This is a genomic window from Mycobacterium sp. 852002-51152_SCH6134967 (assembly GCF_001667105.1).
GTDB lineage: Bacteria > Actinomycetota > Actinomycetes > Mycobacteriales > Mycobacteriaceae > Mycobacterium > Mycobacterium neumannii_A.
In genome coordinates this window covers 1-50989 of sequence record NZ_LZIK01000023.1, presented here as the reverse complement: position 1 = coordinate 50989, position 50989 = coordinate 1, and the positions used below count along the sequence as shown (strand labels likewise).

General features: G+C 65.0%; 50 protein-coding genes and 1 pseudogene. 15 read left to right on the top strand and 36 right to left on the bottom strand.

Annotated features, from left to right (window positions below; all coding sequences use genetic code 11):
• Positions 1-183: 183 nt before the first annotated feature.
• The 6 genes from A5790_RS07695 to A5790_RS07675 all read right to left on the bottom strand — a co-directional run bounded on the left by A5790_RS07695 (position 184) and on the right by A5790_RS07675 (position 4024).
• A complete protein-coding gene (locus A5790_RS07695; RefSeq protein ID WP_066842434.1) occupies positions 184-558 on the bottom strand; it encodes a DUF732 domain-containing protein in 375 nt (124 codons plus the stop codon).
• Positions 559-570: 12 nt separating this feature from the next.
• Positions 571-849 carry a DUF3761 domain-containing protein gene (locus tag A5790_RS25375; protein ID WP_082961624.1) on the bottom strand — a complete coding sequence of 93 codons (279 nt, stop codon included), beginning with the start codon at positions 847-849 and terminating at the stop codon, positions 571-573.
• Positions 850-1176: 327 nt separating this feature from the next.
• Positions 1177-1872 (bottom strand): hypothetical protein, encoded by a 696-nt coding sequence (locus A5790_RS07690; RefSeq protein ID WP_066842432.1) that lies wholly within the window; start codon positions 1870-1872, stop codon positions 1177-1179.
• Between the two features lie 508 nt (positions 1873-2380).
• Positions 2381-2845, bottom strand: coding sequence for a hypothetical protein (locus tag A5790_RS07685; protein WP_066842430.1), 465 nt, complete (start codon positions 2843-2845; stop codon positions 2381-2383).
• Between the two features lie 285 nt (positions 2846-3130).
• Positions 3131-3355 carry a DUF2188 domain-containing protein gene (locus A5790_RS07680; protein ID WP_066842428.1) on the bottom strand — a complete coding sequence of 75 codons (225 nt, stop codon included), beginning with the start codon at positions 3353-3355 and terminating at the stop codon, positions 3131-3133.
• Between the two features lie 219 nt (positions 3356-3574).
• Positions 3575-4024 (bottom strand): hypothetical protein, encoded by a 450-nt coding sequence (locus tag A5790_RS07675; RefSeq protein WP_156656330.1) that lies wholly within the window; start codon positions 4022-4024, stop codon positions 3575-3577.
• 689 nt (positions 4025-4713) lie between these two features.
• Between A5790_RS07675 and A5790_RS25370 the strand changes: the two are divergent.
• Positions 4714-5792, top strand: a pseudogene (locus A5790_RS25370) (IS110 family transposase); the annotation flags it as partial.
• Positions 5793-6052: 260 nt separating this feature from the next.
• Here A5790_RS25370 and A5790_RS07665 read toward each other — a convergent pair.
• Entirely contained in the window at positions 6053-6544 is a 492-nt protein-coding gene (locus A5790_RS07665) for an endonuclease NucS domain-containing protein (RefSeq protein WP_156656329.1), read from the bottom strand.
• A gap of 349 nt (positions 6545-6893) precedes the next feature.
• Between A5790_RS07665 and A5790_RS25735 the strand changes: the two genes are divergently transcribed.
• Positions 6894-7280, top strand: a complete 387-nt coding sequence (locus A5790_RS25735; RefSeq protein WP_156656328.1) for a hypothetical protein — start codon at positions 6894-6896, stop codon at positions 7278-7280.
• A gap of 437 nt (positions 7281-7717) precedes the next feature.
• Here the strand turns inward: A5790_RS25735 and A5790_RS07660 are convergent, their stop codons facing one another.
• Positions 7718-8848, bottom strand: a complete 1131-nt coding sequence (locus A5790_RS07660) for a hypothetical protein (protein WP_066842424.1) — start codon at positions 8846-8848, stop codon at positions 7718-7720.
• A 79-nt stretch (positions 8849-8927) separates the two neighbouring features.
• Here A5790_RS07660 and A5790_RS07655 point away from each other — a divergent pair, with 79 nt between their 5' ends.
• Positions 8928-9245 carry a type I restriction-modification enzyme R subunit C-terminal domain-containing protein gene (locus tag A5790_RS07655; protein ID WP_066842422.1) on the top strand — a complete coding sequence of 106 codons (318 nt, stop codon included), beginning with the start codon at positions 8928-8930 and terminating at the stop codon, positions 9243-9245.
• Between the two features lie 165 nt (positions 9246-9410).
• Here A5790_RS07655 and A5790_RS07650 read toward each other — a convergent pair whose 3' ends face one another.
• The 10 genes from A5790_RS07650 to A5790_RS07605 all read right to left on the bottom strand — a co-directional run bounded on the left by A5790_RS07650 (position 9411) and on the right by A5790_RS07605 (position 20920).
• On the bottom strand, positions 9411-10487 hold the full coding sequence (locus tag A5790_RS07650) for a hypothetical protein (protein WP_156656327.1): 1077 nt from the start codon (positions 10485-10487) through the stop codon (positions 9411-9413).
• Positions 10488-10539: 52 nt separating this feature from the next.
• Complete coding sequence (locus tag A5790_RS07645) at positions 10540-11244, bottom strand: hypothetical protein (RefSeq protein ID WP_156656326.1); 705 nt, start codon at positions 11242-11244, stop codon at positions 10540-10542.
• 708 nt (positions 11245-11952) lie between these two features.
• Positions 11953-13539, bottom strand: coding sequence for a hypothetical protein (locus A5790_RS07640; RefSeq protein WP_066842416.1), 1587 nt, complete (start codon positions 13537-13539; stop codon positions 11953-11955).
• Positions 13532-15304 (bottom strand): DUF3631 domain-containing protein, encoded by a 1773-nt coding sequence (locus A5790_RS07635; protein ID WP_231987637.1) that lies wholly within the window; start codon positions 15302-15304, stop codon positions 13532-13534. The genes A5790_RS07640 and A5790_RS07635 overlap by 8 nt, the downstream gene beginning before the upstream one ends.
• The gene (locus A5790_RS26155; protein ID WP_066842412.1) at positions 15301-15495 is read right to left on the bottom strand and encodes an AlpA family transcriptional regulator; all 195 of its coding nucleotides are present in this window, start codon (positions 15493-15495) and stop codon (positions 15301-15303) included. Before A5790_RS26155 ends, A5790_RS07635 begins: the two co-directional genes overlap by 4 nt.
• A complete protein-coding gene (locus A5790_RS07625; protein WP_066842410.1) occupies positions 15492-15722 on the bottom strand; it encodes a hypothetical protein in 231 nt (76 codons plus the stop codon). Before A5790_RS07625 ends, A5790_RS26155 begins: the two co-directional genes overlap by 4 nt.
• Positions 15723-16060: 338 nt before the next feature.
• A complete protein-coding gene (locus A5790_RS07620) occupies positions 16061-17230 on the bottom strand; it encodes a tyrosine-type recombinase/integrase (protein WP_066842408.1) in 1170 nt (389 codons plus the stop codon).
• Between the two features lie 127 nt (positions 17231-17357).
• Complete coding sequence (gene nrdF, locus A5790_RS07615; RefSeq protein WP_064398421.1) at positions 17358-18320, bottom strand: class 1b ribonucleoside-diphosphate reductase subunit beta; 963 nt, start codon at positions 18318-18320, stop codon at positions 17358-17360.
• A gap of 215 nt (positions 18321-18535) precedes the next feature.
• Positions 18536-20062, bottom strand: a complete 1527-nt coding sequence (locus A5790_RS07610) for an NAD(P)/FAD-dependent oxidoreductase (RefSeq protein ID WP_066842406.1) — start codon at positions 20060-20062, stop codon at positions 18536-18538.
• 117 nt (positions 20063-20179) lie between these two features.
• Entirely contained in the window at positions 20180-20920 is a 741-nt protein-coding gene (locus A5790_RS07605) for a TetR/AcrR family transcriptional regulator (protein ID WP_066842404.1), read from the bottom strand.
• Between the two features lie 150 nt (positions 20921-21070).
• Between A5790_RS07605 and A5790_RS07600 the strand changes: the two genes are divergently transcribed.
• Positions 21071-22252, top strand: coding sequence for an NAD(P)/FAD-dependent oxidoreductase (locus A5790_RS07600; protein WP_066842399.1), 1182 nt, complete (start codon positions 21071-21073; stop codon positions 22250-22252).
• Between the two features lie 15 nt (positions 22253-22267).
• Here A5790_RS07600 and A5790_RS07595 read toward each other — a convergent pair whose 3' ends face one another.
• The 6 genes from A5790_RS07595 to A5790_RS07570 are packed head-to-tail and all read right to left on the bottom strand — an operon-like array spanning position 22268 to position 26062.
• Positions 22268-22609 carry a cupin gene (locus tag A5790_RS07595; protein ID WP_066842393.1) on the bottom strand — a complete coding sequence of 114 codons (342 nt, stop codon included), beginning with the start codon at positions 22607-22609 and terminating at the stop codon, positions 22268-22270.
• A 25-nt stretch (positions 22610-22634) separates the two neighbouring features.
• Positions 22635-23309, bottom strand: coding sequence for a metalloregulator ArsR/SmtB family transcription factor (locus tag A5790_RS07590; RefSeq protein WP_066842391.1), 675 nt, complete (start codon positions 23307-23309; stop codon positions 22635-22637).
• A gap of 12 nt (positions 23310-23321) precedes the next feature.
• Positions 23322-24125 carry a class I SAM-dependent methyltransferase gene (locus tag A5790_RS07585; RefSeq protein ID WP_066842389.1) on the bottom strand — a complete coding sequence of 268 codons (804 nt, stop codon included), beginning with the start codon at positions 24123-24125 and terminating at the stop codon, positions 23322-23324.
• Positions 24122-24931 (bottom strand): ABC transporter, encoded by an 810-nt coding sequence (locus A5790_RS07580; RefSeq protein WP_066842387.1) that lies wholly within the window; start codon positions 24929-24931, stop codon positions 24122-24124. The genes A5790_RS07585 and A5790_RS07580 overlap by 4 nt, the downstream gene beginning before the upstream one ends.
• Complete coding sequence (locus A5790_RS07575) at positions 24898-25590, bottom strand: ABC transporter ATP-binding protein (RefSeq protein ID WP_066842385.1); 693 nt, start codon at positions 25588-25590, stop codon at positions 24898-24900. The genes A5790_RS07580 and A5790_RS07575 overlap by 34 nt, the downstream gene beginning before the upstream one ends.
• Before the next feature lie 7 nt (positions 25591-25597).
• Entirely contained in the window at positions 25598-26062 is a 465-nt protein-coding gene (locus A5790_RS07570) for a hypothetical protein (RefSeq protein WP_066842384.1), read from the bottom strand.
• Between the two features lie 252 nt (positions 26063-26314).
• Between A5790_RS07570 and A5790_RS07565 the strand changes: the two genes are divergently transcribed.
• A complete protein-coding gene (locus tag A5790_RS07565; RefSeq protein WP_066842383.1) occupies positions 26315-26617 on the top strand; it encodes a hypothetical protein in 303 nt (100 codons plus the stop codon).
• A gap of 78 nt (positions 26618-26695) precedes the next feature.
• Here the strand turns inward: A5790_RS07565 and nrdE are convergent, their stop codons facing one another.
• From nrdE to A5790_RS07545, 4 genes are all read right to left on the bottom strand, one after another.
• Positions 26696-28813, bottom strand: a complete 2118-nt coding sequence (gene nrdE, locus A5790_RS07560; RefSeq protein WP_197696734.1) for a class 1b ribonucleoside-diphosphate reductase subunit alpha — start codon at positions 28811-28813, stop codon at positions 26696-26698.
• Between the two features lie 17 nt (positions 28814-28830).
• The gene (gene nrdI / locus A5790_RS07555) at positions 28831-29274 is read right to left on the bottom strand and encodes a class Ib ribonucleoside-diphosphate reductase assembly flavoprotein NrdI (protein WP_066842381.1); all 444 of its coding nucleotides are present in this window, start codon (positions 29272-29274) and stop codon (positions 28831-28833) included.
• 50 nt (positions 29275-29324) lie between these two features.
• A complete protein-coding gene (locus A5790_RS07550; protein WP_064348903.1) occupies positions 29325-29573 on the bottom strand; it encodes a redoxin NrdH in 249 nt (82 codons plus the stop codon).
• Positions 29574-30068: 495 nt separating this feature from the next.
• Positions 30069-30632 carry an NAD(P)H-dependent oxidoreductase gene (locus A5790_RS07545; protein ID WP_066842380.1) on the bottom strand — a complete coding sequence of 188 codons (564 nt, stop codon included), beginning with the start codon at positions 30630-30632 and terminating at the stop codon, positions 30069-30071.
• 86 nt (positions 30633-30718) lie between these two features.
• On the opposite strand from A5790_RS07545, the gene A5790_RS07540 reads away from it, so the two are divergent.
• The 3 genes from A5790_RS07540 to A5790_RS07530 all read left to right on the top strand — a co-directional run bounded on the left by A5790_RS07540 (position 30719) and on the right by A5790_RS07530 (position 33682).
• The gene (locus A5790_RS07540; RefSeq protein ID WP_066842379.1) at positions 30719-31327 is read left to right on the top strand and encodes a TetR/AcrR family transcriptional regulator; all 609 of its coding nucleotides are present in this window, start codon (positions 30719-30721) and stop codon (positions 31325-31327) included.
• A gap of 92 nt (positions 31328-31419) precedes the next feature.
• Positions 31420-32490 carry a DNA polymerase IV gene (locus A5790_RS07535; protein WP_066842378.1) on the top strand — a complete coding sequence of 357 codons (1071 nt, stop codon included), beginning with the start codon at positions 31420-31422 and terminating at the stop codon, positions 32488-32490.
• A gap of 1 nt (position 32491) precedes the next feature.
• Entirely contained in the window at positions 32492-33682 is a 1191-nt protein-coding gene (locus tag A5790_RS07530; protein ID WP_066842437.1) for an AAA family ATPase, read from the top strand.
• Here the strand turns inward: A5790_RS07530 and A5790_RS07525 are convergent.
• Positions 33679-34539, bottom strand: coding sequence for an SDR family oxidoreductase (locus A5790_RS07525; protein ID WP_066842375.1), 861 nt, complete (start codon positions 34537-34539; stop codon positions 33679-33681). The genes A5790_RS07530 and A5790_RS07525 overlap by 4 nt on opposite strands.
• 25 nt (positions 34540-34564) lie before the next feature.
• The gene (locus tag A5790_RS07520) at positions 34565-35200 is read right to left on the bottom strand and encodes a TetR/AcrR family transcriptional regulator (RefSeq protein ID WP_066842373.1); all 636 of its coding nucleotides are present in this window, start codon (positions 35198-35200) and stop codon (positions 34565-34567) included.
• A gap of 117 nt (positions 35201-35317) precedes the next feature.
• On the opposite strand from A5790_RS07520, the gene A5790_RS07515 reads away from it, so the two are divergent.
• Positions 35318-36802: a cytochrome P450 gene (locus A5790_RS07515; RefSeq protein ID WP_066842371.1), complete on the top strand. Its 1485-nt coding sequence runs from the start codon at positions 35318-35320 to the stop codon at positions 36800-36802.
• Positions 36803-36889: 87 nt separating this feature from the next.
• On the opposite strand, the gene A5790_RS07510 is transcribed toward A5790_RS07515, so the two are convergent.
• Positions 36890-37384, bottom strand: a complete 495-nt coding sequence (locus A5790_RS07510; protein WP_066842369.1) for a homocitrate synthase — start codon at positions 37382-37384, stop codon at positions 36890-36892.
• A gap of 269 nt (positions 37385-37653) precedes the next feature.
• Between A5790_RS07510 and A5790_RS07505 the strand changes: the two genes are divergently transcribed.
• A complete protein-coding gene (locus A5790_RS07505) occupies positions 37654-38403 on the top strand; it encodes a sulfite exporter TauE/SafE family protein (RefSeq protein WP_197696732.1) in 750 nt (249 codons plus the stop codon).
• Here the strand turns inward: A5790_RS07505 and A5790_RS07500 are convergent.
• Both A5790_RS07500 and A5790_RS07495 read right to left on the bottom strand, forming a co-directional pair.
• Entirely contained in the window at positions 38400-39464 is a 1065-nt protein-coding gene (locus tag A5790_RS07500; protein WP_066842367.1) for a phosphotransferase family protein, read from the bottom strand. The two genes, A5790_RS07505 and A5790_RS07500, sit on opposite strands and share 4 nt — an antisense overlap.
• A 118-nt stretch (positions 39465-39582) precedes the next feature.
• On the bottom strand, positions 39583-40350 hold the full coding sequence (locus A5790_RS07495) for an SDR family NAD(P)-dependent oxidoreductase (RefSeq protein ID WP_064401607.1): 768 nt from the start codon (positions 40348-40350) through the stop codon (positions 39583-39585).
• A gap of 103 nt (positions 40351-40453) precedes the next feature.
• Between A5790_RS07495 and A5790_RS07490 the strand changes: the two genes are divergently transcribed.
• From A5790_RS07490 to A5790_RS25365, 4 genes are all read left to right on the top strand, one after another.
• Positions 40454-41995, top strand: a complete 1542-nt coding sequence (locus A5790_RS07490; protein WP_066842365.1) for a molybdopterin-dependent oxidoreductase — start codon at positions 40454-40456, stop codon at positions 41993-41995.
• Between the two features lie 130 nt (positions 41996-42125).
• Positions 42126-43700, top strand: coding sequence for an ATP-dependent DNA ligase (locus A5790_RS07485; RefSeq protein ID WP_066842362.1), 1575 nt, complete (start codon positions 42126-42128; stop codon positions 43698-43700).
• A gap of 50 nt (positions 43701-43750) precedes the next feature.
• The gene (locus A5790_RS07480) at positions 43751-46045 is read left to right on the top strand and encodes a carbon starvation CstA family protein (protein ID WP_066842360.1); all 2295 of its coding nucleotides are present in this window, start codon (positions 43751-43753) and stop codon (positions 46043-46045) included.
• Positions 45988-46191 (top strand): YbdD/YjiX family protein, encoded by a 204-nt coding sequence (locus tag A5790_RS25365; RefSeq protein WP_082961622.1) that lies wholly within the window; start codon positions 45988-45990, stop codon positions 46189-46191. The genes A5790_RS07480 and A5790_RS25365 overlap by 58 nt, the downstream gene beginning before the upstream one ends.
• A gap of 21 nt (positions 46192-46212) precedes the next feature.
• On the opposite strand, the gene A5790_RS07475 is transcribed toward A5790_RS25365, so the two are convergent.
• The 3 genes from A5790_RS07475 to A5790_RS07465 all read right to left on the bottom strand — a co-directional run bounded on the left by A5790_RS07475 (position 46213) and on the right by A5790_RS07465 (position 49199).
• On the bottom strand, positions 46213-46794 hold the full coding sequence (locus tag A5790_RS07475; RefSeq protein ID WP_066842358.1) for a carboxymuconolactone decarboxylase family protein: 582 nt from the start codon (positions 46792-46794) through the stop codon (positions 46213-46215).
• Between the two features lie 116 nt (positions 46795-46910).
• Complete coding sequence (locus A5790_RS07470) at positions 46911-48134, bottom strand: cytochrome P450 (RefSeq protein WP_066842356.1); 1224 nt, start codon at positions 48132-48134, stop codon at positions 46911-46913.
• 36 nt (positions 48135-48170) lie between these two features.
• A complete protein-coding gene (locus tag A5790_RS07465) occupies positions 48171-49199 on the bottom strand; it encodes an LLM class F420-dependent oxidoreductase (RefSeq protein WP_066842354.1) in 1029 nt (342 codons plus the stop codon).
• Positions 49200-49285: 86 nt separating this feature from the next.
• Here A5790_RS07465 and A5790_RS07460 point away from each other — a divergent pair, with 86 nt between their 5' ends.
• The gene (locus A5790_RS07460) at positions 49286-50782 is read left to right on the top strand and encodes an acyl-CoA carboxylase subunit beta (protein ID WP_066842352.1); all 1497 of its coding nucleotides are present in this window, start codon (positions 49286-49288) and stop codon (positions 50780-50782) included.
• Positions 50783-50989 lie beyond the last annotated feature (207 nt).

The window sequence follows — 50989 nt, the reverse complement described above, 5'->3', positions numbered from 1 at the left end:
CGTCCGCCCTGACAGTCGGGGAAGTCAGTGACATAGCGCCTAGGGGCGCTGTCAGCGCGACTAGAGCTGCCAGAAAAATCTTCGAACGCTTCATCTAGGTTTCCATGTCGCCCGACTGCGGCCGACCTCGGCACTTTTCATAGGTGGCGGCAGCCTGTCGTGATGATTTTGGTGATCATGGGGCTACACCGGCCCGACTTTGCCGGTGTGTACAGGACACAGGTGATGGATGGCATATCCAGCGAAGATGGCCGCGTGGTAATCGGGGTATGGGGAGTTTCCCGCAGCCCTGAGGACTGGCGTGAGCGGGTCATCGCCACGGTCTAGTGCTGAGCAGACTTGGTGGCCCACGGTCACCGGTTCCATGCCGCTTAGAAAGTGTGGCCAGCTTGCGTAGCTGCTACCCAGAGAGCCGATGGCCTGAAGGAACTGGTATTCGTCCTCGGGCGCGGCCGACGCCGGAGTAGCGCCGACGAGGCTGATGGCGATGGTTGCGACGCCGCCTCCCAGAATCACACGGGCCAGCGAGAGCTTCCCGATCGCCGAACCCTTGCGCATTAAGCATTCCTCTCAGAGTGCATGGTCGATGCCTCCATGACGTGAGCAAGCACCTCGCGACGTGACGCTCGACGAGTACGTACCGTCCTCGCATACGAAGGTCGCGCCCTCGGGGGGCTGCGCTGAGTCCGTAGGCCGAATGATGCAGTCGCCCTGTGAGTTCTCGTACTCGTCGCTTGCGCAGCTGGCTGTGATCACGATCGAGGCAGTGTCGGGGTCGGCTACCGTCGCGGCTGCAAAACCCCCTAGCGCAGCAGCGGTGAGGGCAGCCGCTATAAACCTCTTGCCCATCAAAGTGTCTCCCCAAGATCGTTCTGGTGGTTCGGCGCACCAGCCCCGTCTGGATTCGCGCTCCGATAGGAACGGTAGGGCGTTCACCGACGTTAGGAATCAGGGGTTTCCCTATGACTTGTTTGCTGGCCCCGGACGTCACCTGTCAGCGGCGCGAGGGTCGTGGTGTTCGGATGTGCCTGCGAATCGGTGTCTCACTGTCGGCTCACTGAGTACCGTCCAGCTATGGGAACCGGGCGGACGGCGTGAGGACTTCCGCAATTTTCAAGACCATGGTTGCGCACGACCATATGGCCACTCCTAATTCTCCATTGCAGTGCCGAACCCTCAATTCAGCGTGCGAAGGCAACTGACGTCGCTGCCGTCGCCTGCGTCAGCCCTATCTGAGAACTCCAGCTGACCGTTGATGTAGAGCTGGCAGGCGATCCAGTCAGCGTCACCCATGATGGGGTCGCCCCCGATAAGGTGGCCGGAGGTAGCTTGCTCTGAATAGCGCCAGGTGCCAGAGTCGGCGCAGATGCGATCTTCACCCGTCCGGGTTCTGTCGTCCTGCCGAGCCGAGAGGATGCTGATACATCGCGACCCCGCCCACTGGAGACGAGTGGTGGCGGTGACGACCTTGTTCCCTCGGGCGGGAGGGCTGAAGGGAGTGTCGGGAGTCAGCGACGCCCGGGGTGACGTCGGCGGACTCGCAGCTGAGGAGGAAGCCCTCACCGAACGGTCCCAGTTGCAATGTTGCGCACTGAGAACAATGGGCATCGTCGGCGGCGTCTGACTCACAGTCATGATGATGTGCACGTCGGCTCTGAACTCTCCTGAGCCGAGGGCACCCGCGTGATTACGAAGATCGACCACCAGTGTGCGGGTCGTGCCACTGACCGTTGCGGATTGCAGCGCGTTGGCTTCGGTGTCACCCGACACCACCTCCGCGCTCCAGCCCCTTCCGGTGGTGGGCTGCGGTGACGTAATGACTAGGTACGGGTCCTCGTCTTGAGAACCGGTAGGGAGCACGAGAATGCTCATGCTGACGCTTCCGGGCGCACTGCGGACGCCGTACGGACCGTTCGCCGCCGTGGGGTCCGGAGGTACGCCGCCGGGAAATTCGAGCGCTATGGCGAGTCGTTGGGCACCCTCGTCTCGAAGCGTCACCTGGCCGACCTGTAGTGATGGGGGTACGTCCTGCACTGTCCCGCCCGCTGGCTCGACGGTACAGGTCATGGAGCGGGGCAGCGCAGCCCATCTCACCGCACCGCCCGAACCTCCTCCGCTGCATGAGACCACTATGAGGGCGAGCGCCGATAGCAGGGCCATTAACACCGTCGATCTGCGCTGCGTTCGACCACCTGTCATCGACCGGTTCCTCCCTGAGCAGGCCTTGGTAGCCAAAGTCGAGCTTGAGGAAACGTGATCCAGCGGTTCTGGAGAGCAGCGGCTGCAGCCCCACGAGCGGGCCTTGGGCGGCCAGGGCGGTAAACCGCGTCGGTGTGATCTCGGGCCAGCTCTATCGCCATTAAGGCTACTGGTCCGCAATCTAGTTGGGCACCCAGCCACTACTGACATCGCATACCAGGGGCGCGCCGTCGGGAGACTGTGCGCCGTACTGCTGTTCGCTGGCGCAAGGGCTGCCGATCTGCCGCACCCCGATAATTGGGATAGCCCGCACCCATATGCCCGTGCCGTCTCCCTGGCCCGCGCATATCATCTGGGAGCCGTTCGATGTCTGCCCGAAGGGAAACCGCTGCCAGTTGTAGCAAGCAGCACCTTCCACAGCCCCGTCCACCAGTCCTGGCAAGCCGTACTGCTGCGACATCGGTGTAGGGCACTGACCGGTGCTCGCGCCAATGCTGTTGATTTCTGCGTTGGATCTCGGATCACCCGCGTAGTCGATCTGGTCGGTGCATTTCGTGAAGGCGGTTGCTATAGGCGATACCGCGAACGCGATGGCTGCTACAGACAGGGCGATACCTAACGCAGCAATGAAAACTTTCCTCCCCATGGCACCATTCTGGCAGCCAACTGCCTCGGTGGCTGCGCAAACTAGCAAACCACTCTGTCCCGATTGGACGAAAGGGCCTGGCGTCGCCAGGGGAAACTGGCAGTCAGATTCGCGGGCTACTCGTAGAGGTTGGCGACGGCAGCCTCACCCCTCAGTGCGGCGTTTCTGCTCGCGAAAGAGCGCGTGCACCCACGGCATCGCGGCACATTAAGGCGTGATCGCGACGGTGGACCAGGGAGGCTCAGCTAGACGTTAGGTGGGGGCAGAGTGGTTCGACCCCTACGCTCATCCCTTCGGAGGGTGCGGATCGTTACCGTACGAGTTCTTCTCGCCAATCGTCCCGTCCTGGTTACGGATCGTGTGCTCCACCCGGCGGGCTTTGGCCATCTCGCGACCGACTGCTGCTTGCTCTGCTTTGGTTCCCCCCGCATGGGCTGCTCTGCTGCTGCCCTCGACCTTTGACTTCCAGACACCGCCTTCGTGGTACGTGGAGATGTCACCTTTGGCCATGGCTGCCTCCTCGGTTCGAATGCTTCCTCCTGTCAGCAGCCCTTCCCACTTTCGGTCGACCTATAACGAGAGGTCGACCGCCTAACGTGTGACACGAGGATGTCTTGCGGTTGCGTGGATCATTCGTGGAGATCCGCGACGGTGTCGCGTGCGAGAGCTGAAGACGCGCGGGCCGCTGCTGACTGCGTTGTGATCCGTTGATCGGAAGGGGTTACCCCTCTAGCCGCCGGTGGGCGGGTTGTTGGGGCCTTCGCCCTCGCCGTCCCCGGGCGGGTTGTTGGGGCCGCGCTTGATGTCGCGGATATCGTTGCGGAAGTCCTTCTTCAGGTCGCGCAACTGCTCTTTGACCGATTTGACGGCTTCCTTCCCCACCTGTTTCGCTTCGCGCCGTTCAGCCTTCAGCTCGCCCAACCCGGCCTTGAGGGTTGTGCGCGCGGTATTGATCTGGTCGCGTACCGTGTTGTCGCCGGGACCGGGTATGTTGCTGCCGCCACCTTGGGAGCCGCCGGGACCGCCACCGCCACCGCCGACGCCGCCGGTACCCTCATCGTCGCCAGTTGTCAATGGCGCGTTGGCGACCGGTTGAGCCGCAGCTAATGGAGCGAACGGAACCGCCCCCACCCCAGCAATCGAAATCGCCGCCAACACAGCAGCTGCCGTCTTCTTCACCAAACCCCCTGACCGTGCGAATTACCGAACATTTGCGCCCAGCCGCAGTATGCAGCCGCGCGCTAAGAGCAAAACTTACGCCCCAGATAAGATCATGTGTAGGAACTGCACAGGGAACGCACAGCAACTAATTGCGAACACAGAAACTTCCATGGCGTGGCCTGCACGAACGCGCTGCTTGGCCGGGATAAATCAACAGTCGCATTACACGTGCTGTCAGCACTAACCAGGGTGGATCTGACAAGGCTGCGGGGATTTGCGGCTTGGTGGTTTCTTCTGTCCCGCCGAATCCTGACGGGGTGGCTCTCCCCCCTGAACGACACCGCGTTTGTAGCCGGTTTTGCCTTTCCGGACTGGCCCGCCCGCCACGAGTGCACACCCGCATGTACGGCCTGGAGGCCGCTCGCGGGTCCCTGGATTCGTCGTCTCGGGATGAGCGGGCCGAACGCGTTGGTCCTCTATCCCAGACATGCGGTTCGGCGGTACGGTCAAAGGACTTCGCGCTGATCGACTCATGATGAAAACTTGTCGCCACTGTGCAGGCTGATTACGGCAGCTGTCGACAGGGCGGAGTACAGGACCCGCTAGGGGTCCATGATGTGGTCGACCGGGGAATCGTCGAGCGTCCGCATCACCGAGCGCCTGACTTTTGGAGAAAGCTGTCACCAGCAGGTGGCTATATATGACCGGTGTCGGGCGCTCGGTCCGCGCGGAAGGACGCGATCGCTTTGGCCATCGTGGGGATCGATGCACACAAGCGCAGCCACACCTTCGTGGCGATAAACAACTCAGGCCGCAAGATCGGCCAGAAGGTCTCGGACACGAACAGCCTGGGACATCTGGCGGCGATTCGCTGGGCACGCAGCAGGTTCGGTCCCGACATACGCTGGGCCGTCGAAGACTGCCGTCACGTGTCGAGGCTCCTCGAACAAGATCTCTTGGCCGCCGGGTACACAGTCATCAGGGTCCCCACCCGGTTGATGGCTCGTACCCGTGCTTCTGCACGCACCGTCGGCAAGTCCGATCCCATTGATGCATTGGCAGTAGCACGAGCCGCGCAGCGCGAGCCGAACTTACCGACCGCCTACACCGATCAAACCTCCCGAAACCTGAAGCTGCTCGTTGACCGCCGCGAAAATCTCATGGGCCAACGCACCGCCACGATCTGCCGCCTGCTGTGGCGACTGCACGAGCTAGACCCCGATCGCATCATTAAACCCAAGGCTTTGTCTTCAAAGGTCCACCGCGACGACACCGCCTCGTGGCTGAATGACCGCCAAGGTCTGGTCGCTGAGATAGCCCGGGACGAACTGGCCGACATTGACCGACAGTCCCAAGGCGCGCTGCTGCTTGAGAAAAGAATCCGCGAACTTGTCGAGCAGGCCGCCCCGCATCTCCTAGCCGTTCCAGGTTGCGGCCCGCTGTCGGCTGCCAAGATTGTCGCTGAAACCGCAGGGGTGCGCCGGTTCCCAACGGAGGCCGCCTTCGCTCGGTTCGCAGGCGTAGCACCGTCACCGGCGTGGTCAGGCTCGACCCGAGGACGGTGGCGTTACATCAAGACGGGCAACCGCCAAGTCAACGCGGCACTGCACCGAATCGTCCTCACACAGATACGAAGAGATGGAGCAGCCCGCGAGTACTACCGCGAACGAGTCGAGCTGGCGAGCCGCCCGTGCCTGCCTTGCGCCGCTTGAAACGCCGCCTAGCACGGGTGGTCCACAGCAGCCTGAGAGCTGACGACACAGATTCCGCCGCCCTCATGAACCCGTTTACGTCTACATCTTGGCGGGGACTGCATGCGACCAGCCGTCATTCTTTTACCGTGAGGGGTCCTGCGAATACCTCTCGCACTCCTGCGGGTAGGCCTGGCATGCCTTCAGCGCGTCGCGCACATCGCAGAGTCCGGCGATGTCGAAGAAGTCGCAGTACGGCCACCTATGCACCAGGCACAGACAGGGAGCGCAGAGTCGACACCAATCCACTGACCTCTGCACACTCGAACGAACTCAAGCCCGTCGAGCGGTGCCACTAAGGGTGACTGCTCAGCTCCATGTGCACTCTGTAGAGGAGAAAGGTGACCTCGTGGCCCTGCCTGGCTGCGTACTGCTCGACGCGGTTGCGCACCGACGTGTCCGGTTGACCGGTGATGACGATGAGGTGCGCTGAGTCGTAGCCGTTGGTTTGGGCGTGGTCGGCGAGATCGTCGAGGTATTGCTGGAGTTGGCCCACAGCTCGGTCGTCGGGTTCGCGGACCTTCAACTCGATCCCCACCAATTGCTTGGAGCCTCGTCGCTTGCAGAGTAGATCGACGCGGCGACCGCTCCCCAGCGCGGCTTGCTGCTGAAAATTGTGCAGACCGAGTCTTCGTAGGTCGGGAAACCAGTCGTGGTGCTTCCAGATGAACTCCTGAAGGGTCGTCTCGTCACGGAAGAGTTCCCGCATCGGTGCCAAACCCTTGATCGGCTTCGCCGCGTCGAGGATGTACACCCGGTCGTGTGACTTCAGATCGGGGTCGGTCAACCGAGGATAGGTTGCGATCCCTTCCTTCTCGAAGGCCTCGTCGAGTCGAGCCAGCAAGGTATCCGAGCGCCGTTTCGCTCCGGCCCGTTTGACGATGACGTGGAGTTGCTATCCGGTGCCTGCGATAGCGACTCGGCCGCGGAAAAGATTGGAGCAGTTTCTTGTAATGTCCGACGCACTCGGCGATCTTGTCTGTTGCGGCCATCATCTGATCGTGCCTGCCGGTGCCCCCGTCTGTTTGGACTTCGTGGTATTCGGCGTCCGACAGGTATGTCGCATAGCCTCGGCAGGGTCGTAGCGTCAATGCGAGCACGCAAGATATGTCGGTAGTCATCGATAAAGTGTTGGTATGCCCAGGGTTCCGCCACATCCTCCGGATGAGTGTGTGTTGGTTGATGCCTTCGGTAAGCCGCACAACAATGGTGTCGGGCACCCAAAATTGCACACGAGGGTGCCGATCGAAGGCGCGGGTGTTGTCCACGTAGTTACCGATCTCCACACCGCTGAAAGTGAAGTGGTGTTGTGGCGATATCTGGGTGAAACGGCCACACAATGTGCGCACCTATCGAGCTGCTCCAGCGATCCGGAATCGGCGCATGACATGCATATGTACTTCAGTGACCTGGAGACGCTGAGCCTTCTGGTGAGGGGGCTGCTCTACGTCGTCTACCTTACGGACGATGAATACATGGTGCGCAAGCACCACGAATTGTTCGGAACCGCAATGTCATGGTGAGGTCGCCGACAATAGCCGCCATGTACCGCACCGCGCGGGCTGGTCACGCCGTAGTCACCGCGGGCCGCTGCCTTTGGCAAGGTCCGCAGGGCTTTCGAGTCGCTGTTGACGAGTCGCGTTCTCATCGACCCAGTCACATCGGGTCGTCTGTACCAAGCGTAGAACCGCTCGGCGACGACTAGCAGGCAACAGATGCGGAGCACGTCGATGACACCCAGCACCCGGTACACCACGGACCATCCCCCCGCCCCTTGACCCTTGATGAGCGGTGCGTTCAGCCCTCCATCAGCTCTCATTGGGAACAGTGCCGCCGAGCGGTATGGTCCGCGAGGTCGACTACCTCCGGTTCCTCGAACTAGCCGAAGAGTGGGCTCGGGGAGGTCGACCGAACTGAGCTGCGGCGTGGCTGCGGGGGAGTTGTGCCGGAAGATCGATGCTCAGGGCACGGATGGGTTGTACGGACCCTGACCCTGAACAGGGCGGACGTTCAAGGAGCCTTCTGCGATCCGACGATGAAACGAGGCGGCGCGCGGGTTCTTCGGCACCGCGTAGTTTTCTTCGGGCGGCACGTTCGATACGACGTTGATGATCGGGTGGCCGATTTCGGGCCACGCGAACGCGACCATCTTATAGCTGCTCGGCGGGAATCCACGGCGGCTAAACGTGATTCCGCACGGGCGGTAGATCCGCCGCACGGGTGGTGTCTCGAAGCTGAGCAGGAACTCAAACCCCGCGATCTGGATGTAGCCGCCGAGAATCTCGCTACCCATGCTGGCCGGGCGCAGCCGTATCGCTCTTGGGATCGCTGGTTGGTCTGGGTCGTGGTCGAGCAGAACGTACAAGCCCCATGATGCGGGCCACGGCTGTCCGCGCCAGAGGATCTCGGCGAGCTGCTCAGTGGTCACACCCAGCCGGAAGCGGTATGCGGCGTGGCCGTCGACCTCCATCGCGCCAGCTTCGATTGCGCCCCAGATGACTTTGAGCATCCACAGCTCGAAATAGGGGCCGCTGATCATCGTGAACCCGCGTGGGAAGCTGTCGCGGTCGTCGTTGCCGAGGTATTTGAAGATGTCGATGTGGTCATCCAATGAATACCTGAAGAACTCGGCAGCCATCTTGTCGAGCGGCGACAACGCGTTGTTGTGGCGGCGGCAGAGCATCCGCGACGACAGCGAGTTGCGACCGATCGTCTTCTGCCGCTGCGTTTTGTCCTGCCATGCGGCTCCCTCGACGACGACGACCTTGCCGTCCCACGAGATCGAACCCAGCACGTCGTCGCTGATGAAATGCTCGCGGGTCAGTTCCTCATCGCAGTCGTTGCTGGCACGGGCGTAGCAGCCCGGATTGCAGTAGCCCGTTCGCGGACCGGTCAGCAGCGGCGGCGGCGGTTCAGCGACCCACGATCCGTCCTTCGCGCGGTGACAGCGTGCGGCTTGGCGTCGCGATCCACAAGGGCAGTCGTCCTCGGGCGGCGGTCCGTACCAGCGGTCGCTGCTGAGGCGCACATCGCCGTCTCGGACGACCCGTTCATCGAGTCGCGTGACCGGCTGCTCCAGTCCTTCACTCACCGTTCCGACGATAGCGCCGGGTATAGACACAAAACCTCAGGCGGTTGGATCGACCCGCGCCCGGTCTGCTTCAGCGGCGATGTCGAACAACGGTTTGAGACATGTCGAGAGGGTCTCCCGAGCAGGCCCCGGTCCAGGCTACTTTAGAGGCCTTCGCCCGCTACCTCGAGGCATAAAGTTCAACGCCAACCAGCTGCACTTCATCGGCCTGCTCGTCGAGGAGCTGACCGCCAACGGCGTCATGGAAGCCGCCCGGCTCTACGAGTCGCCCTTCAGCGACTACGCGAGCACTGGACCGGAGTCGATGTTTTCCGAGGCCGATGTAGACAACATCGTCGGCATTCTGAATACGGTGCGGGCCAACGCCCTCCCTGGACGGACAGGCAATTTGAGATGAAGAAGCACTCTGGTCCTGAGCATTCGACGTCATGATGCCGACGATCCATGCGGAGGCCCGGCTGACCGAATTGCTCAAGCAGTGAAAGAGACTTGGCTGGTATGTAGCAGAGACCCAGGGCACAAAGCGCCGTCGGCTTCCGGGTAGGAACGCTGTTCAGGTGCGTCAAGAGTCCTTGGTTGTGAGGTGACGCCCTATATATCCGATGTACACGATGCCGGTGTTGTTGGTGTCGTCGTAGTAGTGCATCCGGGGGGCGAACGTGTCTCGCCACGTTGGTTTGAAGTGAGCACCCATCGTTATCTCCCCTGAGGGATGCACGTCGACCGGAACGGGGAATATGCGTTCCTTCCCCCAGCGGTTCATCGTGGTGTCACTCTCCCGGGGTGCGTGCCTGTCTGGCGGGCATTTGTGTCCGCTGAGATTGTCAGAGGTCAGGTACATGTGTACCCCTACCGCAATGCGGCCTTCGGCCCGTCCTTCGGCGTAGTCGTAGAGGACGTGAATGTAGTCCCAGAAGGCGTGGGCATAGCGCGGCGTCGGTTCTCGAACATCGACTTCGAGGGCCTTGCTTATGTCACCGGTGAACTTGACTCTGTCGAATGCCAGATGCGTGTCGCCGTCAGGTGTGATGCGATCCAGCAGGCTGAGAACGTCATCGGGTGGACTCCATAGTTCCGACTCAGGCTCGACGTATGTCAGCTCTGGCTTTCCGTATTCCACCAGCCGATAGCGGAGAGTTGTTACTTCGCGGTCCTGTTTACGTTGGGTTTCTTCTGCAACCGCGAGGTCGAGGGAGAGGTCGTCGAGCTTGGATTTCGACTCCCGTAGTGAAGCTTCTAAACGCTCTTGTATTTCGGTGGCCTTGCTTAAGTCCTCCTCGCGACGGGATGCCTCCAGTGTCTTTCGCTCCAGCAGTCGGTCTAACTCGGCGAAGGTGGCGTCGGAGAGTTCCAGATCCGGCCCGAGCCATCTGGAGACAAGTTGGCGCAGCCGCGCTAGCGGCACCACTGCTGTGGCAACGTCCTCGACTATGTCAGCCGGTTCGGACTGAGCGAGGCTTTCGACCCGGCGCTCAACGTCTCTTGTTCGCGTCGCTGCCGCTTCAGCACGCAGCAATATGTCAAGCCCTCGCCGGACATCGCTTGGCAGTTCGCGCTCAATAAACCTCAGCCGAGTGGAACGTGCGTGCAATTTAGTGAGGGCAGGCCGGACCCTTCCGCCTTCGACGTACTTCAGCATGGTCCTGGGGTACAGCTTGGGATGGCGCAGAGCGTCCTCACGAGATTCAGGATCAACTTGTGGTGCGAAGGTGCGAACGACGCCCTTCTGAATCCCATGTGACAGCGGCAGTCCGCTGGAAACTAGCTCCGTGGCCGTCCAGGATGAACGTCGCGGCCACTCCAACGCTCTGTGTCGTCAAACTGCGAATTGCCCTGCGCCACTCGTCCTCCCCATCCACCCACGGCAACGGAGCGACTATCACAGAGGCGGTGCGGTTTGGGTCGAGGATGGAAACGAGCACCTTGCTCGCCTCGGCCCCCCGAACGAACTGAGGCTCGCCCGTCAACGGAGTCTCAGAGTCCATCGCCTGATGCGCTTCGAGAATCTTGCGCATCAGGCGCGGCGGGGCCACCCTCGCGACAGCTTCGTCGGTGTTCTCGACGTCGACATCGACGTCAACCACCAGTGTCTGCTGGAAGGTTTTTGCCTGGGGTGTGACAAGCGCGGAGAGCGAGACGATCCACACCCCAGCGCTGTTCGTCTCTCGAAAGCGGTAGAGCCGTCGGCGAGAGCCGTCCTGCCTGTCAGGGTCATGCACGACGGTCAGCTCGGCGCTAGGCCCTAGCTCGTAATCGCCGTCGCCGTCCCAGTCTGCAACTGCCAGAGTTCCCTGCTGCTTCTTCTCCCTGAACCAAGAGGTCAGCTGCGACTCCGCGACCGAGATCGCGTCCTGCGTATCTTCAAGACGAGCTATCGCCCTGTAGCCCACCGCCATACAGCTCCCCTCGCTCCCCGCCATATAGCCGCCGCAGGTTGACCTTCGCCGCTAGGACATAGCTGCGTGAACCGCAACGACGCGCAGCGGATTCATCGCGCATGACAACGTTCTCACAACGTCAAGCCGTCTAGCGGGCTGTTGGTGGTACAGAGGTCTGTTCAGGCGTGAATCGTTGGCATTTACCATTGGCCGAACTCGGGTACTTCCGGCTCAACGATTGTCACTGTCCTACAGGCTGAGGTCCGCTCAATGTCGCCACATTCACGCTGATGGGCCGCCCTGAGGTAGGTCTCACCCGGCGGGCCAAATCACACCGTGCAGACACGGTTTCGGTGTCACGATCGCGGACAAGGTCACCTTGTATGTTCCAGAGAGGACGGAGGTCGACATGCCGCAGCTCTTCCGGTTGTGGACCCAAGCGCGGTCATTGTAGGCAAAACACAGCCTCTCGAAATTGAGGTTCACTCCTCTGCAGCGCGGAGCAACACATGGGTGATCCGCAACTGACAGCTATACAACCTGGATGCAGTCTGGTTTCGCGCACCGGTCGCAAACCGAGTCCGTCCGAGCCGGAAGACTTGCAGCGGATGCTGCGGGGTCGGTTGCAGAGCTGGTGGCAAGCAGAGCTGAGCTGAGCAGTTCTTAGTCGGTTAGTTTGTCAGCCGTGGTTGCTCCAGCGCTTGGACAGCTCGGCGACCTCAACCATCACGTTGATGAAGACTGCGCGGCGGATCTGCTGGCGGAGGAGGTCGGCCTCCGCCATCTCGTGGGCAAGGCGCTGTGCTTCTTCAGCACGCTGGGTGCACGGGATCTTCTTGTTCCAAGGTCTGGGCATGGTTCAGCTCCGCAAGTGAGTGATGAGTCTGCGATTTGGGTCCGTGAGGAGGACTGAGGGTCCTGCGGAGGCGGACCAAGTGCAGGGTCGAGATGACGGCGGCGCAGAGTGGCCCCAATAGGCTCTTCAAGGCTTTTCGAGTGAGCACATACTCCCAGGTCAAGAGGGGTGTTTCCCCAGTGGAGAGAGGAAGGGAGGGAGAGTGTGCTCTGGAGCTTGTCCTGGAGTGTCCTGGCCTGGGCAGAAGAGTGGGGAGAGAGGAAGGTGAGAGCCTCTGCTAGGGCCTGCTCCATCTCTTCGACGAGGATCTGCTCATCGCACGCGGCGACGATCATGCTGTCGTGGATCAGCAACGGGGGCCGTCCGGTGCGCCGGAGCACCGCCATCGCGATGGACATCGCCATGTCGGAGTCGAGGCGCTGGAAGTTTGCACCCGCATCCGAGCAGAACAGCGGAGCCAGCGCGGGGTGCTTGGCCTTGAGGGCGGCGATCAGACCACGGCCACGGTCCCAGTCGCCACCGAGCAGACTACCGCCGATGACGCCGAGAGCCTGCTTCTCTGTGGCGGCATTGAGAAGGGTGTTGAGTGCAGGCTTGACCTCGCGGTTGCGGTGGAAGCCGTCGATGACGTAAGCGTCGTCGCCGTCGGCGTACTCGGGCATCGGGACGCCCGCCTTGGCGTACGCAAACCTGATGTGAAGCGTGGCAGCATCGCGCTCGACCGTCGGCCACATCACGCCGTTGATGTCGATGGTGATCAGCTCCCGCTCCTCATGTGACAGCTGCTGGTAGCTCGGGCCGTGGTGGTAACCGCGACCGCCCCTGGTGATGTCCTGGTTGAAGATCCTGCGCATCACCGGCATGTCCAGTTGGCGGCCCCGGATGAACCAGCTGCGGGCCTCGTAGGCGGTGTTGAGGATCTTCAGGTCCCTGCGCCAACTGCGGGTCAGTTCGGTGTCGGGGAACGGCATCGGACTACCGTCCGCGTCACGCAGGACCAGGACGTCGTCCTCGTCGGGATGGTCGCGGCGGGCCATGTCGAGGATCGGGGTCACCCGCTGAATGAGTTCAGAAGTGGGCCACGCGATCGACTGACGGCCCTTGTGCGCGGCCAGCCAGATGCCCTTGATGCCGTCGGCGAGGCCGAGGTTCATTAGTTGGTCCATTGCGGGGACGACCTGGCGGTAGCCCATGAGCGGGCTGGCGATGCGATCGGCGTTGCGGGCGTACCAGCGTTGAGATCGCGAGTACCGCAACGGGTTCCCGGTGACTTGGTGCTCGGCGACCAGGCTGCAGGCGACCGCAGCAAGGACACGCCAGTCGGACTGTTCGCGCCAGCCCATCTCAACCGATACCTTCTCCAGCTGTTGGTCAGCCCAGCCGAACCACAGCGGGTTGTGTCTGACCTCTTGAAGGGTGCGGATCTGGGCGAAGAGGTCGCGAGATCTTCTAGGCATTGGCTTGCCTCTTCGCAGCCCACCGGGTCTTCGCTGGCACTGACGCTCCGTCATCAGCATGCTCGCGTTCAACGATTTGAGATGCCCGTGCACGCTCCAGCGCCTTCAAGACTCGGTCCGTCATGCCGGGACTGTCGTCAGCGAGTCCACCTGGAAGCAAGTTCCCAACTCCATCAACGATTTCGAGCGAAGGTTCCGATGACGATGAACGGGTCCCCGAGTAAATGCTGGCATCGGGATCGCCTGGAGTGTATGCAGCGCCCGGGTGTCCGGCACCGTCCAATCCGTCCGCAACCCGTCCTGAGCAGCGCATTTCGCCCGGACGGCCCGGAAGTGCTGGACGGCCCTGCCCGTCCAGCGGACGGGCCTCGGTGCCCGCGAGAAGCCCCCCGTCCCGCCATCGGGCCTGTTCAAGGCCATGGTCGGACGGGTTGGACGCTTGCGGACGGGTGTAGCGCTCGAAGGCATCGTGAAAGCTCTCCAGCCGGTACCCGCGCCTGCTTTTCTCGGTGTTGTGACTCGGCTTCACCCCGAATGGTTCCAGGTAGTGAGCCAGCTTGTTCGCGTTGAACCCCAAGTCTTTCCACGGCGAGTCGGTCAGATCGGTCAGCGCGCCAACCAGCTCGACGGAAGGCAGGAACGGCACGTCCTTGCCCGCGAAGATGCGACGGATGTCGGTGAGCAGTCGGATGTCCAGAGACCGGCTCTCGTCGGCGTCGCGGGCACCCTCCACCAACGCCATACATGCCCTGCGGGCGGCATCGGGCCACCGCCCCCCAGCGGCATCCGCGACAGCGATCAGCGGCTCCCAGGTGTCGGCGGCGCGATCCTCGACAGGCATGTCGGGCACCGCATCCGTCAGTTCCTCGATATTGGCTTGCGCCCATGCAGCCAACCGGTCGCGGACACGATGCAGGATGGGTTCGTCACGGCGACAACGAAACTGCGACACCTGTTCGGCGGCAGCACGCCGACGCATAGTGATATTGATGGCGCGGTCGGTGATGGTGTCGGGCATGGCACCGATCCCTGCGAGGGCCACCATGGCAAACGTGGGGAACTCGGTCGGCACCAACTGGTTTCCCACACACCTCAACGCAGGGCGGTTGCGTTGATACCCGGCGTTGAGCAGCGACCTGAGGTCCTCGTGCTGTTCAGCGGCGCGCTTGGTGCCGAAGATGGCGTCAGCCTCGTCGATGACGAGCGTGGGCGGACGCTCTCCGCCGAGCGATCGGAAGATGGCCGACGCCGAGGCGTTGACGGTGACCAGGGGTGCGTGGCACATGCCGGTGATCACGTCGAGAGCGCGAGTCTTGCCGCACCTCTTCTGCGGGCTGCTCAGCACCAACCTGGGCGCGGCGTTCCAGGCCTCGATCGCGTGGGTAGCGGCCACCCACAGCGCGACGGCGACGGCGGAATGTACATCGGGGAAGCGCACGTACCGGCACAGGGTGTCCAGCAGATTCGTCAGCACATCCGCACCATCGACCGCAGGCACGATTGGCGGTTCATGCACCAACGGCGGAGCCTCTACGCCCACCTCTTCGGCGCAGGCAGCCGAAGAGATCATCGACTCGATGTCGCCGTCATCCAGTCCTGCAGTAACGACGGCGTCGGCCAGTTTCTCTGCCTGATCGGTGTCGAGGTCGCCCTGGCGAGCGGCATCCCTGGCCGCAATCGTCGTGGCATGACAGGCCGGGCACAACCCAGGCTCAGTACCCGTATAGGGGCAGTGCCGGTGCCTGGGGCACGAGAGCGCGGTCATGCGGCACCTCCGGCGCTGGTGGTCCGGACGTTTGCGTCTACCCAGGCGAAAACGTCCTCCCACCGGTACCGCACCGAGCGACCCAGCTTGATGTACTGAGGTCCAGTGCCCTCGTAACGCAAGCGGTTCAATTGATTTGGCGTGGTGTGCAGGTAGTCGGCGACCTCGCGCGCCGTAGCAAGGCCGGTCACTGGGCACCCCCACCAGCGATCAGCAGTTCGGCGATGCGGAAGCGCTGCTCCTCGCTGAGGGGCGGTTGACCCGCCAGCACCTTCAGAACATCGGCCTCCAGTTTGAGGGCGCGCATGTTGCGACGGGCCTCGACGAGATCGGGATCATCGGGCGGGCGATTGGGACGCGAAGACATGCCCGCGATGCGGGCGCGTTCGGTCTGCCATGTGGTGGTCTTGTTGGGCATTGAGGGCCTCCGGGGACAAAGCACCGGCGTCATACCGTGTGCGATGCCGTGCGCAGCGCCATAACTACGGCGCTCCACGTCCCTGGTTGGCCTTGACTCAGCCCCAGCTGCCGACCCCTGGGCGTCATCGGCGAGTTGGTGTCGTTTGGCCGCCTGAACCGCCAGCGCACTCCCCGGACCGAAGCCCTTCGGCGCTGCACTACCACTACGGGGTCGTAGGCGTCACCACCAACACATCGGGTGTTGGACGGCTAGCCCACCTGTGACACTACCCGGGCCGAGAAACTTCTGACAAGCATTGTTGTCACAGCGTGTCGCCCCGCACGGTTTCGCGCTGACTACGTGTCGACGACGCTCAGCATGTCCTGACGCGCCTTGTCCAGGGCGACGGCCACGGCTTCCAGGTCGTCGTCGAACAGGTCCGCGTATAAGTCCAGCGTCATAGCTGCCGACGCGTGGCCCAGCATCCGCTGTACTGCTTTGACGTTGGCTCCGGCAGACACGGCTAGCGACGCGGCGGTGTGTCTTAAGTCGTGTGGAGTCACGCGGGGAAACTCTTGCGTGGCGGGTTCGCTGCTGGTGTCTTCCCGCTCCTGGGCGCGCTGAATAAGGCTGGCCTCTCGGCACGACTCGACCGCCTTGGCGAACCACCCGGACACAGGGTGCGGGCGGCGCAAGTGGTTGCCGTCACCAAACAGCAGATCTCCCCTGCCCTTGTTCTCGCAGTGGCGCGCCAGCGGCGGCACCAGGAACTCGGGCAGCGGGATCGAACGCTGCTTGTGCGCCTTCGGTGTGCCAACGTAAATGCTGGTCCCCGACTGCACCGCGTTCTCGTGGATCAGGGCGCGCTTACGTAACAGGTCCAAGTCGCCCACCCGCAGGCTGATTGCCTCACCCCAGCGCATACCGGTGTAGGCCAGCATCAGCACCAGAGTCCCGTAGTCCCCCGCCGCATTGGCTAGGTCGTCGACGTGCTGATGGGTCAGATACACCGGCCTCTTGCGTGAGGTCTTAGGCAGCTTCAGACCGGCTGCCGGGTTCTTCGGGATGAGGTTGTCAGTGACGGCATCTGCCAGGATCTGCGCCAGCACGTACTGAGCACGCTTGATCGAAGCCGCACCGATAGCCTTCGTGTCCTCAGTGCCCTGTCCCAACTCGGCCATCCACGCCTGCACGGCGGTGGGTTTGATGTCCCCGAGGGCCACCTTGCCCCAGCGCGGTTTGACGCGCACGCGCCAAGCAGTCTCCATCACTGCGTAACCCGAGGGCTTGAGGTGGCCTTTCTGGCGGTCTAGCCAGGCCTGCCCGAGGTCATCGAGCGTCCTACGGGCATCGGCGGGGTTGACGTACTCACCCTTCAGCTTGGCCACTTCGACGGTGTTGGCGAACCGCTCGGCTTCACGCTTGGTCCGGAATCCTCGTTTGTCGGTCTGCCGGTTGTCCGGGGTGCGGTAACGAACGCGGTAACGCTTGCCCCGCTTGGTCTCGTACGCCGCCACGACTGCCACGCCACCCACCGTAAATGAATGTGGGCAAAATGTGGGCAAAGAGCCTGTTGAATGAGTCCTCGGAGGATGTCTTCAGGTACCGCCGTTTGGTGGTTAGGCAGCGAGTAGAAGGCTTTGAACTGCGCTGCTAGAAGTCCCAGTCCTCGTCTTCGGTGACCACGGCCTTGCCGATCACGTAGCTCGACCCCGAACCCGAGAAGAAGTCGTGGTTCTCGTCGGCGTTAGGCGACAGCGCCGACAGGATCGCCGGGTTGACGTCGGTCTCGTCGCGCGGGAACAACGCCTCATAGCCGAGGTTCATCAGCGCCTTGTTGGCGTTGTAGCGCAAGAACTTCTTGACGTCCTCGGTCAGACCGACTCCGTCGTAGAGGTCCTGGGTGTACTCGACCTCGTTGTCGTAAAGCTCGAACAGCAGCTCGTACGTGTAGTCCTTCAGTTCGGCCTGCGTGGCCGCGTCCTCGAGCGCCAGACCGCGCTGGAACTTGTAGCCGATGTAGTAGCCGTGCACAGCCTCGTCGCGAATGATCAACCGGATCATGTCGGCGGTGTTGGTCAGCTTGGCCCGACTGCTCCAGTACATCGGCAGGTAGAACCCGGAATAGAACAGGAAGCTCTCCAGTAGCGTCGAGGCCACCTTGCGCTTGAGCGGCTCGTCACCCTTGTAGTACTGCATGACGATCTCGGCTTTGCGTTGCAGGTTCGGGTTCTCCTCCGACCAGCGGAACGCGTCGTCGATCTCGGCCGTCGAGCACAACGTGGAGAAGATGTTGCTGTAGCTGCGCGCGTGCACCGACTCCATGAACGCGATGTTGGTGTAGACGGCTTCCTCGTGCGGGGTCAGCGCGTCGGGGATCAGGCTGACCGCCCCGACCGTGCCCTGAATTGTGTCGAGCAACGTCAGGCCGGTGAACACCCGCATCGTCAGCTGCTTCTCGTGGTCGTTGAGCGTGTTCCACGACGGAATGTCATTGGAGACCGGCACCTTCTCCGGCAACCAGAAGTTGCCCGTCAGCCGGTCCCAGACCTCGGCATCCTTCTCGTCCTGGAGACGGTTCCAGTTGATCGCCGAGACACGGTCAATCAGCTTCATGCCATCACTCACGAGAACCCCATTTCACCTGGTCTTTGGTCCGCTTGACGCGGTTCTGTCGCCCGACATCGACACTACCCCTGGGGGACGACATCCACGGCTAACACAACATCGTGTGTTGGCGTGTCGTTCCCGCCGACGAGTTACCGCTGCGGCGAGTGGGCATTCTGATCGACTCTGCGCACCGACAACGCCGAAATCGCGATCTCAGCACACTAGGCAGCCAGCGACGCGCGCTGCCCGCCGAAGAACCGATACTCCGACTTGTCGAACTTGCGGGTGGCCAACCAGTACTGCCATGTCATGCCGCTCCACAGCGTCCGGTTCACGCCGTGCTCGTCGAGATACCAGCTCTGACAGCCGCCGGTGCTCCACACGGTCCCGGACAGTTCGTCCTGCAGCTGCTCGTTGTAGCTGTCCTGCGCCTCGCGCGTCGGCGCCAACGCCTGCGCGCCGGCCCGGTCCACGGCCGCGATCGCCTGCGCGGCGTAGCGGATCTGCGATTCGATCATGAACACCACCGAGTTGTGCCCCAGCGCGGTGTTGGGCCCGAGCAGGAAGAACAGGTTCGGCATGTCGGCGACCGTGATGCCGCGCAGCGCCGCGATGCCCTCGCGGTTCCAGCGGTCCACCAGGTCCTCGCCACGCGGGCCCTTGATGTGGACGTACGTATAGGAGTCGGTGACGTGGAATCCGGTGGCGAACACGACGACGTCGGTTTCCCTTTCGACGCCGTCGGCAGTGACGATGCCCGTCGGCGTGAACCGCGCGATGGCGTCGGTGACGACGTCGGTCTTCGGATCGGCGATGCCGCGATAGTACGTGTCGGAGTTCAGGATTCGCTTACACCCGGCCCGGTAGTTCGGCGTCAGCTTGCGGCGCAACTCGCGGTCCTTGATCGACTTGTTGATGTTCCACTTACCCAGCAGCTCACCGATTTTCAGCAGCCGCGGCTCGCGCGTCATCGCGAAACCGACGCCCTCGTGGATCCAGTAGATGGCCGCCCGCATCAGTTGCCGGGTGCCGGGCACGTTGGTGAACAGGTCGCGCGCCCATCGCGGAATCGGGTTGTTGGGCCGCGGCATCACCCATGCCGGCGTGCGCTGATACAGGTGCAGCGCGCCGACGTCCTTGACAATCTCCGGCACGATCTGAATCGCACTCGCACCGGTGCCGATCACCGCCACCCGTTTGCCGGTCAGATCGACATCATGGTCCCACTCGGCGGAATGAAAAGTGGCACCGGCGAATTCGTCGAGCCCGGGAAATTCCGGGACGAACGGGATGTGCAGGCCGCCCGCCCCGGAGACGACGAACTGCGCGACGAACTCGCGCCCGTCCTTGGTGAAGACGTGCCAGCGCAGTTCGTTGTCGTCCCAATGGGCACGGTCGACGTGGGCACCGAAGCGGATGTAGCGACGCAGCCCGTACTTTTCGGTCACGCCCTTGAGGTAGTCGAAGATCTCCGGCTGGAACGACCACATGTGACGCCAGTCGGCCTTGGGCTCGAACGAGAACGAGTACATGTGTGACGGGATGTCGCAGGCGCACCCGGGGTAGGTGTTGTCGCGCCAGGTGCCACCGATCTCGTCGGCCTTCTCCAGCATCAGGAAGTCGACGTTCTGGCGTTGCAGCGCAATGGCCATTCCGAGACCGGAGAAGCCGGTGCCGATGATCAGTGCGCGGGTGTGCACCGGTTGTTGGGCAGTGGTGTCCTCGGCCGTCTGCTCGGCAACCGTCATGGTCTCCCCTATTACCCCAGTTGGCGCGTGCACCCTACGTGGTGGGCACATCCTGGGAACGCCGGTACTGGGTACTTTCCAGTCTCCGGTCCGCGCGAAGTGGTGTCAACGCCGAAGTCAGGCGACGGGCTGCTGCTTGCGAACAGCGGTGTTAATCGGCTGGTCAGGGTCAATCTGGATGCCGAGCAGCTCGGCGGTGCCGTTGATCGCGCCCACCATGATCGTGGTCATGTGCGCGACGAACTGATCGGCGGGCATGCGGCGGGTGCCGTCGTCATCGTCGCCCAGCCACCAGTCCGTCGCCGATGCCGCGGTACCGAAGATTGCGTACGCCGCGAGCTCGAAGGCTGCCGGATCCGGCGCCAGATCCTTGAGTTCCTCGCTGATCATGTCGGCGACGGCGAGCGTGATCTCGCTGCCCCGGTTGACGGTCGTCATCGCGGCTGCTGACTTGTCGGCGAACCGACCCTGCAACAGGAACCGCACCACGTTGGGATGCTGCTCGACCAGCTCGACGTAATGTCCGACGCCACGCCCGACGATCTGGCGCGCGGAGTCATGCTCCACATCGATCGACGGGATGATCGCCGCCCACAACATGTCTCGCATGCGCTGGCCGATCTCGCCGAACATGTCGGACTTGTCGGTGAAGTGGCGGTAGATCTTGGGTTTGGCGGTGCCGGCCTCTTCGGCGACCTCGCGCACGCTGACGTTGGGACCCAGCCGGTCGATGGCGCGGAAGGCGGCGTCGACGATCTCGGCGCGCACCTTTTTGCGGTGTTCGCGCCAGCGCTCGCTGCGGGCGTCCACCTTGACGCCCGGCTCGCCACTCGACCGTGGCCTGCCCGCTCGTCGCACCCGGTCACTCTACCGCTCAAGCACTGCTGACCAGCTCAGACCACGTCGCATGCGTTTCCGGACGCCACGTCTGGGCAACTCCGTCCGACAAGAGAGGCCAACGCAGCACGGGTAATATCGCTGCGACAGCCGATCGACGAGACGAGTTTCATGACGCAGCAATACGACCTGGTCATCGCAGGTGGCGGGCCCTCCGGCTCGGCGGCCGCATGGCAGGCCGCTCAGACCGGCGCGAAGGTCGCGGTTCTGGACAAGGCCGAGTTCCCGCGGGCCAAGCCCTGCGGGGACGGGCTTACCGCCCGCGCGGTGAGTTATCTGCAGAAAATGGGACTGGCCGACGAGGTGGCCACGTATCACCGGGTGAATCGCGTGACGGTCTTCAGCCCGAGCGAGTGGGAACTGTCGTTTCCGAAGCGGCCCGGTATGCCCGACCACGGCCACACCGTGAGCCGCGAGCGCCTCGACACCACGCTGCTCAAGCACGCCGAGTCCGCGGGTGCCGAGGTGCGCCAGGGCGCTGAAGTGTCCGGGCCGATCCTGGAGAAGGGTCGCGTCGTGGGGGTGACGCTCAAGAGCGGCGAAAAGGTTTATGGCGACGCGGTGATCGCCGCCGACGGCGCCTACTCCCCGATCAAGCGGGCCCTCAAGATCGACTCCGAGTACAACGGCTACTCGGCGATCGCGATCCGCTCCGAGATGCACGCCAACCGGCCCGACTCCGACAGCCTCGACATCTATCTCAAGCTCGTCTTCGAGGGCGACCAGCTACCCGGGTACGGCTGGGTGTTCCCGATGGGCAACGGCATCTTCAACATCGGGCTGGGCTACGTCAACAGCTATAAGAATTGGCAGTCGATCAATGCCACGCAGTTCCTCGGCGAGTTCCTCCGCACTCTGCCTACGGACTGGGAGTTGCCGCCGATCGAGGAGCTGAAGAAAAACAAGAGTGTCCGGGCCTGGCGACTGCCGATGGGGTTCACCGCGTGGCCGCCATGGCGCCCAGGCGTGCTGTTCACCGGCGACTCGCTGGGTGCGGGCAAACCGGCCTCAGGCGCGGGCATCTCCAAGGCGCTCGAATCCGGCTTGGCCGCAGGCGAATGCGCGATCGCGGCCCTGCAGAACGGCGGGCCCGACGACTTCACGAACTACGCGCAGCGCATGGAGGCCGCGTGGGGCCGCGAATATCGCCGCGGCCGCTACATGCACAAGTTGATCGGACAACCCAAGCTGGCCAACGCCGGGGTGAAGCTCATCGACAACGCGATGTTCCGCGACCGGATGCTCAAGGCTCTCTACAAGAAGGCCCAAGGCCCGCAGCACACCATCAAGTGAGACCGCAGGCCTAGCTCACTTCTTGGCGACGACCGTCAACAACACCGCCGAATCCTCGAGGGCGGCAAGGCTGTGACGTTCGTGCGGTATCGGGAGGTAGTCTCCTGTGCTGCCCTCCACCGAGGAGCTCACCGAACGCAGCTGCACCCGGCCTCGCAACACCAACAGCGTTGCCTCGCCGGGGCTTTCGTGGTCGTCCAGGCCGTGGTCGGCGGTCAGTGCCAGCACGGTCTGACGTAGCGTGCGCCCGCTGCCGCCGTACACGGTCTGCGCGGAACGGCCCGACGAAGCGGCCTTCGCGGCGGCGAGTTGCTCGTCGGCGAGCTGTTGTAACGACAGCGCGGTTGTCGCGGTCATGAGTCTTCCCTTCTCGCCCCGATATTCACCGTTCGGGACGCAATACCAAACTGACTTCGCACGAGCCACCGTGCGGGTCGGGCGTGACCGACGCCTGATAGCGGGCGCCGACGGCGTCGGCGTTCAGGTTGATCACCTCTTGGATGAGGCCCTGCTGGATGCCGCGCACGACTTCCGGCGCCGACGCGGCCACCTCGGCCAGTGGGCACGTGCAGATCTGCACCGTCACTTCGCCGAACGAGGTCAGCAACGAACGAACCTGGAAGCCGAGTTCGTTGAGGGTGGCGACCACCATGTCGGCGATTGTGACCTCGGGTCGCCTGCGGGCCAACCGGACCCGATGGGCCAGGTCCGCACCGATCTGCAGAGCACGTTGTTCGCGCTCCCGCACCGTTCCGCCCAGGTGGGTAGCGAACAGCGAGACGATGTCGGCGTAGTCGAACCGGGGCGCCGGCTCGTACGTGAGCCGCGGTCGCCCCGCTCGACCGGCCTTGGTCGCATTGCCCCGCCGGATGAAGCCCTGTTCCTCAAGCGTCGTCAGGTGGAAGCGGGCCGTGGTGATGTGGATCTGCAGCGCGTCGGCGACTTGTTGGGCGTCGACCGGGTTCGCGGCGTTCTTCAGCAGGCTCAGCACTTTCTGGCGCTGTTGGCCTGCCGCCCGTTCCGGCTGCGCATCGAGGTCGTGGCGCGACACTGGCATGGTTCGAGTCTGTCACGACGTCGGCACGACACCGACGACCGCAACCGCGGTCAGTGCGCGCCGATAGCGGTGGAACGTCTTGCGCATACCGATGACCCGCTTGCGTGCCGCGGGCCTGGCGATCAGGCTGCCGACGATCCGCAGCGCACCGGTGAACCCCTCGTCGGCCAGAACCCGCGCCGGATTGAGCAGCGCCATCTTCGCGTGGTCGACGGTCACCACCTCGAAGCCGGCCTCGGTCAGCAGCGCCACCCATTCCGACGTCGTCAGCGGCCGCGCGTTGACCTTGATCGCGCGCGCCATGTCGCGGCGGATCACGTCCTTGGTGTCCTGCGGGAGGTCATCGGGCTGTAGACCCAGTTCGTGGATCGCGTAGCGGCCGCCCGGCCGCAGCACCCGGAAAGCCTCGGCGACGATCGCACGCTTGTCGCGGTCGCCCTGCATCGTCAGCATCGCTTCGCCGATCACCACATCGGCGCTGCCCGAAGGCAATCCGGTCTCGGCGGCGTTGGCCACCACGACCTTGCCGTCGACAGGGGCGACAACCGCGCGCACCGTCTCACTGGTGGCGGCGGTGTCGTCGACCCCGACGTAGGAGCGCGGCTGTTGGGCGACGATGTCGGTGGCGGTGCGGCCCAGACCCGGGCCGAGTTCGACGACGTCGGCGCCGCCGATCTTGGCGGCCGCGAGCAGCCGGCTGGTCAGCTCGAGTCCGCCCGGCCGCAGCACCCGCTTGCCCAGCCGGGCCAGCAGCCAGTGGCCCGGCAGGTCCGCATCGGACCGCTGCGCGAGCGGAAGTGATTCTTTGCCTGTCATCTTCGGATTGTCCTTCCAACGGCGGCGATCCCGAAGATCGCCGTGAAAACTGAGCATGCGTAGAGCAGAGCGCCGGTCTGGCCCCACGGCGGCGTGAGTACGGTGTCCTGCCCGGTGGCGTACACCGCGTTCAACAGGGGCATGAAACGCTGGAGCGTCGCTCCGCTGGGCAGATAACCGGCCGCGGTTTCGGCCACGAACGCCCACAGCAGGATGCCGCCCACCGCGGCGAGCGGCGAGCGGGTGAGGGCCCCGACTCCCACACCCGCCCCCGCCGCGAACAGCGCCAGCACCGGCACCGTCCACAACAGTCGCAGCCCGACATCGTCGGTCAGCGACACCGGTCCGTAAACGATCGGCGCGACCGCAGGCAGGCCCGCGAGCACCACGACGAGAGTCGCGATGGCCACCAGCGCGCCCAGAGCACCGTAGAACACCCACCGGCCGAGCAACACCGGCCAGGCCTGCGGAATGGCGAGGCGTACGTGTTCGCCTGCGCCGTAGCGGCTTTCAGCGGCCTGCCCGTCGGCTCCCGCAACGGCCACCAGCGCGACGGTGATCGTGATGACCCAGTAGGCCGCGTTCGAGGTCGTCACCTGCAGCACCGAGATCTGGCCGGGGATCCGCGCGAACGACTCCGCGACGAGCGCGATGCCGAACGTGATCACCACCGGGAGGATCACCGCCGCGGGCGCCACCACCGTCCACAGCCTGCTGCGCCCGCCGGTGCGGATAATCTCGGCACGCGCGCTGCGCGCCACCGCGACAGTGCTCACGCGTACTCCAGCAGGGTTTCCTCGAGCCATTCCCGGGCGTCGGCACCGGTAGGCGTCAACTGCGCCAGCTGGCCGGCGGCCTGCATGCGGCCGCGACTGAGCACTGCGACGTGGTCGGCGGTCAGCGCCACTTCGCCAAGCAGGTGGGTGGCGACGACGACCGTGCGGCCCTGTTCGGCGAGCCGGCGAAGCAGTGACCGGAACCAGACGATGCCGGGAACGTCGAGACCGTTGAGGGGTTCGTCGAACAGCAGCGTCTGCGGGTCGGCCAGCAAGGTGGCCGCGATGGCCACGCGCTGACGCATGCCCAGTGATAGCCGGTCGATGCGCACCGACCGATGGTCGTGTAGTTCGGTCTCGCGGACGACCTCGTCGAGGCGTGCGCCGTCGATGCCCGAAAGTGCTGCGAGCCAGGACAAGTGGCGTTGCACGGTGTGGCGGGGGTTCATGGAGGTCGGGCCCAGGTGAAATCCCAGCAGGCGTTGGTCGTGGCCGGTGCGTTGTCCGCACACCGAGATCGTTCCGCTGTCGGGTCGGATCAGCCCGGCCAGCAACCGCAGCAGCGTGGTCTTGCCGGCGCCGTTGAGACCGAGCAGTGCGGTGACGGAGCCGGCGGGAAAGGTGACGGTGACGTCATCGACGGCGTGGTGGCGCCCGAACGACCTGGTCAACCCAACGACTTCGATCACGCGGACATCATTCGAAATTGCAGGGAATCGGAAGGCCGAGGGTCTTGATGCCGTTGCACAGCGACTTGCTCGCCAGCTTCCACTGACCGTCGATCCGGCGCCATTCGGCTTCCACGCGCACGGTCGGCGCCCCCTGCCTGCTCGCGTTGATGATCGCGGTGTGGCGATCGCCGTCGTGAGTCTCGGGACCGGTCACCGCGCTCGAACCGCGCGGCGGGCGGAAGAATCCGATCCGGTAGACCATCTTCGGCACCACCACTGCCCGCTCGCCGCCCTCGAGCTGAGCGGCCTTGACCGCGTCCGGGGCGGGAGTGCCGACCAGCAGCCGGATCTGCGCGTCGAGTTCGGCAAGGGTCGGGACTTCGGAGGTGATCGCGAACTCATGCGCGGGAGCGGGCTGGGCATGCGCCGCTGGAGCAAACGTGGCGGCGGCCATCATCGTCGCCGCGAGAACGCACAAGCGCGTGAGCATCAACCGGACTCCTATTTAGAGGAAATCTTTTCGGTTAATGTAAACGCCAGTGTGAGCTGAGGCAAGCCTTACCTTTTGGCGCCGGGCGTACGGTTGCTTCCATTCATCCTTTTATGTTCGGAACCGTGCGCTCGGCGACGACACGCCCCCTATTCCCCTAACCGCAATGCACCGCTGGCCCTCAGAGGCGGTCGAAAGGCTGCGGCGGGCACCCCGTTTCGCCACAAACGCCTGGGCAGCAGGCTCTACGCCATGACCATCACACGACTTCTGGCGACCGCGGTGACGACAGTCGGCGTCGCCCTCGGACTGGCCGCAACCGCTGGCGCCGTTCCCGTCAGCGACGACTTCTGGGAGTGCGCGGCCGACCATCAGGACACTGACGGTCTCGGCGTGTGCTGCGTGTTCTACGACGGCGACTACGACGAGAGAACCGGCGAATGCTGGATAGACCACGAGGCGAAGCCAGAGGAGGCCCAGACCGGCCCCGGCGTTCCGCCGAAGCACCGGGTGCTGACGCGGGTGGACCGCCTGCCCACTCTTGCCTTGGGCTGAAGCGCTCGCCGAGTGTCGGATTAGTGCACGGCTGATCCGCACACTGCGTGTCTCAAACCGACACTCGGCGTGGCGGTCCTACAACATGCAGCTGACGCAGCCCTCCACCTCAGTGCCTTCGAGGGCCATCTGGCGCAGCCGGATGTAGTACAGCGTCTTGATGCCCTTGCGCCAGGCGTAGATCTGCGCCTTGTTCACATCGCGCGTGGTGGCCGTGTCCTTGAAGAACAGCGTCAGGCTCAAACCCTGGTCGACGTGCTGGGTGGCCGCGGCATAGGTGTCGATGACCTTCTCGTACCCGATCTCGTACGCGTCCTGGAAGTACTCCAGGTTGTCGTTGGTCATGTAGGGCGCCGGGTAGTAGACGCGGCCGATCTTGCCTTCCTTGCGGATCTCGACCTTGCTGGCGATCGGGTGGATCGAGCTGGTCGAGTGGTTGATGTAGCTGATCGACCCCGTCGGCGGCACGGCCTGCAGGTTCTGGTTGTAGATGCCGTGCTGCTGCACCGACTCCTTCAGCCGATTCCAGTCCTCCTGGTCGGGGATCCGGATGCCGGCATCGGCGAAGAGCTGACGAACCTTGTCGGTCTTGGGCTCCCACACCTGCTCGGTGTACTTGTCGAAGAACTCCCCCGACTTGTACTTCGACTTCTCGAATCCCGTGAACGCGCTACCCCGTTCGATCGCAATGCGATTCGACGCCCGCAGCGCGTGATACAGCACCGTGTAGAAGTAGATGTTGGTGAAGTCCACACCCTCTTCGGAACCGTAGAAGATCCGCTCGCGGGCCAGGTACCCGTGCAGGTTCATCTGGCCCAGACCAATGGCGTGAGAGTCGTTGTTGCCCTGCTCGATTGACGGCACCGAGGTGATGTGCGTCTGATCGCTCACCGCGGTCAGCGCACGGATGGCCACCTCGATGGTCTGCGCGAAGTCCGGCGAGTCCATCGCCTTGGCGATGTTCAGCGAACCCAGGTTGCACGAGATGTCCTTGCCGATCTTCTTGTAGGACAAGTCCTCGTTGAACTCCGACGGAGTCGACACCTGCAGGATCTCCGAGCACAGGTTCGAGTGGGTGATCTTGCCGTCGATCGGGTTCGACCGGTTCACCGTGTCCTCGAACATGATGTACGGGTAACCCGACTCGAACTGCAGCTCGGCCAGCGTCTGGAAGAACTCGCGCGCCTTGATCTTCGTCTTGCGGATGCGGCTGTCATCGACCATCTCGTAGTACTTCTCGGTGACCGAGATGTCGGCGAACGGCAAACCGTAGACCCGCTCGACGTCATACGGCGAGAACAGGTACATGTCCTCGTTCTTCTTGGCCAGCTCGAACGTGATGTCGGGGATCACCACGCCCAGGCTCAGCGTCTTGATCCGGATCTTCTCGTCGGCGTTCTCGCGCTTGGTGTCGAGGAACCGGTAGATATCGGGATGGTGGGCGTGCAGGTACACCGCACCGGCTCCCTGGCGCGCACCGAGCTGATTGGCGTAGGAGAACGAGTCCTCGAGCAGCTTCATGATCGGGATGACACCCGAGCTTTGGTTCTCGATATTCTTGATCGGTGCGCCGTGTTCCCGAATGTTGGTCAGCAGCAACGCGACTCCGCCGCCGCGCTTGGACAGCTGCAGCGCCGAGTTGATGGAGCGTCCGATCGACTCCATGTTGTCCTCGATGCGAAGAAGGAAACAGCTGACCGGCTCACCGCGCTGCTTCTTGCCCGAGTTGAGGAACGTCGGCGTAGCCGGCTGAAAGCGGCCGTCGATGATCTCGTCGACGAGCTTCTCGGCCAGCGTGGTGTCCCCGGCCGCCAGAGTGAGCGCCACCATGACCACGCGGTCCTCGAAGCGCTCGAGGTACCGCTTTCCGTCGAAGGTCTTCAGCGTGTAGGAGGTGTAGTACTTGAACGCACCGAGGAACGTCGGGAACCGAAACTTCTTGGCGTACGCCCGATCCAGCAGCGTCTTGACGAAGTTACGCGAGTACTGGTCGAGCACCTCGCGCTCGTAGTACTCCTTCTGAATCAGGTAGTCGAGCTTCTCGTCCTGGTTGTGGAAGAAGACCGTGTTCTGGTTGACATGCTGCAGGAAGTACTCACGCGCGGCCAGCACATCCTTGTCGAACTGAATCTTGCCGTCGGCGTCGTACAGATTCAGCATCGCGTTGAGCGCGTGGTAGTCCGTCTCGCCGGGCAGCGTTGCCGGCGCGGACGTTACAGGCTCTGCAGCTGTGACGGTTGGTGACACGTCTGGTCCTTCCAAAAGTCTTCCAAACCCGAACGGACGGCGGCGACGTCGTCCGGGGTTCCCATCAGTTCGAAGCGGTACAGGTACGGAACGCCGCACTTGCGGGACACGACATTGCCCGCGTAGGCGAACTCGGCGCCGAAGTTGTTGTTGCCCGCGGCGATGACGCCGCGGATCAACGACCGGTTGTGTTCATTGTTGAGGAATGCGATGACCTGCTTGGGCACATAGCCACCGTCGTTGATGTCCGGCGTGGCCCGCCCGCCGCCGTAGGTGGGCAGGACCAACACGTAGGGCTCGTCGACCTCGATGCGCCCGTGCAGCGGAATGCGTGTCGCGGGCAGGTCCAGCTTCTGGACGAAGCGGTGGGTGTTCTCCGAGACGCTGGAGAAGTACACGAGGTTGCTCATCACGCGCCCCCCTTTCTGCCCGTCGAGTACCCGTCGGCCGGCTGAGCCGCCTAAGCCGTTGCCGCGACCGCCCCGAGCGCCTTGATGCGGTCGGGCCGGAAGCCCGACCAGTGCTCGTTGCCGGCCACGACGACCGGGGCCTGCAGGTAACCCAGCGCCATCACGTAGTCGCGGGCTTCGCTGTCGAGGCTGATGTCGACGGTCTCGTAGGCGATGCCCTGCTTGTCCAACGCCTTGTAGGTGGCGTTGCACTGCACGCATGCGGGCTTCGTGTACACGGTGATCGAGTGCTGAGTCATCTGCGGTTCGGCTCCTCTACAACTGGCCCTGCACGCTGGCTGGCAACTGGTCGGACACTTCTTGTTGCCGAGATTCATGGAATTTCAGCAACCCGCAGACCCGGAAAATTCCTGCCGTCCGAAGCCACCGCCGCCGTGTCTGGAAATTCCAGACAACCCGGGTCGGGGGCTCCGGCCGGCCCTCGGAGATGCTTGGGAATCGTGGGGCCTGTCGGTGCTTCGAAACACTACACCTAGTGTCCGACATTGCGAAGGAATACCAGATGTTCTGAATAACAATTCTGGAATTCCCAGGTCGTAAGCTCCGTGAGGCGGCGCGCCTCGGCGTGTCGCACGTCACACCGAGGGCGTGTCGCGCCCGCCGCGCTCGATGCGGCCAGCGATGCGCCAGATATAGCAGCCGGTACCGACAACCGGGCCGGACATCGAATCGCGCCAGCAAAGCCGCCGCGGGCTTCTCAGACCGGGCTCGACGGGCCTGTCCGCGCCACACGGTCAGCCGATTTCGGCGACAAGCTTCCCGATGACGTCGCGCAGGTTCGCCGCCACCTCGGCGTTCTCCCGCGGATGCCTTCCGTCGAACGCCTTGCTCGGCACCGACAGCCTGAGATCCTCGACGACCCGCGGTCCGGCGATGGCGAAGCTCTTACGGGCCTCGTCGTGCGCCCATTGGCCGCCGTACCGCCCGAGGGCCGCACCGACGACCGCGAGCGGCTTGTCCTTGAGCGCGCTGTTGCCGTACGGCCGCGACAACCAGTCGATCGCGTTCTTGAGCACGCCCGGGATGCTGCCGTTGTACTCGGGGGTCACGACCAACGCGGCGTCGGCATTGGCGGCAGCTTGGCGCAGCGCCGCCACGGGGTCGGCCGCTCCCCCGCGTTCGGTGTCGTTGTCGATGTCCTCGTTGTAGAACGGCAACTCGCCCAGCCTGTCGAAGAAGTCCAGACCAACACCGTCGGGAGCGGTTTCCAGTGCGAGTTCGACCAACTGCCGGTTGATCGACGCCGCCCGCAGGCTGCCCAGCAACACCAGCACGTTCACCTTCGCGTTGTCCGCCATCTTTCGAGTCCCTTCGTCCGGTGGAATCTTCGCACAAGAGAACCGGACTATGGTCCGAATAATTCCGTCTGAACTAAACTGCTGACATGGCCGCCCCTCGCCCGCTCAACGAGCTGCCGGTCACGAACCAGACTCCACAAGAACGCGGTGACGCGGCGCGCAACCGCACCTTACTTCTGGACGCCGCACGCCGTCTCATCGCCGAACGGGGTGCCGACTCGGTCACCACCGACGACATCGCCACCGCGGCAGGCGTCGGCAAGGGCACTCTGTTCCGCCGATTCGGCAGCCGCGCCGGGTTGATGATCGTGCTGCTCGACGAGGACGAAAAGGCACATCAGCAAGCGTTCCTGTTCGGTCCGCCGCCTCTGGGTCCCAGCGCGCCACCGCTCGAGCGGCTGCTGGCCTACGGCCGGGATCGGTTGACGTTCGTCCACAAACATCACGCGCTGCTGTCCGACGCCAACCGGGACCCCCAGATGCGGTTCACCACCCCCGCGACGCTGCACCATCGCCACGTTCGGGTCCTGCTCGAATCCGCGGGCACGACAGGCGACCTCGATGCACAGGCCGCCGCGCTGGTGGCGTTGCTCGACGCGGACTATGTGTGGCATCAGCTCCAAGAGCGCGGCGCGACGATCGAGTCGCTCGGTGATGCGTGGGAGTCGGTGGCGCGCAAGCTGTGCGGCCGATGAGCGCTTGCGCGAAGAGCAGAAGGCCCCGATGAGCGCTCGCGCGAAGAGGAGAAGGCCCCGATGAGCGCTTGCGCGAAGAGGAGAAGGCCCCGATGAGGCGCTGGGTCCTGCACGTCGATCTCGATCAGTTCCAGGCCGCCGTCGAAATCCGCCGCAAGCCGCAACTGGCCGGTCTGCCAATCGTCGTTGGCGGCAACGGCGACCCGAACGAGCCCCGCAAGGTCGTGACGTGTGCGTCGTATCCGGCCAGGGCGTACGGCGTGCGGGCGGGCATGCCGTTGCGCAGCGCCGCCCGCAAGTGCCCGGAAGCGACGTTCCTTCCGTTGGACACCGAGGCCTACGACGAAGCCTCCGAGGAGGTCATGGGCTTGCTGCGCGACTTCGGCCATCCGGTGGAGGTGTGGGGTTGGGATGAGGCCTACGTCGGCGCCGAGCTGGACGACTCGCACAGTCCGTTCGAGTTCGCCGAGCGGATCCGCGAGGTGATCGCCGCCGGAACGGGTCTGTCGTGCTCGGTGGGGATCAGCGACAACAAGCAGCGCGCCAAGGTCGCGACCGGTTTCGCCAAGCCGAGACGCGAGCCCGGTGAGTCGGCGGGGGTGTACCAACTCACCGACGAGAACTGGATCGCCGTGATGGGCGACCGTGAAGTCGACGCGCTCTGGGGAATCGGCCCGAAGACGGCGAAAAAGCTTGCGACGATGGGCATCAGCACCGTCGCCGACCTCGCAGGCACCGACGCTACGGTGCTCACTGAGACTTTCGGCCCGACCACCGGGCTGTGGATCCTGCTGCTGGCCAAGGGCGGCGGCGACACCGACGTCAGCTCCGCACCATGGGTGCCGCGGTCGCGCAGCCACGTCATCACCTTCCCCCGCGACCTGACCGAGCGCGACGAGATGAACACCGCGGTCGTCGATTTGGCGCGACAGACCCTGAGCGAGATCGTCGAGCAGAATCGGGTCGTCACCCGGGTGGCGGTGACGGTGCGAACCAAGACCTTCTACACCAGGACCAAGATCCGCAAGCTACCCGAACCCACGGTGGACGAAACGCACGTCACCCGAACGGCACTCGACATACTCGCCCAGTTCGAACTCGACCGCCCTGTCCGGTTGTTGGGTGTGCGACTCGAACTGGCGCCGCCGGAAGGCGGGTACTGAGGTGCTCACCACGGTGGCCATCCGCGGCTATCGCTCGCTGCGCGAGATCGTGCTGCCGCTCGCGCAGCTGACCGTGGTCACCGGCGCCAACGGGACCGGTAAGTCGTCGCTGTATCGGGCGTTGCGCCTGCTCGCCGACTGCGGCCGCGGCGAGGTGATCGGATCGCTGGCCCGAGAGGGTGGACTGCAGTCGGTGCTGTGGGCGGGTCCCGAACAACTCGGCGGGGCGCGCCGCACCGGTCAAGTGCAAGGCACGACGCGCACGGGTCCGGTGTCACTCGAAATGGGTTTCGCCGCAGACGACTTCGGATACCTCGTCGACCTCGGCCTTCCTCAGATGGCGGGCCCTGAATCGCTATTCTCACTCGATCCGGAGATCAAACGTGAGGCGGTGTTCGCCGGCCCCGTCATGCGCAACAGTTCGACCCTGGTGCGCCGGACCCGTGACTACGTCGAGGCGCGCGCCGAAAACGGACGCGGATTCGACAAAGTGACGCAAGCACTTCCGGCCTACCGCAGTGTGCTCGCTGAATACGCCCATCCGGGTGCGCATCCGGAACTTGCCGCGGTGCGGGACCGGTTGCGCAATTGGCGGTTCTACGACGGGTTTCGCGTCGACCCCGCGGCGCCCTCGCGGCAACGCACGGTCGGGACCCGCACACCCGTACTCTCCGACGACGGCAGCGACCTGGCCGCCGCGATCCAGACCGTCATCGAGGCCGGCCACGACGACCTCCAACGGGCCATTGCCGAGGCCTTCGACGGCGCGACGGTGACCATATCCGGGCACGACGGGCTGTTCGATCTGCAGCTGCATCAGCCGGGTATGCTGCGACCGCTGCGGGCTGCCGAATTATCCGACGGCACACTGCGATTCCTTCTATGGGCCGCTGCGCTACTGAGCCCGCGGCCACCGTCGCTGATGGTGCTCAACGAACCGGAGACATCCCTGCACCCCGACCTGGTGGGCCCGCTGGCGTCGCTGATCCGCGCCGCGGCCGACACCACGCAGGTCGTCGTCGTCACCCATTCCGCGGCCCTACTCGGACACCTCGACACGGTTCCCGTCGGCGAGGACCCCGAAAGGGAGGCGGCCGCAGTGGAGATCCCGTTGTACAAGGACCTCGGCGAAACACGGGTCGAGGGCCTCGGCATGCTGACCATGCCCGCGTGGGACTGGGGTAAGCGCTAACCGCGATGCGCTGAGGGTCGCAGTGCCTTGGTGAACAACACGTTCGCCCCGCGCATCGCGACGCTGTACGGCCACCACATGGTGCGCTTGAACAGATAGAGCGCCCTGATGTCGGTCGAGGTGTAAATCAGGAACCGGTTGCGCCGCACGCCTTTGAGGATGCACTCGGCGGCGCGCTCGGGTGAGACCGCGTGACCGCTGAAGCGGTCGGTCCACTTCTTGACCCGCGGGTCTTCGCGGTCGACGCCGGCGATCTGAACCGTCTGCACCAGAGGCGTTTTCACCGCGCCCGGAACCACCACCGACACCCCGATGCGGTGGCGAGCCAAATCGAAGCGCAGCACTTCGGACATGCCGCGCAGCCCGAACTTGCTCGCACTGTAGGCCGCATGCCAGGGCAGCGCGACCAGCCCGGCCGCCGAGGACACGTTGACGATGTGGCCGCCCGTGCCTGCCGCGACCATCCGCGGCACGAACGCCTCGATGACGTGGATCGGTCCCATCAGGTTGATATCGACCATGGACTTCCAGTGTTGGTGCGTCAGCGTCGAGACGGTGCCCCACGCCGATACCCCGGCGATGTTCATCACGATGTCCATCGCCGGGTGACGCGAGTGGATGTCGTCGGCGAACGCGACCACCGCGTCGTAGTCGGAGATATCAAGGGCGCGGTGCTCGGCCACTTCGGCGCCCAGGGCGCGTGCGTCGGCGACGGTCTTCTCCAGACCTTCGGCGTCGCGGTCGGTCAGATAGAGCTCGGCGCCCTCGGCGGCCAGCTTCAACGCGGTCGCGCGGCCGATGCCGCTGGCGGCCCCGGTCAGAAAGCAACGCTTGTTCGCATACCCGGTGTGCGCCATGGCGGTGAGGATACTGACCCCGGCCTTATGGCTGGCCGGATGGCTGCATGTGTCCCCAAAACGCCGCGACCCACAACCGCTCGAGCGTGTCGACGGCCCGGCGGGGGTCGATGCCGCGGCCGACGAACGTGCTGTCGTGCGTCAGCGTCATCGTCGTCGTCGCGGCCAGCGTCCGGACGAGCGCCGGGAGGTCACCGGAGATCGGGCGCGCGTCGGCGTCGTTCTCCAGCAGCGCGATCAGCTTGTCGATGATGCCGTCGTAGAAGTCGTCCATCATCTCGCGGATCTTGGCGTCGGTGTTGCGGGCGACCGCACACGCGGTCAGCACCGGATCGTCGTTGGCGTACACCGCCGCCGCGCTGCCCACCATCCGTTTCGCGAACGCCTCGGGCGTCTCCCCCGGCTCGCGGGGTGCGAAGTGGTGGGTGAGGCTGTCGAGCATCTCGCCGGCGCCGGCCAGGATCTCGGCGAGCACCGCGTACTTGGAGTCGAAGTAGAAGTAGAACCCGGAACGGGCGACGCCGGCGTGTTCGCTGATCGCGCTGACCGACAGGTCCGCGAACGGCTGTTGCTGCACCAGGTCGCGCACGGCGCTGAGGATTGCGTCACGCTGCCGGTCACCGCGGCTGCGACGCGTTTGCGATGCTGGTTGGGCGCTCATCGCCCTAGACCTTTGCACCGCGCCGCGCCAGAACAAAACTTGACATGCGTCAAGTCTGCCATCCAGGATGGTGATGAGAGTGACAACGGCCACATTCCATTGCACAGGAGCTCGTGAATGACCGCGACGATCAGCACGACGGACTATCTGCTCGACCAGGCCAAGCGCCGGTTGACCCCGTCGTTCAACAACTTCCCCGGCATGGGAATCGTTGAGCGCAAGCTGCTCAACACGGACTTCCCACAGAAGCCGATGGCCGAGCCGCCCCCGGGCAGCGATCTCAAGCCGGTGATCGGCGACGCCGGTCTGCCGATCCTCGGGCACATGATCGAGATGTTCCGTGGCGGACCCGACTACCTGCTGCACGTCTACCGCAAGTACGGCCCGCTGTACTACGCCGACTCGCCTGCGCTGCCCGCCGTCGCGGCGCTCGGCCCCGACGCCGCTCAGGCCGTCTACTCCAACCGCAACAAGGACTTCTCCCAGCAGGGCTGGGTTCCGGTGATCGGGCCGTTCTTCCATCGCGGCCTGATGCTCCTGGACTTCGAGGAGCACATGTTTCACCGGCGCATCATGCAGGAGGCGTTCGTCCGCTCCCGGCTGGTCGGGTACCAGGAGCAGGTCGACCAAGTGGTCTCGCAGGTGATCGCCAACGACTGGGTCGTCAACGACGGGCGCTTCCTGATGTACCCGGCGATGAAGGAACTGACCCTCGACATCGCCTCGATGGTGTTCATGGGCCACGAACCCGGCTCCGACAAGGAACTGGTCACCAAGGTCAACCAAGCATTCACCACCACCACCCGCGCCGGCAACGCGATCATCCGCAAACCCGTGCGCCCGTTCACCTGGTGGCGCGGCATGCAGGCCCGCAAGCTGCTCGAGGAGTACTTCGAGGAGCGGGTCAAGGAACGCCGCGGCAAGGACGGCTCGGATCTGTTGACGGTGCTGTGCCACACCGAGGACGAGGACGGCAACAAGTTCTCCGACGATGACATCGTCAACCACATGATCTTCTTGATGATGGCCGCGCATGACACGTCGACCTCGACGGCGACGACGATGATCTACCACCTCGCCAAGCATCCCGAGTGGCAGGAGCGCTGCCGCGAGGAGTCCGATCGCCTCGGCGACGGGCCTGCCGACATCGAGTCGCTGGACAAGCTCGAGTCGCTGGATCTGGTGATGAACGAGTCGATCCGCCTGGTGACGCCGGTGCAGTGGGCCATGCGCCAAACCGTGCGGGACACCGAGTTGCTCGGCCACTACCTGCCGAAGGGCACCAACGTCATCGCCTATCCGGGGATGAACCACCGGCTCGAGGAGTTCTACCCCGACCCGATGAAGTTCGACCCGTTGCGGTTCACCGAGCCGCGCAACGAGCACAAGCAGCACCGCTACGCGTTCAGCCCCTTCGGCGGCGGGGCGCACAAGTGCATCGGCATGACCTTCGGCCAGCTGGAGGTCAAGACGATCCTGCACCGGCTGCTGCGCAAGTACCGGCTCGAACTGCCCCGCCCGGACTACACGACCGAGTGGGATTACGGCGGCATGCCGGTGCCCAAGGACGGCATGCACATCGTGCTGCGCCCGCTGCACTGACCCGTCGTTGCCGCGAAATGGCATTCCAGCAGCGATTGTTCGAGTGACAGCCTGCCGGAATGCAATTTCGCGGTGATCAGGCGGCGGTCAGGACGCCACCAGTAGGCGGTTCGCACACGCGATGACGGCGCTCAACGCCGACTGCGTGGCGTCCTCGGACAGCCCCATCGCCCACTCCGAATTCAGCCCGTCCGAGCCGCGGATGAAGGTGGCGGTGCGCTCACCGGCGCTCACCTGGTGAAAGGCGGTCATCTCCACCGAGATCCCGCGGTCGTAGAGCATCGAGGTCAGTGCGGCGACGGGGCCGGGTGCGGCCGCTGTCGTCGTGCAGATGCGATCTCCGATGGCCAGCGTCGCCTGATAGTTGCGTGGGCCCAGCCGGTTGGCGGGGCGACTGCCGTCGGCGCAGCTCCAGTTGCCCAGCCTCACCGGTCCCGACGTGGGCGCGTACTCGGCGAGAAAGGTGTCGAAAGACATCGCGTCGGCCTCCTCGCGCAGACCGCGGGGCGGCGGGGCGTCGAGAGAGGCCGCGAATGCCGACGGTGCTGCGCTGGTAGCGGATTGTGTTGCGAACGAGGTCATGTGCCGGTCTTTTCTTCGAAGAGAAGTGACCGACTACGTAGCGACGACCCACAGCGAGGGGTCGGTCAGATCAGACCCCGCTGCGGGTTGCTACTACGAGTCGCCTCGGCACGCGTTCGATCGTAGACAACCACCGACCGGGCCGCAAAGGAAAAACCGTTCGCAAACTGACCGTCAGTTCTTCAGGTCTGACTGACGGCGCCCGAGCGAGGCAGATCACAGCGCCTCGAATCTTCGGACGCCACGCGCTGGCCGTAGCGTGACCTTCGATGACGTGGGCCCTGCTGTTCGCCGCCGGCGTTCTCGGCGGGCTCACCGGCAGCATCGCCGGGTTGGCCTCGGTGGCCACCTATCCCGCGCTGCTGCTCTTCGGGTTGCCCCCGGTCACCGCCAATGTGACGAACACCGTGGCGCTCGTGTTCAACGGGATCGGCTCGGTGTTGGGGTCGCGTCCTGAACTCAAGGGGCAGGGCAGGTGGATCCTGCGCACCGCACCGATCGCGGTGTTCGGTGGTGTGGCCGGCGCCGCGCTGCTGCTCACCACGCCCGCCGAGGGCTTCGAGAGGTCGGTGCCGGTTCTGCTCGCTGTCGCCTCGGTCGCGATCCTGCTGCCCCGCCGGGCTCCCGGTGACGAGCCGAGCACGGGGCGTCGCCGTGCAGCGGTGGTCATCGAGGCGACCGCGGTGTTCCTGATCTGTATCTACGGCGGCTATTTCGGTGCTGCCGCGGGTGTGCTGCTGCTGGCGCTCCTCTTGCGCACCGGCCACGCCTCGCTCGCGGAGGCCAATGCGGGCAAGAACGTGATCCTGGGTGTGGCGAACCTCGTGGCGGCCGTGGTGTTCGCGATGTTGGCGCCGGTGCAGTGGGGTGCGATGTTGGTGCTGGGCCTGGGCTGTCTGATCGGCTCCCGGCTCGGGCCGGTCGTCGTGCGACACGCACCTGCGGGGCCGTTGCGCGTCGTGATCGGCGCAGCCGGCGTGGCGCTGGCCGTCCAGCTGGCGATCGACACCTACGCCTAGAGCTCGAAGGGGCTGTCGCCCTTGATCACCCGCTTGCCGAGATCGATGAGGTTCTGGGCGTTGGCATGCAACCGCTCCCCCGCGTCCCGGCTCGCCTGACCGATCAGGAACCGCGACCAGGTGCCCTCAATGACGATCCCCAGCTTGAAGCACGCCATCGCGACATACCAATCGAGGCTTGATGTTTCGCGGCCGCCGGCTTCGAGGTAGGCGTCGAGGAGTTCGCGACGGGTGGCCAGTCCGCCGAGCGCCGCGAGCTCTGCGCCCGCGGTGATCGTGTTGGTCTCCAGCGGCCAGCAGATCAGCATCCAGCCCAGATCGAGCAGCGGATCGCCGATCGTGCACATCTCCCAGTCGACGAACGCCGCCACCTCTGGCCTGTCGCGACGCAGCAGCACATTGCTCAGGTGCGGGTCACCGTGCAGGACACCCGGACGACCCTCCGGCGGTAGGTTCGACGCCAACCACTCAGCGAGTTCGGTCACGGCCAGCGACTCGGGGTCGTATCGGTCGTGCCGGTAGCTTTCGAGCAGCCGGAGGAACTGCGGAACCTGACGCTCCAGAAAGGATCCGGGCCGTTTGAGCTCGGCGAGCGGGCTGCCCTCCCATTCGACCTGCCCGAGCGCGGCCAGGCTCGCCGCATACGACAACCCCACTTGATGGCGCATCGCCGGATCGCGCACGTAGGCCTCGGACATGTCGTCACCGGGGTTGAAGCCGTCGACCACTTCCATCAGGTAGAAGACCACGCCGAGGACGCTGAGATCCTCACAGCCGGCGATGAATCCGGGATGCGGCACCGGTGTCCCCGCCAACGTCCGCAGCGCCGCGATCTCGCGCAGCATCGTCTTGTCGCTCGTCGGCCGCGGATGGGCCGGCGGTCGTCGAAGCACCATGGGCCGGTCGTCGATCAGCAAGCGCACCACGATGTTCTGCGTTCCGCCGGTCAGCGGTTCGACAGCGCTGACCGTCGTGCCCAGACCCTCCGCGCGCACCCACTGCTGCAGCGCGGCCTGGTCGTCCTGGCTCAGTGTCGGAAGGCGATGCGCGTCGTCGGGCATGCAGCCATCGTGTCAAATGGATCGCGGAAGCGGCACGGGAGTCGGCCGCCTCACCCTATCTGCGATTTCGGTGTAGTTGGTGGCGGTGAGCGCAACCAACTACACCGAAATCACACCTCTACTTGGGGGCGAAGCGCTGGCCGGCGTCCAGGCGCAGGCACTGGCCGTTGAGCATCGGGTTCTCGACGATCGCGGCCACCAGCTTGGCGTACTCCTCGGGCTTGCCGAGCCGCTTCGGGAACGCCGCGTCCTTGGTCAGTGCCTTGGCGAACTCGTCGGGAATGCCCTCGGTCAGACCCGTGGCGAACAGGCTCGGCGCGATCGCCAGCGCCCGGATGCCCAGGCTGCCCATGTCGCGGGCCATCGTCAGGCACATCCCCGCGATCGCGGCCTTGGACGCGGTGTAGGCGACCTGCCCGATCTGGCCCTCGAACGCCGCGATCGAGGCGGTGTTGATGATGACGCCGCGCTCTTCCTGCTCGTCGTCGACGAGATCCTGCTGGCTCATCTGCCAACCGGCCAGCCTGCTGATGTTGAACGTGCCGATGAGGTTGAGGTCCACGCACTTACGGAACGTGTCGAGGCTGTGCGGGCCGTCCTTCTTGACCGTGCGCTCGGCGGCGCCGCCACCGGCCGTCGTCACGATGATGTGCAGCCCGCCGAGCTTGTCGATCGCCTGCTGCAGCACCTTCTCGGTGCCCTCGAAGTCGGTGACGTCCACCTCGAAGAAGGAGCCACCGATAGCGTCGGCCACTTCCTTGCCCTTCGACTGCGGGCGGTCCAGAACCGCCACGTCCGCGCCGCGTTGAGCCAGCAACTCGGCCGTCGCCTTGCCGAAGCCCGACGCTCCGCCGACGACGATGGCCTTCTTGCCAGAAATCTCCACCTGGGTCTCCCCTTTCCAAAAAGAGCTCGATTCGTAAAGCAACCTAGCTGACGTCACCGTTCGGTAAGCCCGTCGGGTCGCCAACGTGAGTACTTTGAGCGGCATGACGTCGCGCAGCACCAAGGCGATGGGCGGCATCGCCGCAGCCGCCGTCGCGCTGGGCGTGACCCAACTGCTCGCCGTCTTCGTCGGACCGCGGGCCGACTCGCGTACCGCCGTCGGGTCGGCGGTCATCGACCTGACGCCCGGTCCGGTCAAGGAGTGGGCGATCCAGACCTTCGGCATGGCGGACAAACTCGTCCTGTCGATGCTCGTGCTCGCGGTGATCGCCGTCGTGGCCGCCGCCACCGCGGCGTTGGAGACGCGGCGCTTTCCGATCGGCAGCGTCGCGATCGTGGCGGCCGGCGTCGCCGGGTGCGCGGCGGTGCTCTCGCGTGCGGGGGCGACCCTGTTGGACACCCTGCCGACGGTGGTCGGCGCCGCCTGCGGCGTCGCGGTGCTTCGGTTGCTGACGTCGGGGCGGTTCACCGACGACGTCGGGCAGGCAGGCGACGACGGGCCCGATCCCGGCCGACGGCTGTCGTTGATCACGCTGGGCTTCCTCGGGGCTGGCGCGCTGACCGGAGTGGGCGGCGTGGTGCTGTCGCGCCTCACGACCTCGGTCTCCGGTGACCGCACGGCATTCGCGCTGCCGCCGGTCGACGTCGCCGCTCCCCCGATCCCGGCGACGGTGCAGCCGAAAGGTGTCGGGCTGGCGTCGTTCGTCACCAACAACGCCGACTTCTACCGGATCGACACCGCGCTGAGCGTGCCGCAGTTGAGTCGCGAGAACTGGCAGCTGCGGATCCACGGCATGGTCGATCGCGAAATCACCTTGCGCTTCGACGATCTCGACCAATTCGACGTGGTCGAGAAAGTGGTGACGCTCACGTGTGTGTCGAACCCGGTCGGCGGTGATCTCATCGGCAACGCGACGTGGACGGGATACCGCGTATCAGACCTGTTGGCAGAGGCCGGGATTCACCGTGACGCGGACATGGTGCTGTCGATGTCGATCGACGGGTTCACCGCGGGCACTCCGGTCGAGGCGCTCACCGACGACCGGGGCTCACTGCTGGCGGTCGGCATGAACGGCGAACCGCTGCCGACCGAACACGGTTATCCCGCCCGCCTGGTGGTTCCCGGGCTGTACGGGTATGTCTCGGCGACGAAGTGGGTGGTCGACCTCGAGGTGACGCGGTTCGACCGCGCCCAGGCCTACTGGACGCGTCTGGGGTGGTCACCGCGCGGGCCGATCAAGACCGAGTCGCGGATCGACGTGCCGCGCAGTGGTCAAGACGTGCCCCGCGGGGAGGCGACGTTCGGTGGTGTGGCGTGGGCGCAGAACCGCGGGGTGCGCAACGTCGAGGTGCGCGTCGACGGACCCGCCGGGCAGGGCGACTGGCAACAGGCCGAACTCGGCGCCGCCTACTCGAACGAGACCTGGCGGCTGTGGAGTTTCCGGTGGCAGGCCACCCAGCCGGGACCGCACACCATCACGGCCCGGGCCACCGACAACACCGGCGCGACACAGACCGCCGCGATTGCCCAACCGATCCCTGACGGCGCCACCGGCTGGCACAGCGTCGACTTCGAAGTCACCTAGTTTCCCTGCCGCGAGCGACCGTGTCTGTCCCTCGACACGCCGCTAAAGGGCGTGCAATTGCGGTCACTCGCGCCCGACGGATGACCTCTCGCGGCTCAACAATGTCGGATCGGCGTGTCAGGCTGAACACGTGCAGTTACTCGACGTCGCCACGGCGTCCGCCGAGGTCGGTGCGTCCTCATCGCGGCTGGCCAAAACGGCTCGAATCGCCGATCTGCTGGGCCGCGGCGGCGAGGAAGGCGACGCCGATCAGGTCGCGGTCGTGGTGTCGTGGCTCTCCGGTGAGCTGCCGCAACGGCAGATCGGTGTCGGGTGGGCCTCGCTGCGCTCGCTACCGCGCCCGGCGGAGTCCGCATCGTTGACGGTGCCCGACGTCCATGCGCGGTTCACCGAGATCGGGCAAGTCGCGGGCAAGGGCTCGCAGGCACGGCGCACCGAACTGCTCGCCGGGCTGTTCGGCGCCGCGACCGCAGAAGAGCAGACTTTCCTGCGTCGGCTGCTGGGCGGTGAGCTGCGCCAGGGCGCACTCGTCGGCGTGATGGCCGATGCGGTTGCCAAGGCCGCCGGCCTCCCGGCCGCCGCGGTGCGCCGTGCCGCGATGCTCGGTGGCGACCTGCCCGCCGTCGCGGCCGCCGCCCTGACCGTGGGCGAGGCCGCACTGGAGCGGTTCACGCTGACGGTCGGCCGTCCGGTGGGCCCGATGCTGGCGCAGACCGCAGCCGGCGTGGCCGAGGCACTCGAACGTCTCGGCGGCACAGCAGTTTTCGAAGCGAAGCTGGACGGCGCGCGGGTGCAGGTGCATCGGCGAGGCGACGAGGTATCGATCTACACCCGAAGCCTCGACGACGTGACCGCACGCCTCCCGGAGGTCGCCGACGCCGTGCTGGCGTTGCCGGTCACAACCGTGATCGCCGATGCCGAGGCAATCGCACTCAAACCCGACGGGCGGCCGCACCGCTTCCAGGTGACGGCATCGCGGTTCGGTCGCTCCGCCGACATCGCCGCCGCCGCGGCGGCCCAACCGCTGTCGGTCTTCGTATTCGACCTGCTGCATGTCGACGGCGTCGACCTGCTTGACAAACCCGCCGGTGAACGCATCGAGGTGCTCGACGCGCTCGTTCCGAAGCTGCACCGCGTCGACCGCCTCGTCACCGACGACGTCGAACAGGCGCGCGAGTTCCTCGAGGTGACGCTGGCGGCCGGCCACGAGGGCGTCATGGCCAAGTCGTTGACCGCGCCGTACGAGGCGGGGCGACGCGGAGCCAGCTGGCTCAAGGTCAAACCCGTACACACCCTCGACCTGGTGGTGCTCGCGGTCGAGTGGGGTTCGGGCCGTCGCACCGGCAAGTTGTCCAACATCCACCTCGGCGCACGGGATCCGCAGACGGGCGAATTCGTCATGCTCGGAAAGACTTTCAAGGGTATGACCGACGCCATGCTCGAGTGGCAGACCACCCGGTTCCTCGAGTTGGCCGACGGACCGACCGACGACTCCGGCTATCTGGCCGGCTCAGCCGGCCGTGTGCTGCGGGTCAGACCCGAGCAGGTCGTCGAGATCGCGTTCGACGGCGTGCAGACGTCGACGCGGTACCCCGGCGGTATGGCCCTGCGGTTCGCCAGGGTGCTGCGGTACCGCGACGACAAGAGCCCCGCAGAAGCCGACACCATCGACACGGTGCGGGCGTTCTACCAGCGCGGAAGCTGAAGCCCGCGGTTTTGACACGTCGTCGGCGCCGCCGATGAAAAGATCGGCACATGGCATCTCCGACCGCTCCCGCAGAGCGCACAGAGGAAACCGAGGGCGACGTCACCTATATCCGCACCGACAAGGATCTGCCGCCGGTCGCGATCATCGACCGGTCGCCGATCACGGTCCGGCACCGGATCATCTTCGGCGTCATCGCCCTGCTTGGCGCGGTCGCGTGGGCTGTGATTGCGTTCTTCCGCGGAGAAACCGTCAACGCCGTGTGGTTCGTCATCGCCGCGATCTGCACCTACGTGATCGGCTTCCGGTTCTACGCCCGACTCATCGAGATGAAGATCGTGCGTCCGCGCGACGACCATGCCACTCCCGCCGAGCTATTCGAGAACGGCACGGACTACATGCCCACCGACCGGCGGGTGTTGTTCGGACACCACTTCGCCGCGATCGCCGGCGCGGGCCCGCTCGTCGGACCCGTCCTCGCCATGCAGATGGGCTACCTGCCGGGAACCATCTGGATCATCATCGGCGCGGTCGTCGCGGGCTGCGTCCAGGACTATCTGGTGTTGGCGATCTCGACGCGTCGGCGGGGCCGCTCGCTGGGACAGATGGCCCGCGACGAACTCGGGACGATCGGCGGTGTGGCCGCCATCGTCGGCGTGCTCGTCATCATGGTGATCCTGCTGGCGGTGCTGGCCCTGGTGGTCGTGGGTGCGCTCGCCGAGAGCCCGTGGGGCGTCTTCTCGATCGCCATGACGATCCCGATCGCGATCTTCATGGGCCTGTACCTGAGGTTCCTGCGGCCGGGCCGGGTGTCGGAGGTGTCGCTCATCGGCGTCGCGCTGCTGCTGCTCGCGGTCGCCTCCGGAGGGTGGGTCGCCGAAACCGCCTGGGGCACAGAATGGTTCACGCTGTCGAAGGTGAGCCTGTCGTGGGCCCTCATCATCTACGGATTCGCCGCGTCGGTGCTGCCGGTGTGGTTCCTGCTCGCACCGCGCGACTACCTGTCGACGTTCATGAAGGTCGGCACCATCGCACTGCTGGCAGTCGGCATCGTGCTCGCCCGCCCGGTCATGGAGGCCCCGGCGATCTCGGCGTTCGCCGCTGAGGGCACCGGTCCGGTGTTCGCCGGATCGCTGTTCCCCTTCTTGTTCATCACGATCGCGTGCGGTGCGCTGTCGGGCTTTCATGCGCTGATCTCGTCGGGCACCACCCCCAAACTGCTCGAAAAAGAAGGCCAGATGCGCCTGATCGGCTACGGCGGCATGATCACCGAGTCGTTCGTCGCGATCATGGCGTTGATCACCGCGGCCATCCTCAATCAGCATCTGTACTTTGCGATCAACGCGCCCGCGGCCTCGACCGGCTCGACCGCCGAGACCGCGGCGGCCTATGTCAACAGCCTGCCGATCGAGGGCCCGCCGGTCACCGCCGAGCAGATCACTCAAGCCGCCGAGAGCGTCGGCGAAGAGTCGATTGTGTCGAGGACCGGCGGTGCGCCCACACTGGCGTTCGGGATGTCGGAGGTGCTGAGCAAGGTCTTCGGCGGTGATGCGCTCAAGGCGTTCTGGTACCACTTCGCGATCATGTTCGAGGCGCTGTTCATCCTCACCACCGTGGACGCGGGCACCCGGGTCGCGCGGTTCATGCTCTCCGACGGTCTGAGCAACCTCGGAGGTCCGCTGCGCAAGCTGAAGGACCCGAGTTGGCGTGTGGGAGCGTGGATCTGCAGCCTGGCCGTGGTGGCGGGTTGGGGCAGCATCCTGCTGATGGGCGTCACCGACCCGCTCGGTGGCATCAACACGCTGTTCCCGCTGTTCGGTATCGCCAACCAGTTGCTGGCCGCGATCGCCTTGACGGTCGTGACCGTGGTGGTGGTGAAGAAGGGCCTACTGAAATGGGCTTGGATACCGGCGATCCCGTTGCTGTGGGATCTGATCGTGACGATGACGGCGTCGTGGCAGAAGATCTTCTCGGGCGATCCGAAGGTCGGCTACTGGACTCAGCACTTCCAGTACCGCAACGCGAAAGACGCCGGCGAGACGGCGTTCGGCGCGGCCAAGGACGCCGGCGAACTCGACGCGGTCATCCGCAACACGTTCATCCAGGGCACACTGTCGATCGTGTTCGCACTGCTGGTGCTGATCGTGTTCATCACCGGGGTGATCATGGTGATCCGGACGCTTCGCGGCACCGCACCGCCGACGACCGAGGACGAACCGGTGCCGTCCCGGATCTTCGCGCCCTCGGACCTGCTCATGACCAAGCCGGAGAAGGAGGTGGCCAAGCAATGGGACGCGTTACCGAAGGCGCACGCAAAATCGGTTCGTACTGGCGCACCTTCGTAGGCGACCTGATGGGCGACACCCACTACCGCCGGTACGTCGAGCACTGGTTGCGGACCCATCCGGGTGAACCGGTGCTCTCCGAACGGGACTACTGGCGGATGCGGCACGCCGCAGCCGAGGCCAATCCGGGTGCGCGCTGCTGCTGACCCGGCTTTTGGCCTCACCGGCTAGCCCGAGGCGACGACCCCCTCGGAAATCCAGGGTGCCGCGGTCGTTTTGGCGCTCCGGAACGCGCTGGGGACATCGTCGGTGACGGCCCACGTCGCGGCCAATCGGCCCATGCCTACCGCGTACGCACAATGCACGCCGAGTTCGACGAGTTCCTCTTCGGTGAAGTGGTGCCGAAGGTCGTTGTAGACGGCATCGTCGATCGCGAGGTGGTCGGTGGCGAACAGATCGGCGAACCGCAGCGCGCTGCGCTCGGCGTCTGACAGGCCGTCGGCCTCCTCGGGACGTTCCAGTGAACAGACCGTGTCCTCGGTGAGCCCGGCATCCACCGCACTCTGGTAGCGCACCGACATGCAACTGCGGCACTGGTTGTGGAACGCGATGCGCAGCCGTACGAGCTCCACGAGCCTCGGCGACAGGGTGCCACTGGATTGCAGCGCGGCCCGAAGCGAGCCCAGCGCGGCAGCGACGTCGGGCCGATGGCCGAGTATCGAGGCCACGCCCAGGTTGATCCGATCACCTTGGCCCAGATCGGCGGTCGGAATCGCAGCAAAGGCCGACGACGGTGCAACTCGAGACATGGCCACCTCATATCGCAGCGGTTCTGGCGTGGGTACACGATATCTCGCGCGCTCAGAGCCGTTGGCGAATCCAAGCGCCGGCCAACAACCGATTCGGCGAGTAGCCGGGCTTCCGCTCAGGGCGTCAGTGAGTAGCGGATCGGCAGGTGTTTGAGCCCGCCGACGAACGTCGTCGCCACATGCTCGGGACGCCCCGTCAACTCGACGCCCTTCAGGCGGGGCAGCAGCTCGCTGAAGAAGCTGTTGACCTCCATGCGGGCTAACGCCGCCCCCAGGCAGAAGTGCACGCCGTACCCGAATGCGACGTGCTTGTTCGGGTCGCGGGCGATGTCGAAACGGAAGGGATCGTCGAACACGTCCTCGTCACGGTTGCCCGAGACATAGGACAGCAGAACCGATTCGCACGCCGCGATCGGGATGCCGCGCACGGTGGTGTCCTCGGCAGCCGTACGCATGAACGCTTTCACCGGTGTGACCCAGCGGATCATCTCCTCGACCGCCAACGGCATCTTGTCGAGGTCGCTGCACAGGTTGTGGCGTTGCTCGGGGTTCTCGATGAGAGCCAGCATCCCGCCGGAGATGGTCGCGCTCGTGGTGTCGTGCCCCGCTGCGGCGATGATCGCGTAGTAGGAGATCGTGTCGATGTCCGACAGCGGTTCGCCGTCGATGGTCGCGTTGGCGATCGCCGAGGCGAGGTCAGCGGTCGGGTTCTCACGGCGCGAGGCGGTCAACGCGGTGAAGTACTCGAACATCTCGACCAGCGCCGACATCTGGTCGGCCTGGTCCGTACCCCGCTTGAACTCGTCGTCGTCACTGCCGAACAACTCCTGGGTGAGCTTGAGCATCAGCGGGAAGTCCGACTCCGGGATGCCCAGCAACGACATGATGACGTAGAGCGGGAAGTTCACCGCGACCTGCTGGACGAAGTCGCACTCGGTGCCGATGTCCAACATCTTGTCGACGTACACCTTGGCGAGTTCGTCGACGCGGATCTTCAACGCGCGCATCGCCTTCGGTCGAAACCAGTCGGCCCCGATGGCACGCACCACGCGATGCTGCGGATCGTCCATGTGGATCAGGGTGCGTACGCCGATCGCCGCCTGCTGCTCGTCGCCCTCTTCGGTGACCAATACCGGCCGCGGATGATTGGTGAAGAGCGTGTTGGCCCGCTCGATGTCCATGATGTCGGCGTGCTTGGTGATCGCCCAGAACGGGCGGTAGTTCGGCACGTCGACCCACGAGACGGGCGCGTTGGCGCGCAGATGCGTCAGCGCGTCATGCAGTTTGGTTTCATCGGTGTAGGCCTGCGGGGTGGCGAAGACCCTGGCCGCCTCGTCCATAATCGGTGTGCTCACAAGAACTCCTCTGCCGAACCGTCACCTGCCGCGCACGTCCTCCAGCACGGCAACTATCGTCGTTTCGTCGATCGAGCGCGGGAATCCGATCATCACCCGGTCGATCACGCCGTCGCACCGGTCTGCGATCTTGGCCGCCAGCTTGTCGATCGGGGCGACCACCGCGAATGCCTCCAGAATCTGGTCGTCGATCAGGGTGCCCATCGCGTCCCACTCCCCGGCGAGGCTGAGCCGGTGCAGTTCGTCGTGCAGATCGCCCCACCCGTGCAGCGCAAGCACTTTGCGATAGGCCGGGGTCGACCCGTAGAAGGCGATCTGCTTGCGGGTGGCGACGGCGGCGTCGGTGGCCTCGCGCTCGTCGGCGCCGGTCACCACGAAAATCGGACAGGACACCTGAAAGTCGCTGCGCCGCCCGCCCGATCGGGCCATGCCGCGCTCGAGCGCCGGGATGGTGACCTCTTCGAAGTAGCGTTTGGTCGTGAAGGCATGGGCCAGAACGCCGTCGGCCACCTCGCCGGCCATCTCGGTCATCGCCTCGCCCACCGCGGCGATGAACACCTTCGGGAACCCGTAGTCGTGTGGTTCGGGAGTGAACATCGGCGTCATCAGCTTGTGCGTGTAGAAGTCGCCCTCGAACCGCAGCCGCGAACCGTCGCGCCAGCACGTCCAGATCTCGCGCATCGCGTGCACGAATTCGCCCATGCGGCGCACGGGTTGGCTCCACGGCATGCTGAACCGCTTCTCGATGTGGGGCCGGATCTGTGAACCCAGACCCACGATGAGCCGGCCCCGCGAATAGTCCTGCAGATCCCAGCCGATGTTGGCCACGGTCATGGGGTTTCGGGCGAACGCCACCGCAATGCTGGTGCCGAGATCCAGTGTTTCGGTGTGCTCGGCGGCGAGCGTCAACGGCAGGAACGGGTCGTGGGCCACCTCGGCCGTCCAGCACCCGTCGTACCCGCGCCGCTGCAGCGTGCCCGCCGTTTCGGCCACGTCGGCGAGCCGACTGGAGACCGCCCCGTCGACCTTCAGGCCGGCGCCGCTAAGCATGGTCGTAGACGCTACAGTAAGCAATTCAGTATGGTCAACGAGGTCATGCCGGTGCGACGATCGCCTATCCATGGACAGGAGTTGTGATGACCAAGGCCGAGGATTGGCATGCCACGCTCGACGAGCTGTCGCGGCGGCGCCAGACCGCATACGACATGGGCGGCGCCGAGCGGGTCGCCAAGCACCGCGACAAAGGCAAGCTCGACGCCCGCGCGCGCATCGAGTATCTGCTCGACAAGGGCACGTTCCGCGAGTTCGGCACGTTGGTCGGCGGTGACATCGCCGCCGACGGCATCGTCGCCGGCTCGGGCTCTCTCGACGGCAAGCCGGTGATGATCGGCGCCGAGGATTTCACGACGCTGGCGGGCAGCATCGGCCCCGGCGGGAACTCCAAGCGGTACCGATTGGCGGAGTTGGCCGTGCGCGACAAGGTGCCGCTGATAATGCTGCTGGAGGGCGCGGGCTTTCGCCCGAGCGGCGAGCACTACGGCCGCACGCCGACTGACCTTCTCGCCCAGGCGCAGTGTTCGGGCAAGGTGCCGATGGTCGCCGGTCTGCTCGGGCCGTCGGCCGGACACGGCGCGCTGGTCGCACCGGTCTGCGACTGGACGATCATGAGCCGGCAGGGCGCTATCTTCACCGCCGGGCCGCCCGTGGTGAAAGAGTCGACGGGCGAGGATATCTCGAAGGAGGACCTCGGCGGTCCGACGGTCGCGCTCGCCAGCGGCGTGATCCACAATATCGCCGAGGATGACGAAGCGGTGCTCGACGACATCCGCCGCTACCTGTCGTACTTTCCGGCCAGCGCGTGGTCGTATCCGGACTCGCTTCCCGCTGATGAGGCGGCCGCCCCGCGGAGCACCCCGGAGCTACTCGAGCTTGTGCCCCGCGGCAATCGGCGCGTCTACGACATGCGGCGCGTGCTCGACGTCGTCTTCGACCGCACCGACTGGTTCGAGGTTCAGCCGAAGTTCGGGCCCGCGATCATCTGTGCGCTGGCCCATCTCGGCGGCCACCCCGTCGCGGTGGTGGCCAACCAGCCGCAGGTGATCGCCGGTTCCATCGACGCCGACGCCGCGGACAAAGCGGCGCACTTCATCACCGTCGCCGACTCGTTCCACCTGCCGATCGTGTTCCTCGCCGACAACCCCGGCATGCTGCCCGGGAGCCGCTCGGAGAAGGCGGGCGTGCTGCGCAGCGGCGCGCGGATGTTCGCCGCGCAGACCGCCGCGACGACGATCAAGCTGCACGTCACGCTGCGCAAGGCGTACGGTTTCGGTTCGATGGTGATGTCGCTGTTGGGGTTTGACAACCAGAGCGCGACGTTCGCCTATCCGGGCGCGACGATGGGCGCGATGAGCGCGGCCGCACTCAGCAAGGCGTCACACGCCGCCGAGGATGTCGAGGCGCGGCTTCGGCAGATGGAGGTCGAGGCGTCGTTCCGCTCGGCGGGTCACCTCGGTTTCGACGACCTGATCCATCCCGAGGAGACCCGCAACGCGCTGCTGTGGGGGCTGCAGCGGGCGGTCTACAGCCGCCAGTCCGCCCCCGAACCGGTCGCCCGCACGGTCATCACGCCCTGACCTCCAGGTTCCTGCGCGAGCGTCCGTGTTTGCCCACGACACGCCGCCGTATTTCCTGCGAATGCGCACGGCCGCGGGCCGGTGAGCGTGCGCGTGGTGCGCATTTTCCGCGGTGTGTCGCCGACAGACGCGCACTCAGTGTGATGGTTGTGGGGCCGCGTTTGCGGTGGTTGGGTTCTTCTCATCTGGTGCCTGGTTCAGACGCGC

Bases quoted from the DNA above. Each gene is read 5' to 3' on its own strand.
- A5790_RS07695 (WP_066842434.1), bottom strand. From the start codon at position 558: ATGCGCAAGGGTTCGGCGATCGGGAAGCTCTCGCTGGCCCGTGTGATT.
- A5790_RS25375 (WP_082961624.1), bottom strand. From the start codon at position 849: ATGGGCAAGAGGTTTATAGCGGCTGCCCTCACCGCTGCTGCGCTAGGG.
- A5790_RS07690 (WP_066842432.1), bottom strand. From the start codon at position 1,872: ATGAGCATTCTCGTGCTCCCTACCGGTTCTCAAGACGAGGACCCGTAC.
- A5790_RS07685 (WP_066842430.1), bottom strand. From the start codon at position 2,845: ATGGGGAGGAAAGTTTTCATTGCTGCGTTAGGTATCGCCCTGTCTGTA.
- A5790_RS07680 (WP_066842428.1), bottom strand. From the start codon at position 3,355: ATGGCCAAAGGTGACATCTCCACGTACCACGAAGGCGGTGTCTGGAAG.
- A5790_RS25735 (WP_156656328.1), top strand. From the start codon at position 6,894: ATGCCCAGGGTTCCGCCACATCCTCCGGATGAGTGTGTGTTGGTTGAT.
- A5790_RS07655 (WP_066842422.1), top strand. From the start codon at position 8,928: ATGTCGAACAACGGTTTGAGACATGTCGAGAGGGTCTCCCGAGCAGGC.
- A5790_RS07650 (WP_156656327.1), bottom strand. From the start codon at position 10,487: ATGCTGAAGTACGTCGAAGGCGGAAGGGTCCGGCCTGCCCTCACTAAA.
- A5790_RS07645 (WP_156656326.1), bottom strand. From the start codon at position 11,244: ATGGCGGTGGGCTACAGGGCGATAGCTCGTCTTGAAGATACGCAGGAC.
- A5790_RS07640 (WP_066842416.1), bottom strand. From the start codon at position 13,539: ATGCCTAGAAGATCTCGCGACCTCTTCGCCCAGATCCGCACCCTTCAA.
- A5790_RS07635 (WP_231987637.1), bottom strand. From the start codon at position 15,304: ATGACCGCGCTCTCGTGCCCCAGGCACCGGCACTGCCCCTATACGGGT.
- A5790_RS07625 (WP_066842410.1), bottom strand. From the start codon at position 15,722: ATGCCCAACAAGACCACCACATGGCAGACCGAACGCGCCCGCATCGCG.
- nrdF (WP_064398421.1), bottom strand. From the start codon at position 18,320: ATGAAGCTGATTGACCGTGTCTCGGCGATCAACTGGAACCGTCTCCAG.
- A5790_RS07610 (WP_066842406.1), bottom strand. From the start codon at position 20,062: ATGACGGTTGCCGAGCAGACGGCCGAGGACACCACTGCCCAACAACCG.
- A5790_RS07600 (WP_066842399.1), top strand. From the start codon at position 21,071: ATGACGCAGCAATACGACCTGGTCATCGCAGGTGGCGGGCCCTCCGGC.
- A5790_RS07595 (WP_066842393.1), bottom strand. From the start codon at position 22,609: ATGACCGCGACAACCGCGCTGTCGTTACAACAGCTCGCCGACGAGCAA.
- A5790_RS07590 (WP_066842391.1), bottom strand. From the start codon at position 23,309: ATGCCAGTGTCGCGCCACGACCTCGATGCGCAGCCGGAACGGGCGGCA.
- A5790_RS07585 (WP_066842389.1), bottom strand. From the start codon at position 24,125: ATGACAGGCAAAGAATCACTTCCGCTCGCGCAGCGGTCCGATGCGGAC.
- A5790_RS07580 (WP_066842387.1), bottom strand. From the start codon at position 24,931: ATGGCTCGAGGAAACCCTGCTGGAGTACGCGTGAGCACTGTCGCGGTG.
- A5790_RS07570 (WP_066842384.1), bottom strand. From the start codon at position 26,062: ATGCTCACGCGCTTGTGCGTTCTCGCGGCGACGATGATGGCCGCCGCC.
- A5790_RS07565 (WP_066842383.1), top strand. From the start codon at position 26,315: ATGACCATCACACGACTTCTGGCGACCGCGGTGACGACAGTCGGCGTC.
- nrdI (WP_066842381.1), bottom strand. From the start codon at position 29,274: ATGAGCAACCTCGTGTACTTCTCCAGCGTCTCGGAGAACACCCACCGC.
- A5790_RS07550 (WP_064348903.1), bottom strand. From the start codon at position 29,573: ATGACTCAGCACTCGATCACCGTGTACACGAAGCCCGCATGCGTGCAG.
- A5790_RS07545 (WP_066842380.1), bottom strand. From the start codon at position 30,632: ATGGCGGACAACGCGAAGGTGAACGTGCTGGTGTTGCTGGGCAGCCTG.
- A5790_RS07540 (WP_066842379.1), top strand. From the start codon at position 30,719: ATGGCCGCCCCTCGCCCGCTCAACGAGCTGCCGGTCACGAACCAGACT.
- A5790_RS07535 (WP_066842378.1), top strand. From the start codon at position 31,420: ATGAGGCGCTGGGTCCTGCACGTCGATCTCGATCAGTTCCAGGCCGCC.
- A5790_RS07525 (WP_066842375.1), bottom strand. From the start codon at position 34,539: ATGGCGCACACCGGGTATGCGAACAAGCGTTGCTTTCTGACCGGGGCC.
- A5790_RS07520 (WP_066842373.1), bottom strand. From the start codon at position 35,200: ATGAGCGCCCAACCAGCATCGCAAACGCGTCGCAGCCGCGGTGACCGG.
- A5790_RS07515 (WP_066842371.1), top strand. From the start codon at position 35,318: ATGACCGCGACGATCAGCACGACGGACTATCTGCTCGACCAGGCCAAG.
- A5790_RS07510 (WP_066842369.1), bottom strand. From the start codon at position 37,384: ATGACCTCGTTCGCAACACAATCCGCTACCAGCGCAGCACCGTCGGCA.
- A5790_RS07505 (WP_197696732.1), top strand. From the start codon at position 37,654: ATGACGTGGGCCCTGCTGTTCGCCGCCGGCGTTCTCGGCGGGCTCACC.
- A5790_RS07500 (WP_066842367.1), bottom strand. From the start codon at position 39,464: ATGCCCGACGACGCGCATCGCCTTCCGACACTGAGCCAGGACGACCAG.
- A5790_RS07490 (WP_066842365.1), top strand. From the start codon at position 40,454: ATGACGTCGCGCAGCACCAAGGCGATGGGCGGCATCGCCGCAGCCGCC.
- A5790_RS07480 (WP_066842360.1), top strand. From the start codon at position 43,751: ATGGCATCTCCGACCGCTCCCGCAGAGCGCACAGAGGAAACCGAGGGC.
- A5790_RS25365 (WP_082961622.1), top strand. From the start codon at position 45,988: ATGGGACGCGTTACCGAAGGCGCACGCAAAATCGGTTCGTACTGGCGC.
- A5790_RS07475 (WP_066842358.1), bottom strand. From the start codon at position 46,794: ATGTCTCGAGTTGCACCGTCGTCGGCCTTTGCTGCGATTCCGACCGCC.
- A5790_RS07470 (WP_066842356.1), bottom strand. From the start codon at position 48,134: ATGGACGAGGCGGCCAGGGTCTTCGCCACCCCGCAGGCCTACACCGAT.
- A5790_RS07465 (WP_066842354.1), bottom strand. From the start codon at position 49,199: ATGCTTAGCGGCGCCGGCCTGAAGGTCGACGGGGCGGTCTCCAGTCGG.
- A5790_RS07460 (WP_066842352.1), top strand. From the start codon at position 49,286: ATGACCAAGGCCGAGGATTGGCATGCCACGCTCGACGAGCTGTCGCGG.